Below are 49,905 nucleotides of genomic sequence, written 5' to 3' on the forward strand. Positions count from 1 at the left end.
TACCCGGGTGTGTTCGAGGGGGTGGACCTGGTTCTTTCGGTGCATGAGGACGGGACGGGCTTCTCGGAGGTGTTGCGGGTCGAGTCTCCGGCGGCTGCGGCGAATCCGGCGTTGGCGTCGTTGTCGTTCCCGGTGCAGACCACCCAGGGGTTGAGTGTGGTCTCGGACGAGGGCGGGTTCGTCGCCGTCGACGACGCGGGTGAGGAGGTCTTCACGTCCCCGACGCCGTTGATGTGGGACTCGGGCGCCGATGAGGTGACTGACGCTGTCGGCGGTGCTGGGGGTCTGGCGCTGTTGGCTCCGCAGGCGTTGCGGAATGGCGGGGGCGTGTCGCTCGGGGCGAGCCTGTTCGCGCTCCCGGCCACTGGCGCGGTTGAGCCGGAGTCGGGGGTGGGTGCCGGTGACCCGGTCCTGGCGCCGCGTGAGGGGGACGAGATCGCCGCGATGCCCGCCGAGGTCACGGCTGAGGCGGTGACGATCACCCCCGACGCGCAGATGATCACCGACCCCGAGACCGTCTGGCCCATCTACATCGACCCCAGCGTCTCCGGCAGCCGCAACGAATGGACGCTGATCCGGTCCGGGACGCCCAACGCCGTGGCCGGGTACAAGTTCGGCGGCGACGCGGGGCTCGGGCTGTGCGACCCGAACGCGACCTCGGCGTGCACCAAGTACAACGACGTCCATCGCCTCGTCTGGGGCTTCGGCGGCTACGGCTCGTTCGGGGCGGCGAACGGAAGTGACGTCATCTCGGCGACGTTCACCGTCTACGGGACGCACTCGTGGAGCTGCTCGGCGACCACCACCCAGCTCTGGTACACGGGCATGATGTCCGCTGGTACGACCTGGAACAACCTCGGGTGGGGGGCGCAGACGGGCTCGGCAAACGTCGCCCACAAGCCCTCGTGCGCCGGTCAGAGCGACCGGTGGATCGAGTTCGATGCGACCGCCGGTGCTCGCGCACTGGCCGCCTTCGGTGGCGGGACCCTGACGATGGGTCTCAAGGCCGCCGACGAGGGCTCGATGGCTGGCGGGTGGAAGCGGTACCGGTTCGACTCGCACCTGTCCGTGACCTACGACCGGCCCCCGAGCGCACCGACGAGCGTGTGGATCTCGAACCCGGACACCGCCGGATGCGTCGTCGGGGCCGGGCGCCCCTACATTCGTTCGACGACCCCGACCATGCACTGGACGGTCGGGGACCCCGACGGAACCAACGTCATCGGGAACCTCGACTTCGTCGACCTCGCCGCACCGGGCTTCGCCTGGGACGCCCCCGAGGACACCGCGATGGCCTCCGGAAGCACCCACTCACGCACGGTGCCCCCGGGCAAGCTCCTCGACGGCCACACCTACCAGTGGCGCGCCGGCGGCCTCGACCCCGGGACGAGCCGCTACGGCCCCATGTCCGCGTGCGAGTTCACCATCGACGCCACGCCGCCGCCACCGGCGCTGATCACCATCGCCAACGGTGGGACCGCGGCCTACCTCGAGAACCAGATCGCAGGCGGGATCGGCCAGCTCGGACGCTTCACCCTCGGCTCCGACGGCGACCTCACCATCGTCGGCTACAAGTACTCCTTCAACTCCGACGCGCTCAACAACTACATCGGCATCGCCAACTGGTACGCGGCCGACATCTCGTTCACGCCGACCAGTGTTGGTTCTCAAAGACTCCTCGTGCAGGCTGTCGACCGGGCGGGGAACACGAGTCCGGTGCGTACGTATCGCTTCAGCGTGAACTTCCTGGGGACGAGCGGTTCGTGGCGCATGGACGAGGGCTCGGGTGCTGTGGTCTCAGACGCGTCGGGTGGTGGGCGAGCGCTTGGCCTGTCCTCCTCGGTGCAGCGGGGCGGAGGGCCGCTGGCGGACTTCGCTGGGGACACCTCGGACCGTGCCCTCGTCTTTGACGGGGCTTCTGACGCGGCACACACCACCGGGCCGGTGGTGAACACGAGCGGCAGCTACTCGGTCATGGCTTTCGTCAAGGCCAAGGATCTTGCCGGGATCGGCGTTGCGGTCAGTCAGGACGGGCAGAGCTATGGCGCGTTCAAGCTGGGGCAGCTGAGCGGTCCGTACTGCACGGGAGGAGCGGCGAGGTGCTGGGGTTTCTGGGCTTCGCAGAACGAGTCCGGTGCACCTCCGGCGATCGCGGCCAGCTCTGCAGTGGCCGAGCCCGAGTCGTGGGTCCATCTGACGGGGATACGCGACGCGAGCGCCGGGACGGTGAGCCTGTACGTCTGCGAGCTGGGCACGCCCGAGGCGCCGAAGTCGGGCGAGCCGGTACTGGCCGCGACGACGCCGTTGGGGCCCGTCACATGGAGCAGCGGGGGCCCGCTGCAGGTGGGCCGCGGCCTCGTGGCCGGGTCCCACGGCGAGAACTGGTCGGGCGCGATCGACGACGTACGGGTCTACGACTCCATCGTGACCATCGACGCGATCCGCCGTGCGTGCCAGAAGGCAGGGTGACGCGTGAAGAGCAATAGAAGTCCTCGGTTCGGCTCGGTAGGAGCGAAAGGCACCTCGATGGTGAAGAGCAACGGTCGGTCAGCACGGCTTGGCATCTCTACGGCAGTGATCGCCTCGCTGGTGGTCACGTTGGCCGGTGCTCCTGGAGCAGGAGCAGACGAGCGCACCGAGGCCGACAGGTCGTCCTGGTCCGCCGAGGAACGACGCGCCCACGGCCAGACGCTGTGGCCGGACAGGGACGACGAGAAGGTCGTCCCGTCGAAGGACGCGCCACCCGCCGACAAGCCGGCTCGTGCACCGCGCACCTCGAGCCCCACGACCGCTGTCGAGTGGCCCGAGGGAGGCGCCGCGACGGTCGACGTGCCGCTCAGCGGCGAGCCCGTGGAGGCCGAGCTTCCGAAGGTCCCCGTCACCGTGGCGGCACTCCCCGATGACGAGGGGCAGGAAGCCACGGCGAGCGATGCTCCGCCCGTCGAGGTGGCGGGTGCCCCGGTCGAGGTGGCTGTGGCTGATCGCGACACCACGAAGAAGGCCGACCTGGACGGACTGCTGCTGAGCGTCGAGCCTGCTACCGAGGGTGACGACGTCGGGACGCTCGAGGTGTCCATCGACTACTCGGGCTTTGCAGACGCCTTCGGCGGCGACTGGGCCTCACGACTCCAGGTCGTGTCCCTCCCCGACTGTGATCTTGCGGCACCGAGCGCCGGTTGTGACGAGCAGGTCGTGCTCGATTCCACGAACGACAGCGCCGCCGGAGTCGTGACCGCCCGAGTCGCCCCCGCGGCGATGGGCGCACTCGCCGTCACTGCCGGAGCCTCCGGCTCGGCCGGGAACTGGTCGGCGACCTCTCTCTCGCCCTCGGCGACCTGGCAGGTCTCGGAGCAGACGGGTGACTTCGCCTGGTCCTACCCGATGGCCGTTCCCGCCGGCCCCGGAGGACCGGAGCCCGAGCTCGCCCTGTCCTACTCGTCGGGTGCCGTCGACGGACGTGTGTCGAGCACCAACAACCAGTCGTCGTGGGTCGGCGACGGCTGGGACCTCAGTTCCGGGTACGTCGAACGCAAGTACGTCGCGTGCGCCGACGACATGGCGGGCGCGGCCAACAACGCGTCCCGCAAGACGGGGGACCTCTGCTGGCAGTCGGACAACGCGACGCTGGCGCTCAACGGCGGTGCTGTCGAGCTCGTCAAGGATGCCGCGAGCGGCGTGTGGAAGCCCAAGAAGGACGACGGCACCAAGATCGAGCGCCTGACCGGTTCGTGGAACGCGGGGCAGAACGGCGAGTACTGGAAGGTCACCACGAGTGACGGCACCCAGTACTTCTTCGGCCGAGACAAGCGCTCGGCTGCCGACACCGCCTCCCTCAACTCGGCCTGGACGGTGCCTGTCTTCGGCAACCACCCGGGCGACCCTTGCTACCAGGCTGCCTTTGCGAGCTCGTCCTGCAACCAGGTGTGGCGCTGGAACCTCGACTACGTCGTCGATCCTGGTGGCAACTCCCTGACCTACACGTACGCCAAGGAGACCAACAGCTACGGTCGCAACCTCAACACCGCGGTGTCGTCGTACGACCGGGGTGGCTACATGGTCAGCATCGACTACGGCCAGCGTGCGGGCGCCGAGGCGACCAAGGCCCCGGCGCGTGTCGAGTTCACGGTGGCCGAACGCTGCCTGCCCTCGGGCGGTGTCACGTGCGACCCGTCGCAGCTGACCGCGGCCAATGCCTCGAAGTGGCCGGACGTCCCGTTCGACCTGATCTGCACGTCCTCGTCGACGTGCCCCCAGCAGGTCTCGCCGGCGTTCTTCACGCGCAAGCGTCTGACGACGGTCACGACCAAGGTGCTGGACGGCTCGACCTACCGCAGCGTCGACTCGTGGACGCTGGGTCACCAGTTCCCCGATCCGGGAGACGGCACCGACGCTGTCCTGTGGCTCGCCTCGATCGAACGGACCGGTCACGTCGGCACGGCGGTCACGCTGCCCAAGGTCACGTTCGTCGGGGAGCAGAAGGCGAACCGGGTGGACACGCTCGGGGACATCGGTCCCGCGATGAACCGCTATCGGATCATCGCCATCAACACCGAGTCCGGCGGTACGGTCTCGGTCAACTACACGCCGCAGGACTGCACCTCGGGGAACACCCCCGCGGCGCCGGAGTCCAACACCCGACGTTGCTTCCCCGTCTTCTGGGATCCCGAGGGTGGGATCGGCTCCACGATGGAGTACTTCCACAAGTACCTGGTGTCCTCGATCGTCGCGAGCGGCAACGACTCGCAGTCGCAGGCCACCGTGACGGCGTACTCCTACGTGGGCGACGCGGCCTGGCACTACGACGACAACGAGCTCGTCCCCGTCAAGCAGCGGACCTGGGGACAGTTCAGGGGCTACGCGACGGTCGATGTGACTACAGGTGACTCGACCACCAACCAGCTCAAGACGCGCTCGCGCTTCTTCCGCGGGATGAACGGCGACCGGGCCAATGCGGCAGGTGGATCCAAGAGCGTGAGCGTCGACGGCATCGTCGACCACGACTGGTTCAACGGCATGGCCCGCGAGGAGATCGTCTTCGACGGCGCGACCGAGGTGTCGGGAACGCTGAGCGTTCCGTGGGCCTCCGGAGTGACTGCGACGGGCGCCGACGGCACGTCCTCCCGGTACGTCGGGGTCGGCACGGTCGAGTCCCGTACGACCGCACCCGCGCTGCCGGGCGGCAAGCGGACCACGCGCACGGTCACCTCGTTCGACCAGTACGGGATGCCGACGCAGGTCGACGACCAGGGTGACGTCTCCACCGCGGCGGACGACCAGTGCACGCGGACCGAGTACAACCGCAACGTCGGGCTGAACATTCTCAGCACCGTCATGCGCGCCGAGACGGTCGCGAAGAGCTGCGCGACCACTCCGTCCCGCCCGGTCGATGTGATCAGTGACGTTCGTTCGTCGTTCGACGGCGGAGCCTACGGCGCAGCCCCGACCAAGGGGCTTGTCACCAGGACCGAGCACCTCAAGGCGTACACGGGCGCTACGGCCCAGTACGTGGCGACGTCGACGAGCACCTATGACGTCTACGGCCGTGTCACGCAGTCGACCGACGCGCTCGGCCGCGCGACGACGACGTCCTACGTCCCCGCGACGGGCGGACCGGTCACGAAGACGACCACTACCAGTGCCGACCCTGACGGCTCGGGCCCGCTGACGGCTCACGCCGTGACCACCGACGTCGAGCCCCTGCGCGGGACGCCCGTGAAGGTCACGGACGCGAGCGGCAAGGTCACGAGCGGCACCTACGACGCGCTGGGACGTCTCACCCAGGTCTGGCAGCCGGGCCGGGTCCAGGGCACGGACACCCCGAGCGCCAAGTACACCTACAAGATCGTGACGGCAGGCTCGAATGCCGTCACGTCCGAGTCCCTCATCCACAACGGCACGTACCAGACCTCGGTCGCGCTCTTCGACGGTCTGCTGCGCGCACGTCAGACGCAGGCACCGTCGGCCTCGCGGACCGATGCCGGACGCATCGTGACGGACACGATCTACGACTCGCGCGGACTCGCGACCACCACCAACGCCCCCTGGTACACCACGGGCGACCCCGCTACGACGACGGTCGTCCCGACGACGGCAGTCCCGGCACGCACCAAGACGACCTTCGACGGCGCGGGCCGACCGACGTCGTCGGTGTTCCAGGTCGCCGAGCAGGACCGGTGGAGCACGACCACGACGTACGGCGGCGACCGCGTGAGCGTCGATCCGCCGGCAGGGGCTGTCCCGACCACGACCATCAGCGACGCCCGTGGGAAGACCACCTCGCTGTTGCAGTACACGGGCGCCGGTCCGACGGGTACCAGCCAGGCCACGAGCTACACGTACGACCAGGCTGGTCGGTTGAGCAAGGTCGTCGACCCGGCAGGCAACCAGTGGACCTACGGCTACGACCTCCGGGGTCTTCAGACGTCGGCGACCGACCCCGACAAGGGCACGACCACCTCGACGTACGACGACGCGGGTCAGCTGCTCACGACGACGGACGCTCGCGGCGTCACGCTCGCGTCCGTCTACGACCAGCTCGGGCGCAAGACCCAGCTGCGCGAGAACACCGCAACAGGCCCCCTGCGCTCCTCGTGGGAGTACGACACACTCGCCAAGGGGCTCCTGACGTCCAGCACCCGGCACGAGGGGACGTCCAAGTACGTCACCGCGGTGACGGGGTACGACGCAGCGGGGCGCCCCCTGGGGCAGGCCGTCACACTGCCTGCGGCTGAGGGTGCCCTCGCAGGCACCCACAAGACGGAGTACACGTACACGGTCGACGGCCAGGTCAAGACGACCAAGTACCCTGCCGCAGGCGCGCTGGGCGCCGAGACCGTCACGACCTACTTCGACAGCCGGTCCGTTCCCGAGTGGATGGGTGGGGGCGTCGGGTGGGGCGTGTACGTCGCGGGTAGCCAGTACTCGCCGTACGGTGAGCCGCTGGTGCTCGACCTCGGGTCGAGGAAGGCGCAGATGCTCAACTTCTCGTACGAGCACGGCACGCGTCGAGCGGAGCAGACCTGGCTCCAGCGCGAGGACAAGACGACGTACGACCTCGACCTCTCCTACACGTACGACGACGCAGGGAACATCCTGTCGATCGCCGACGCTCCTCCGGGAAAGCCTGCTGACACGCAGTGCTTCGCCTACGACGCGCTCCGTCGCCTGACGGAGGCGTGGACCCCGAAGACCGTTGACTGTGGACCTGCGGGCCGCACGGTGGCCAACCTCGGCGGGCCTGCCCCCTACTGGACGAGCTACACGCACGACCTGGTAGGCAACCGCACCACGAGCACCCAGCACACCAGCACGGGTGACACGACGAGCACGTACGCCTATCCGGCCGCTGGTGGGAGCCAGCCGCACGCGCTGAAGACCGTTACCCACTCCGCCGCTGCGCCGACCGCGCCCACGACGGACGCCTACTCTTACGACGCAGCGGGCAATCTCCTGACGCGGAACCTCGCAGGCGAGGCTCCGCAGACGCTGACGTGGGACGCCGAGGGCAAGCTCGACTCCCTCAAGGAGGGGACCGAGGCATCGGACGAGTACATCTACTCGGCTGACGGGCAGCGCCTCGTCCGGCACCAGGACGGGGTGACCACGGTCTACCTGCCGGGCGGCCAGGAGCTCACGCTCACCGGAAGCACCATCACCGGTACGCGGTACTACTCGTTCGCCGGCAAGACCGTCGCCTCCCGAACGGCGACCGGCCCGGCGGGTGTGCGGACGCTCATCAGTGACCACCACGCCACGGCCGAGATCTCGATCAACAACTCGACCAACCAGCTCACGCGGCGCTACCACGACCCGTACGGGAACCCCCGTGGCGCAGCGGCATCCACCTGGGTCGGGGATCGTGGATTCCTCAACAAGCCCACCGACTCCACAGGGCTCACGCAGGTCGGGGCGCGCTACTACGACGCGCAGACGGGGCGCTTCATCTCGGTCGATCCGCTGATGGATTTGATGGATCCGCAGCAGTGGAACGGGTACGCGTACTCGAACAACAACCCCACGACGTACTCCGATCCGACCGGGCTCCTGATCGGGATGCTTGCCGACGGGATGTCAACGAGACCCAGGGCGACGAAGACCAACGCGGCTGGTCATGCAGCTGCCACAAAGACGGTGGTGGTGCCGATCAACTCGAAGTTCAACCTTTCGAGCAGCTACAGGGCGATAGGAAAACTTGCCGCGAAGGGGAGTTCTGCCCGGAACTCCAACAAGGGCTCCTTCAATCTGTGGGACGCAATTCGTCCTGGCGTCGCGGACATGGTTAACGGGGCCGCGTCGTTTGGAAATGCTATTATCAAGAATCCTGTGGAAACAACCATGGCTGGGGTTGGATTGGCGTTGATGTACGCCGGGGCCGGGATCATTACGGGCGGAGGCGCGGTTTGCTTGACAGGTGTAGGCTGCGTCGCTGGCGCTCCTGCCATAGCCGGAGGGGTCGCGGTCGCGGCCGCCGGGGGGACTGCAACCGCGCTCTCGCTTTCGAGCCTTGGCCAGAAAGCCATGGGTGAGAATCGCGTCGAGATTATGCAGCGAGGCTCGTCGGGGTCGAACGCGAAATCGCCGAACCAGATGAACCAGGAGATCAAGCGGGGTAAGGCGCCGACGGACGTGACGCGCGTGGACAAGGGTAAGATCCTAGGGGAGCAGGACCATGTGCACTTCAGGGACGGGGGAGCGTTGAACAAGGACGGTACGTGGAAGCACCCGGGGGGCGACCTGACGAGGTCGCAGTCTGAGTGGCTAACGAAGAATGGATGGACATTGCCTGGTGAGTAGTCAACTGGATGCATGGATTCGCGATACCGCTGGCCGGCTGGATTCTGCAAGCGACGCTTGCTACTTCGAAAGTCGGCACCTCGATGAAGTTGGTGTGCGTTGGGAAACTGGAAATCTCCCGCACGTAATTGCGATGGCCGCGCAGGCTTCGACTGGATTGCCCGATAGCATTCGCCTTTCGCTAGCGGTGCCACTGGACGACTCGGATGGGCCCGTATTGGTTAAGCCCATCCTCGAAGAGTTGCCCTTCTCGGAGTTTGAGCCGCCTTCATTTTACCTATTTTCCGAACGGTACTTTGCACTCGTTGGCGACTTGAGTGATCGACACATCCTTCCATATTCGAGTTTGCCGTCGCAGTATGGAGAGCGCATCGTCCATCTCGAGCATGTCTCGCGACGGGATAAAGAGGCGACTGATAACGGTTGGGAGTACGGAAATACCCTTTGGATTCACTTCTTGAAGTGAGGGTGGGGGTGCTGTGCTCGGCCTAGGGAAGAATCGAGGACAGGTCGCGTACTGGTTACGAGACGCGACCATCCGCCGAGTTAGTTGAGGTCGCCGTCGGCGACCTCACGGCCCTGGCCGGGCAGGGATCGGGTCGATGGGCGAGCTCGCCGCTCTCGGTGCTGAGGTATGTGCCACTGGACGACTGAAGGTCTTCGATCCGTCGGTGTTGAGCTGGCAGTGCCTCCGTAAGACCCCGGTGTCGGCTCCGCAATCGTCTGCGGGTGGACGTGCGCGAGGCCGACGCCTGCGAGGATCCTGCGCTCGCGCAGTCCCACGAGACCTGGCAGCCCGCCCGTCGTCAGTGGGTCTTCGGCCCTCCGCCGACGGCCCCGACCCATCGACTACTTCTTCTCGTAGATCAGCCCGAACTCGCTGAGCAACTCTCCGATCTCGGTCGTGTCGATCCTGTGCAGTAGGCGGTTGCGCAGGATGCCGGGGCCGGGGATGTGCAGTTCCTCGCCGTCGCGCAGGCGCGTGGTCGCGGCGAGCAACTTGCGCACGTCGTAGGTCGAATATGAAGACCTCGGGGACGCCGCGCTCGACCCGAGGAGCTGGTAGGCCGCCTCCATGCCGGTAGTCCTCGGTCGCGAAGATCGTGTCGCGAGTGGTCCCGGCGAGCTGGCCGAAGAAGGCGAAGTTCACGGCGCCGTCGGGGACGACGTCGGTCCGGTCGCCCGCTCGACGGGGCAGGAAGAACGACGTCACGGACGGCACCGTCATGGCGCCCGTCGTGGAGCGCTCGGGGATCTCTTCGACGGGGACCGAAGCTTGAAGGAGAGCCCGTGAACCTCCCCGACCTCGTCCTGATCGGCTATTGGCAGGGCAGAGGGGCCGACGGCTGGCCCGACCCTGCGGACTTCGTCGACCCTGACTGGGACGACGACGAGCGCGATCTCGTCGTCCGCTACCTCGCGCGCGGGTTCGTGGTCCGGTACTACATGGGGTATTCGCCGTGCCGGCTCTGCGGGATGAACAACGGCGCGTTGGAGCTCAGCGACGGCGTCTACGTCTGGCCGGAAGGGCTGAGGCACTACGTCGTCGACCACGACGTACGTCTTCCGCAGGAGTTCGTCTCGCACGTGGCGACGACGACCGAGGCCTTCGAGACTGCCGGGCGTGACGAGTCGTGGTGGCGCGCGATGGCTTCGCGGAGGGAGTGACGGTGAGGAGCAGAGAGGAGCTTGAGGTGCTCGCGGCCGGTTTGCGGCCGGGCAAGCCCCCCGGTGATCCAGCGGCCATGATCGATGAGGCCCAGCGGCTGAGAGCCGCCGGTCTTTCGGTGGTCGAGACGATGTTCGTCGTCGCCACGGCCTTCGACGTCTCGCTCGGTGACGCGAAGGCAACGGTCCTGACCGGTGACGTGTCCGGTGCCCTGATCGCAGAGCACTCCCGGCTTCTCGACGCCGTCGAGGCCGACCCCAGGTTGACGTCCACGCTGGACGACCTCTGACGACCAGGGGTCGAGGGGCGACCGGACGGCCGTCGGTGACGACGCGAGCGGCAAGGTTGTCCCCGCGGGCGCGCAGACCGTTCCCGTGTGAGCGCTCGTCGTCCCCGAGCTTGTGCGGAAGTCCGTCGGGGCCCTAGTGTCCAGCTACCGCTGCTGGCTGGGTGTTGTCCGAGAGTCCGTCGGGGCTCGCCCGTCAGGGTCAGGGTTGGGTGTGGGGTTCGTCATCGGGGGTGATGGAGCTGGAGATGTCCTACGACCAGTGGAGAACTGACGAACTCCAGGGAACGACACAGGCGGACTACGTGATTGCTCTCGACGCCCGTCTCCGCCTCATGGACGGCGGCATCACGCTCCTCGAAGAGACAGGCTTCCCCGTCGTAGAGCTTGCTCGAAGCCTGCTCGCCTGGCTCGAAGGTTCCGCGGACGGCGATTTCGAGTTCGAATCGATGTCGTACGAGGAGAGCGGCGCGATCCGGATACAGCAGACGGAAGCAGGTTGGGTGGTCGGCTCGGTCTTCGCGCCGGGGCTGACGACAGCGCCGACTGATCGCTCCGGCGTCGAAGAGCCCTGTCGACTCTTTGTCGCCATGGTCGAGTCCGATCTCGAAGAGCTCGGCGTCGATCCCGCCGAAGTACTCAGGCGATGACGGAGGCCCGATCACCCGTTGTCGAGTCGCACGGAGATTGGACCGTCGAGGTGCGAGCACCCGGACGACGTTGCGCAGGCCACCCCCACCCGCGGGGATCGACGATGAACGCGCTCGAACTGTTGGGAGGACGGCAGGTAGCCCGATCCGCAGGTCGACGTCGAAGAGATGTGCCGGCCGTGCCTGTGTAGCGCCGCATGGAGATGGCGCGGCCCCGGCCTCAGCCGGGGACCGCGCCACCCGTCGCGTACGAAGCGAAGGGCTCAGACCTCCCCAGGCATCGCCTTGCGGATCACGAGCCGCGTCCAGCCGCCGAGGTAGATGCGGTCTCCGTCGGCGACTTCGCGGCGCTGACCGGCCGGGATCGGGTCGACGGGCAGCTCGCCGCCCGCGGGGCTGAGGTAGGTCCCGTTGGAGGACTGGAGGTCCTCGACCCACCAGCGCTGCCCGTCGGTGTTGAGCTGGCAGTGCCGCCGCGAGACGCCGGTGTCGGCGCCGCAGTCGATCTGCGGGTGGATGTTGCGCGACACCGAGGGGCGTCCCACGAGCACGCTGCGCTCGCGCAGCACCACGAGACCCGGCAGCCCGGCCGACGGGAGCGGGTCCTCGGCCTTCTGCGCCTGGTACCAGTCGGGGTCGATCCACACCTCGACGACCCACTGGTCCTCGCCCGGCACGGGCGGCGTCGGCAGGTGCGTCCCGCTGCCCGACGGCGTCGCACCCGTCGAGGGCGTCGCCTCGCCCTCGGCCGGGTCGGCAGGAGCACCAGGAGCCCCCGGCGCGACGAGAGGTCCGGTTCCCGGGGCTCCACCAGCGACCGGGGCGGACGACTGGTCACCCGCCTCCGGGTCGCCGATCGGCGGCGTGAGCGCCGCCGGCGCCGACAGCGGGTCGGCCGACGGTGCGGCCGCGGGGGACCCCGCGGGGGGAGCGACCGGGTCGAGGTCGAGCGACGACGCCGGGGGAGCGAGCGGACCGGACGCCGCAGCCGGTGCAGGCGCACCGACCGAGACCGGCGTCGCAGCCGATGGTGCCCCGTCCGGCTCGGGCAGCGAGCCGGTCGTGAAGTCGTAGCCGCAGTTCTCGCAGAACAGTGCCCCGGCCGCGGCCGGGAAGGAGCAGTGCGGGCACGCGATGGGCTCGCCACCTCCGGCACCGGCACGGGCAGCGGGCGCGCCGACCCCCGCGGAGCCGGAGGACACCGCCCCCGATGCGCTGCTCGACGCGGCCCCCATGGGCTCTCCGCACACGTCGCAGTAGTCGGTCGACTCGGACGCGTGCCCGTTGGGGCAGATCGCGCTCATCGCTTGACCCGCGTGGTCTTGGTCGAGGCCGTGTCGAGGGCCATCTCGTCGAGCTTGTCGGTGTTGCGCTTGAGGCGCACGGTGCCCTGCTCCTCGCTCTCGATCTCGACGACCTTGCGCAGGCGCGAGGTCGCCTCGTCGTTGCCGGTCTCGGCCGCGAGCTGCACGGCGCGCCCGAGCTTGACGGTCGCCGTGGCCTCGTCGCCCGCCGCCTTGGCCGCGAGGCCCTCCTGGATCGCGGACGCGAGCTCCGCCTGACCCGTGTAGTGCGCGACCTCCGGGTTGATGCGGGTGGTGAGCGAGCCGTCGTCGGACCACTTGGCCTTGACCAGACCCGACGAGACCACCTCGCCGTTCACGGCGAGCTGCACGCGCGCCGCGAGCTGCTCCGAGCCCACGGGCTTCGAGGCCACGCGCACGGCCACGTGGTAGTCGCGCGACTCGTCGCCCCACGAGCCCGTGGGGTAGGAGCCAGTGAGGGGGTTGACCACGGCGCGACGGGTCGTGAGGTCCTCGACGGTCGGGGCGACCTGGCGGACGAACAGCACCTGGGCGCCCTGCGGGGCCCACACGCGCAGGTCCGCGGATGCCACGCCGCGCGACATGGACTTCTGGACGAGCGAGGAGAAGTCGGCCGCGATCTCGCTCGGGTCGGCGATCAGGTCGACCGTCCCGAGCAGGGCCGTCGAGATCTCGCGCAGCTCGTCGACCTGCCAGCGCGACCCGACGCCGCGCGCGTCGCACTGGAACCTCCCGGTCACGGCACGCACGACCTGCGACAGGTTCTCGCGCGGCTCGGACTCGTTCTTGCCGTCGGTCAGCAGGATCGCGTGGCGCTGGACGGCCTGGGGCACGGTGTCGAAGAGCTGGGCGGCGAGCTGGAGCCACGTGCTCATCGCGGTGCCGCCCGACGGGCTCATCATCGCGATGGCCCGCTTGGCCTCCTCGCGCGCTGCGGGCTCCATCTGCACCATCGCGACGCGCGCGTTGGGGTAGGGGAACGCGCGCTGCGCGACGTGGCTGCCGCCGACGATCGCGAACCAGGTCCCGTCGAGGATCTGGTCGACCGCGACCTGCGCGGCGTACTTCGCGGACTCCATGTTGCGCCCGGACATCGAGCCGGACGTGTCGACCATGATGATCTCGGCGACGCCGCCGCCCGACGTCGCGGCCCCCGCCTGACCTGCCCCTCGGGCGGTCACCGTCACGATGGCGTGCACATCCGTGGCGCCCTCGGACAGGAACTCGTTCTGGAAGACCTCGGCGGAGAACTCGGCCATGGGTTCTGGGCTCCTTCGTGGATCAGAGGGCGCGTGTCGCGGGCTCGTCGCCCGAGAACGCGTCTGTGTGCAGGTTATCGGAGGTGTCCGGGGCGGCGAGCGCCTCGAACCGCGCAAGGGTTGCGGTGATGTTGTCCCGGCCGCCCTGGGCGTTGGCCCAGCGCACGAGCTCGGTCGCCAGGGCACGCGGCTCGCGTCCCGTGGTGGCCTCGGTCGAGCGGACCAGGTCGGCAAGGTCGTCGGCCGCGGAGCAGTAGTTCCACAGGCCGTCCGAGCAGACCAGCAGCCACCCCGAGGAGTCCGGGACGGTCGGGGCGCAGCGCGCCGCGGGGTCGGTCGAGTCGGGCCCGAGCCAGCGCGTGATCGCGTGCGCCTGGGGCGCGTTCTCGGCGACGTGGCGCGGGGTGCCCATGGCCATGAGCTCGTGGGCCCACGAGTCGTCGACGCTGAGCTGGCGGGCGGTCCCGGCGTCGGGGATCCAGTAGGCGCGCGAGTCGCCCACCCAGCCCGCGACGACCAGCGGTCCGTCGACGACGGCCGCGACGAACGTGCACGACGGCGGCTCGGCCCGCTCGGCCTTGTCTCCCACGGCGACCAGGACCGCGTCGTTCGCGGTCGTCGACGCGGCGACCATGAGGGCCTGCCACGCCTGGATGCGCTCGGTGAGGTCGCCCGTGACGGGGGCTGCGCCGTCGGGCCCACCGGACGCGAGCACGTCGCGGGCCGCACGCGCGGCCGCGAGGCTCGCGACGTCCGAGTCCGGCGCCGCCGAGACCCCGTCGCACACCACGAGCGCCGCGAAGCGCCCGGCCGTGGCCGGGTCGCCCGACGCGGCGAGCGACATGGCGTCCTCGTTGCGCGAGTGCCGGATGCCGCGGTCGCACACCCCCGCGACCCAGGGGGCGGGCTGCTCGACCCAGTGGTCGCGCTCGACCTGGGCCTTCTCGCCGCACTGCTCGCAGTAGCCGTCGTCCGCGACCGTCCCGCCGCAGCTCGTGCAGGGTCGCCGGGCCGCGGGAGGCGGCGGAGGAGGGGGCGGCGGCACGGCGCCCGAGTCGGGGTCCGTGGGCTTGAGGTCGGCAGGCGGCGCGGGCAGCGTGAGGGGAGGCAGCGCGGGCACGGGCGGGCGCGCCAGGATGGGCGGCCCGTCGCCGGCGGCCACCGCAGGCCCGACGTCGGAGCCGCAGTTCTCGCAGAACCTCGCCCCGGGCGCGGGCACCTCACCGCACGTGGCGCACGGCGCGAGCAGGCCCGATGCGTCCTCCTGCGCGCTCACGTCGTCGTCCAGCGGCGCACCGCGTTCGCCCGGTCGACCAGGTCGATCTTCGCGACCCGGTCCTCGGTGAGGGTCGCCATCTCGCGGTAGGCCCCCTCGAGGGCGTCGCGCAGCGGCGGCTCCTTGGGCTCGACCCCGCCGAGGCGCGCCGTGCCGACCTGCTTCTTGACCGTGACCTCCTCGAGCGCCGAGCTCAGGACATCGATCGAGAGGGCCACGCGGTCGCGCTGGGGGATCGCGACCGACTCGACGCTGGCGAGGGCCTCGGCCAGGGCCGTGAGCCCGCGGTCGGAGCCGGCGAGGAGCCGGGCGCGGCGCATGCGCGCATCGGTGTACGAGCTGCGGGTCGGGGTCACGAGGTCCAGGGCGTGCAGCGCCCCGTCGAGGTCGCCGCGCGCCTGCCGGATGCGGGCGAGCCCGAACGCCGCGGGCGCGGTGTAGTTGGCGTCCGACCGGGCGCAGATCACGTACAGCGACTCCGCGATGTCCGGTTCCCCGCTGACCTCGCACGCCACCGCGAGCGCGAGCTTGGGTGCGAGCTCGCCGGGGACCTGGCCGTAGACCGCGTTGAACGACGCGCGGGCGTCCGCGGCCTCGCCGCGCGCGAGCTCGGCCAGCCCGCCGATCCAGGCCGCACGCCACTCCCACGGGTCGTCGGCGAGGATCTCGACGATCGTCTTGTCGACCTCGGCGAACCGGCGGTGCTCGATCGCGGCCTTGGCGTACGCGAGCCGCACCTCGACGGTCGACTCGGGAGCCGCCGCCAGGGCCGCCATGCGCGCCGCCGGGTCGGCGATGTTGACGCCCGCGAGCCAGCTCGCCATGGGGTCGGACTCGTCGACCTTGAGGGTCGGCAGGGCGTCCCACGTGAGGGGGTGGTCGGCGTCGTCGGACACGGGCGCGTCGAACAGGACCGACGCCGCCGAGTGCAGCGCGCCGCTGCCCGGGCCGCGGTCGGTCGCGACGACCTCGCGCAGCACCCCGATGAGCTGGGCGCGCATCTCGTCGACCGTCGCGAAGCGGTCCGAAGGGTCGAGCGCGCACGCCTTGGCGAGGAGCCGGTAGAACGAGTCGTACTGCTGGAAGACCGGGGTCTCGGCCACGGGCGGCAGGGAGGCGACGTACGTCGTCTGGTTCCCGCGGAAGTCCAGCACGAGCGTCGCGAGCGTGCGCCCGATCGTGTAGATGTCGGACGCGACCGACGTCCCGATCTCCGCGACCTCGGGGGCCTGGTAGCCGACCGTGCCGAAGATCGCGGACGTCATGTCGTCCAGGCGCCGCACGCCACCCAGGTCGATGAGCTTGACGCCGTCGCCCTGCTGGATCATGTTGTCGGGCTTGAAGTCGCAGAAGATCAGGCCCAGGTCGTGCAGGTACGCGAACGCCGGGAGGATCTCCAGGACGAACGCGAGCGCCTGGTCCACGGGCAGCGGGGCCACGACCCCGCCGTTGTCGTCGCGGCGGTCCTTGAGGATCTCCTTGAGCGACTTGCCGCCCACGTACTCCATGACGGTGTAGCCCGCGCCGTCGTGCATCACGAAGTTGTAGATCTCGACGATCAGCGGGTGCTCGACCTCGGCCAGGAACTGGCGCTCGGAGATCGCGGCCGCGAACGCGTCGGGGTCGCCCGAGTTGAGCAGACCCTTGAGCACGACCCACCGGCCCGACACGTTCTGGTCGCGGGCCAGGTAGATCCAGCCGAGGCCGCCGTGCGCGAGGCAGCCCACGACCTCGTACTGCCCGCCGACGACGTCGCCCGGCGAGAGCTGCGGGTCGAACGAGAACGCCGTGCGGCACTGCGGGCAGAAGCCCGAGGTGCGGCCCGGGACGCCGTCGCGCGACCGGCCGACCTTGGCGCCGCACGTGGGGCAGAAGCGCTTGGACTCCGCGAGCTCGGGCACGGCCATGATGGCCTGGAGCGGGTCACGGACCGGGGCGCTCGGCACGGTCGTCAGGCCCGCGCCCAGGCGGTGGCCGCGAAGTCGCGTCGAGGAGGTGCCGACGCGGCGAGTCGACTTGGTGCCCGTCACGGCCGAGCGGGCCGAGCCGAGCGCGGCGCTCGCGAGCTGGGTCGAGCTCGTGCGCCCGGTACGGGTCGAGACGGCCTCGCCCTCGGGGCCGGGGCCGGCCGCGTAGTTCGGCGCGGCCTGCGCGATACCCGTCCCGAGCATGGCCGACGGCGAGGCGGCGGCTGCGGTCGCGGACGTCGAGGGCCCAGCCGTGCCGGGAGCACCGTCCGCGGCCGACGGAGCGGCGGGCGAACCGCAGACGTTGCAGTAGCCGTCCTCGATGAAGCCGGGGCAGCCCGGCTGGGAGCAGGGCTCCTGAGCGGTCGTGGTCATCGGGACGATCCTTCCTGGCCCGGTGCGGGCGACGGTCCGGGCGACGAGAGGTGTGCGGGCAGGTCTCGGGACAGGAACTGGTACTGCTCGACGAGGAAGCGCAGGAGGACGACGTCGCAGGGCACGGCCTCGCCCGCCTCGCGGGCCTCGGCCAGCCCGGAGCGGACCGTGGGGGAGGCGCTGCGGCCGTTGGCGTCGGCCTTCACGCGGTAGGCGTCGAGCCGGTAGCGGAGCTCGGCCCGTTCGCGCAGCGGCGCGGTGTACGCGGACTCGACCGTGTCGAACGCACGAGCGACGGTCGCGAGCCGGGTCAGGAAGCCGTCGAGCCCCGCGCGGTCGTGCGGTACCTCGCCCAGGCGTGACACGTCGGGCACCGCGAGGCGCGGGGGAGCGGCGATCTCGCGGCGGGCGCGGGCCGCGAGGTCGCGCAGCGAGGGCTCGCGCGCCTCGAGCGCCGCGTAGCGCTCGACGGCCTGCTTGCGGTCACGGGCCAGCTCGCGGCGCTCGGACGCGCCCACGATGAGGTCGCGCTCGGTGCGGGCGACCTCGGCCTCGAGCTCGGTCAGGGGGCCGGTCACGTCGGCGCCGTTCGACGCCTTGTCGCGCAGGCGCGTCCAGCGCTCCCGGAGCTTCTCGACCCGACCCCGGGCCGACGTGTCGGACCCGGCGAGCTCGTCGCACCGGGCCAGCTCGGCGCGCAGGCCACGGAACCGTGCGACCTCGTCGGCCGCGTTCGGGTCGAACGACAGGCGGGTGCGCAGCGCGGCCACGATCGCGTCGCACAGCCGCGTCGCCTCGACCAGGGACACGAGCGACGAGCCGTCGGGCGAGCTGAGCCGCCCCCAGACAAGCTGCGAGATCTTCTCGCGCGCGACCGTGTCCGCGCGCCCCGAGTCCCAGACCACGGCCATCTCGTCGGCGCGCGTGCGGGCCGCCTGCCACAGGGTCATGGCGAGCAGCATGTCGGCGGTGTACGTCTCGGGCGACGCCGCGGCCTGGGCTGCCGCGTCGAGGCGGTCGAGCTCGGTGCGCCGCGCCCGCAGCCACTCCTCGAGGGCCGCGAGGTACGTGAAGAGCTCGGCGGCTGGGCTCGCCTCGCCCAGGCGTCCGGGCGCGCTCGGAGCCTGCTGCGTGCGCGGGGCCACGGGTGGTCCGGCAGCGGCAGGGGAGGGCGAGGAGCCTGGGGTCACGGCGTGCGGCCGTAGACGGCGACCGGCGGGGCCGGGGCCGGACCGAGGACACCGAGCCACTCGTCGTACATCGCCGTCCAGGTGCCGTCGGTGCGCATCTGCTCCAGCACGCCGTTGACGAACCTGACCATGTCGACGTTCGCCGCCGGGATGCCCAGGCCGTACGGCTCGTCGGAGATCGCCTGACCGACGACCTTCGCGTACGGGTCCTGCGCGGCGAAGCCCGCGAGGATCGTGTCGTCACCCGTGATCGCGTCGACCTTGCCCTGCTGGAACAGCGCGAGGCAGCCCGTGTGGGTCGTCGCGGGCACGGCCTCGATGTCGGGGTACTCCTGGAGACGTTCGAGCGTCGTGGTGCCGTCCGGGGCGCAGACCCGCTGGCCCGCGAGGTCCGCGATGCCCTGCGCCTCGGAGTCCCTGGTCACGAGGACCTTCTGGCCCGCGTGGTAGTACTCCGAGGAGAACGCGATGGTCTCCCAGCGCTCGCAGTTGATCGTGAACGCGCGCGCCACGACGTCGACCTCGCCCTTCTCCAGGGCCTCGAGGCGCTGCCCCGACGTGATGACGCGGAACTGCAGCCGGTCCGGGTCGCCGAAGATCGCGTTCGACACCTGGTGGAGCACGTCGATGTCGAAGCCCTCGATCTGCCCCGTCAACGGGTTGCGGGCGCCGAGCTGGAGGGTGTCGGCCGAGACGCCGACGACGAGCGAGCCGCGGTCGCGGATCGCCGCCATGGTGCTGCCCGCGGGCAGGGCGCCCGGGCCGGGCAGAGGACCGTCGGGTGCGTACGACGCGACCGGGTTGTCGCACGTCGCGGCCGCGGAGACGGCGCTGCCCGCCGTGCCGCCCCCGGTCGTGGTGCTGCCCGCCGTACCGACGACCGAGGCCGCGGGCGCACCTGCGGACGGTCCGGCGTCGGGCGTGGCGCAGCCGGCCAGGACCAGGAGGCCCGAGACTCCCAGCGCCACCAGGGCGCCCAGGCGCCCGCTCCTGCGGAAGGTCGTGGTGCTCACCGGTACTCCTCCAGTCGGACGTTCAGGCCGCGCCAGGCGAGGACCGCCGCGACGAGGCCCGCGGCCAGCAGGAGCCAGCCCGCGAGGGCGGACTTCGTGCCCGCCGAGGCGAGGTCGGCCTGAGTGGCCCGGATGTTGTCGGTGATGTCGTTCGTCACGGACTGGGAGAAGGCCGCGAACGCCGCGTTCGGGCTGCCCTCGGCCGAGCTCGTCGCGAGCGCGACCGCCCCGTCCCAGTCGCCCGCGTCGTCGAGCGCACGGATGGCCTGGTGCTGCGTGATCCAGTCGCCCAGCCTCCCGGCGGCGGTCCCGTCGAGGACCCCGGCCGCGCCGGCCTCGTCGAGGCGCTGCGTCGCGTCGGCCGTGAGCTCGACGAACGACTCCTCGTACGTCTGGCCCGAGCCGCGCTTGATGAGCGTGAAGCTCTCCATGGCCTTGGCGTCGTTGGCCTCGGAGTACGCGGTCGACGCCGCGAGGGTCGCCGCGTAGGGGCCGTCGCGGACCGCTGCGGCCGCACCGTTGGTCTGGCTCAGCAGGACCGCGCCCACGACCCCCACGACCAGGACGACCGCGCTCGCCGCGAGCAGACCCACGTTGAGCACCCGGTGCGTGCGCTTGGAGAGCCACACCTGCGTCGCGACCAGCAGCGCCAGGCACAGCACGCCCGCCGCGAGGATCCACAGCGCGTTGCGCACCATCGACAGGTCGGACGCCACGCGGTCGGCGTTGTCGTCCACGAGCGTGGTCAGCGTCGGCAGGATCTCGTCGCGCAGCAGCGTCGAGGCCTGGTCCAGGTAGGCAGAGCCCACCGGGAAACCCTGGCGGTTGTTCGCGCGCGCCTGCTCGATGAGGCCCGTGTACACCGCGACCTGCGAGGCGACCCGTCCGAGCTCGGTCGCGTCCGCGCTGTTGGACCCCGCGAGCTCGGCGATGCGGATCGAGGCGTTCGTGATCGCGTCGTCGTAGCGCTCGCGCTGGTCCACGGGCTCGAGGCCGCCGACCAGGAACGCGTTGGTCGCCGCGGCGTCCGCCACGACCAGGTTGTTGCGCACGTCCTGGACGCCCAGGAGCTGGCTCGTGTCCGCGCGGGCGTCGTCGAGCGCGACGCCCTGGACACGCGCGGCCTGGAAGCCCAGCGCGCCGAAGACGACCGCGGCGAGCACGCACAGCGCGAGCGCGATCCGCAGCTTGCCCGGCGAGCGACGCAGCGCGCTGCGCACCCCCGCGCGACGCGCGGCCCGCTCCTTGGCCTGCGTGGCGGCGCCCGCCGGTGCGGACGGCTGCCCGGGGTGGGAGGGCTGGACGGCCCGACCGACCGCCGGGGCGGACCCGGGCGGCGGCGTCAGGGTCTGGCTCATGCAGGCTCCTCCTGAGGGGAGACGGTCGGGTGGTCGGAGAGGTCTTCCGGCAGGTCGTCGGGGTCGCCGGGGTCGCCGGGGTCGCCGGTCGCGCCCGGTTCGGCAGGCTCGGCAGGCTCGGCTGGCTCGGCCAGGATGCTCCCGGCGCCCTCGGTGGCCGACCCGTCCTGGGGCAGCAGGTCCTCGGGCAGGATCCGGCGGAGCTCGTCGAGCGTGGGCTCGGGGGTGTCCTTGAGACGCCACGCATGGCGCGCGATGGCCGCGTCCAGGACGTTGCGCGCGTGACGACCGTTGCCGAAGCCCTCGGTGCGCGGCACGAGCGAGACCATCTCCTCGAACCGGTCGAGGGTCTCGGGCAGCGCCTCGAAGTCGGCCGACGTCGCCATGCGCTCGAAGATGCCGCGCAGCTCGGCGTCCGAGTAGTCGTCGAACGTGATGGTCGTCGAGAAGCGCGACTCGAGCCCGGGGTTGGTCCCGACGAACCCGGCCATGGGGCCGGGGTACCCGGCGACGATCACCACGAGGTCGTCGCGGTGGTCCTCCATGTCCTTGACGAGCGTGTTGATCGCCTCGGCGCCGTACTGGTCCTCCGCGAGGCCGTACGCCTCGTCGATGAACAGCACGCCGCCGATCGCGGTCGCCACGACCTCGGACGTCTTGACGGCCGTCTGCCCCAGGTAGCCCGCGACGAGCTCGGAGCGGTCGACCTCGACCAGGTGCCCCTTGCTCAGCAGCCCGAGCGCGCGGTAGATGCCCGCGACGAGGCGCCCGACGGTCGTCTTGCCCGTGCCGGGGTTGCCCAGGAACACGAGGTGGCGCGTGAGCGTGGGTGTGGTCAGGCCAGCGGCCGTGCGGAGCTTCTCGACGCGCAGGAGCTCGGTCTGCTGGCGGATCTCGTGCTTGACCCGGTCGAGCCCGACGAGCGCGTCGAGCTCGGCGAGCAGCTCCTCGAGCGAGCGGGGCGGCTCGGTCTCCTCCTCCGCGTTCGCGGGGGCGGCGCCGGTCGTCGTGCTCTGCCCGCGGTCGGCGGCGACGCCGTCCTCGCTGCCCGACGGCGTCGCGTGCGTCCCGGAGGCCGGCCCACCCACGGGGGCGCCGGGGGTGCGGGCACCCAGCGCGTCGAGGATCGCGTCGACCGTCGGGACGACGTCCTGCGCCGGGGGACGCAGCCCGCCCGCGCCGACGAGCGAGCCGAGGTCGAACGGGTTCGTGCCGCTCGGGAGCGTGGGGTCGAACGTGGGCGCGGGGAAGCGGGTGGGGGTGCCGTGAGGCTGCGCGTGCTGGACGGCCGGGCGCGGGGTCGCGGTGTGCGGCTGGGCCGCGGCCCGCTGGACGGCCGTCGTGGTCGCGGCGTTGGCCGAGGTCGAGAGTCCGGGGGATCCCAGGGCGCTCGCCGCGGCGATGACGGCCGCGAGAGCCTCCGCGTACGCGGCCGCGTGCTCCGAGCCCCCGACCACGAGGGCCGTGAGCTGGTCGGTCGGGGCCGAGCGCCAACGCCGGCCCCGTTGCGCGGACTCGAAGAACGCCGTGTAGTCGCCCGGCTCGCAGCCCACGGCCTCGAGCCACGCGGGGGCTGCGCCCGTGGACGACTCGGCCACCGCGGCGGCGAGCCGCTCGCCCTCGTGCGCGACGTCGTCGGGCACGAGGCCTGCGCCACGGCCCACCGTCACGAGCGCCTCGATGCTCCGTGCGAGCGCCCCCTGGCGCGCGGCGCTCACGGCCGCTCCAACCCGCCCAGGGTGCCCGGCGCCTGCGGCTGGGCCGTGCCCACCCCCGCGTCGGGGGCGAGCGCGATCGAGGAGGACTGGAACTTCTCCGCGAGGAACTGTCCGTGCGCCACGAGCGCCGCGGCGTCCGCCCGCGAGACCGCGTCCGAGATCTTGTCGAGCGTCACGCCCAGCAGGTCGAGCTGGTCGCACAGGATCATGAGCGACGTCTTGCCGCGGTTGACGGCGCGCGTGTCCGCGAAGTCGCGCGGCAGGCGCAGGTAGCCGCCGACGGCCTCCGGCAGGTAGCTCGTGGCCGTCGCGACGACCGTGTGCGCCTGCGCGCTGCCGCCACCGAGGCGGTCCAGGCGCGGGGCCATGTCGTCGACGGTCCTCGCGATGCGGTTCACGCGCGCCGTCACGGCGGGCGGGACCCGGCCCTCGATCTGCGCCTGCACGGCGTCGACCGAGGCCAGGATGTCCGCGCTCGTGGGTGCCGGCGGCAGCACGGGGACCTCCGACGGGCGCCTGCGCCCGCCGCCGAACAGGTTCTGGAACCAGCCCATGGTGTCCGGGTCAGACCTTCCCGAGGTCGAGCGAGCCCGAGGCCGCACCCGACTGGTCGCCCTGGGCCACGCGGTCCAGGTACTCGCGCGCCTTGGTCGTCTCGGTCTCCAGGACGCCGATGGTCTGCGCCATCGAGTCCAGCGCCTGGACCTTGAACGTCGAGATCGAGTCCATGGTCGCGTAGATGTTCTGGAACGCGGCCTGGAGCTGGGGGAGGCCGACGGTCGCGCTCGCGGCCTGGGACTGGATGGTCGCCGACTGGTCCGCGAGCATCTTGGACGTCGAGGCGATCATGTTCGACGTCGTCGTGTTGAGCGCGGTGATCTGGTCGAGGACGAGCTTCTGGTTCGCGAGGGCCTGCGCCACGATGACGGCCGTGCGCAGCGCGGAGACGGTCGTGGTGGTCGCACGGTCGACGCCCTTGATGAGCTCGACGTTGTTCTTGATGACGATGTCGATCGCGAGGTAGCCCTGGATGGACACCGCGAGCTGCGTCAGGAGGTCCTGGTGCTTCTGGCGCACGTAGAACAGGACGTCCTCGCGCAGCGCCTTGGCCTTCTCCGGGTCCGTCGCGTCGAGCTCGGCGGTCTTCGCGGAGAGCTGGGCGTCGAGGCGCTCGGCGACGTAGATGTACTGGTTGAGGCGCGCCATGGTGTCCCACAGGTGCTGCTTCTCGAGGTTGAGCGCGGCGTTGTCCTTGCGGAGCTCGTCCTGACCGTCGTAGAGCGCGCGGATGATCGCGTTGAGGTGGCCCTGCGCGCTCTCGTAGCGGCGGAAGTAGTCCGTCAGCTTGTCGCCGAACGGGATGATGCCCAGGAGCTTGCGCCCCACGCTCGCCTCGGACGGGTCGAGGTTCTCGACCGTGCGGCGCAGCTCGAGGAGCGTGCTGCCCACCTTGGAGCCCTCCGACAGGCCGCCCTCCTTGAGCGCGCGAACGGGCGTGGCGAGGAGACGGTTCGAGGAGTCGGCCGCGGTGCGGATGTCCTGGTCACCCATGGTGCGCACGTCGTTGGCCTTGGCCGCGAACTCGGGCGAGCGCGCGTCCGAGGCCATGAGCGCGTCGAGGTAGGACGTGACCTTCTGGTCCAGGCCGGGGATCGCGGCCTCGTCGACGCGCGGGGCCATCGCGGGGGCCTGCGTGGTCGCGACGGGCTTCACGGGCTCGGGCGCGGAGAGCACGAGGTGCTCGGTCGCGGCGGGGGGCTGGAGCGGTGCTGCCTCGGTCATCGTGATCCTTCGCTCGTCCTTGACGGAGGTCGGTCCGAACACCCACCCCTGGAACCCGGCGAACCGGGCAAGCCGGTCGACCGGCCGGTCCGGGGAGTATATCCGCGACGGGTGGCCGGTTCTTTACTCTTTCACGCCCCGGGAGAGGAGAGAACTCCCCATGTGAGGATTCTCGGCATGAGCACCCCGATCACGGTCCACGTCCGAGGCAGCAACCAGGCGGGCCGTCCCCTCCTGCTGCTGCTCCACGGCTTCGGCGCGCACGAGCACGACCTGCCCGCGATCGCCGGTCATCTTCACCCGGTCTGGGACTGGGCGTCGCTGCGCGCGCCGCTCGACGCGGGCAACGGCGGGTTCTCGTGGTTCCCTCTGGGCGTGCCCGGGCGCCCCGACCCGCAGCCCGTCGCGGAGTCCACCGACGCGGTGCTCGCGTGGCTCGACGCGAACGTGACGCCCGGGACGGTCGTCGTGCCCGTGGGCTTCTCGCAGGGCGGTCTGATGGTGACCCAGCTCCTGCGCGCCGCGCCCGAGCGCTTCGCGGCGGGGGTCGTGCTCTCGGGCTTCGTCCTCGACGCCTCGCTCCCGGGCGACGCGGTGCTCGCCGAGCGGCGGCCGCCCGTGTTCTTCGGTCACGGGGACGCGGACCAGGTCATCTCGCCCGACGCGACCGCACGGACCTCGGCCTGGTTGCCGCAGTTCACGGACGTGACCGACGTCGAGTACGCGGGGCTGCCGCACTCGATCAGCGCCGAGGAGCTCGCCGACGTGTCGGCGTTCCTCGACGGGGTGCTCGCGGGCGCCGGCATCGGGGGCTGACGGCCGCCGTCCGCCGGGGGACCGTCTCCCCGCGGGCTTCACCAGGGGGTGGGGGCGGGGTGGTGTTCTCCGTGGAGCGCCAACAATTGTTGCCGCTCCACGCGTGCGGCTCCCGACCCGAGCCTGCCGCCCTCAGCCGACCACGGCACGGTGCCCGTCACCGGACCGTCACGACAGGTCGGGACGCCGCCCACAGCGGAGCGGTCAGCACGGCCGTCCCGACGGCGGAGATCGCCTGGGCGGCCAGCAGGCCCACGAGCACCAGGAGCTGGACCTGCGCGGCCCGCCACGGCGGGGCGCCCGCGAGCAGCAACCCCACGAAGGCCCCCGGAAGGGTGACCAGACCGGCCGCCCGGGTCTGGTCGAGCGCCGGGACGAGCGCGCGGGCCGCGGCCTGCCGGCCGAGGTCCGCGACCGCCTCGCGCCGTGAGAAGCCCAGCGCCAGCATGGCCTCGACCTCCCCCCAGCGGTGAGCGACGTCGTCGCGCATGCGCAGGCCCGCGAGCGAGGCGGCCGTCATGGCGCCACCGATGACCTGCGCCGTGAAGGGCAGGACCTCCTGCCCGGTCGGGGCGAGCGCCCCCGCGGCGAGCACGACGCCCAGGACGATCGCGGCACCCGTCCCGATCGAGACGAGGAGTGACGGCAGGGCCGCCCAGCCGCCGCCGATCCGTCGCGCCGACGTGACCGCCGCCGCGACGAGCATGACCGCGAGGTACGGGCCGACCGCGACCGGGTGCGCGAAGATCCACCCGATCACCATGGCCACCAGGGCGAGCTGCACCGCTGCGCGCAGGACCGCGACCAGGGCGTCGGGGATCGTGCGACGGCCCGTCCAGGCGATGACCCCGCACGCGAGCGCCACCAGGGCGAGGACTGCGACGGCGAGCCGCACGAGGTCGGGGAGAGACATGGGGAGATCGTGTCAGAGGCGGCACCGAGGACGAGGGCGACCGGCGGAGGAGCCGGTCAGCGGTACCACTCCTCGTCGATCGACGAGAGCCTCGACGGCAGCACACGGTCGCCCAGCCCGTAGAACTGCTGGAAGCTCATGATGAGGGGGCGCCACCGGTCGGGGTCGATCCGATGGGCCGAACCCGCGAGGCGGATCGACTCGTGCACGTGCACCCGGGTGACCGCGATCTCGACCGCGAGGATGCTCCCCGCCGCGACCGGGTCGTCGCCGCGCAAGCGGTGGGCGTCCACCACCTGACCCTCGAGCTGCACCGGGCACTCGCCCGCCCTGGGCGCGGACACCGTGTCCGACCCGACCGGGGTCAGGCCCGCGCGTCCGAACTTGTCGGGCTCGTACCGGTACCCCACGGAGGACTTGCGCGCCGACACCGGGTCGCGGCCCGTCGTGAGGGCGATCCGGTCGACCGCCGAGACCTGCTCGACCGAAGGCAGGTTGAGCACGACCTCGCCCGTGGCGCGGAGGTTGATCGCCGTCTGCGACCTGGCCCCCACGCCGATCACCGCGGTGTGACCCAACCAGAAGATCGACGACAACGGGGCGAGGTTGGGCCGTCCGTCGTCGCCGACGGTGCTGACGAGGACCACCGGCGTCCCGAAGTAGAGGATCGACGGGTCGATCGTGACGTGCTCGGAGCTCTGGACGGCCAGCATGGGAGTACCTCCGCGACGGGTGGACAGGTTCGTCCTGAAGACGCGGGGAGGGTGCGGGACGTGAGGTCGGGCGCCGGGCGTAGGGGTGCCCCGAGCAGGACTCGAACCTGCAACCTACGGATTAGAAGGCCGTTGCTCTATCCATTGAGCTATCGGGGCGCGGGGACCATCGTAGTGGGATCCGGCCGTGACCTGCGCGCACGCGCGCGAGGCGGACGTGTCGCCCGGGGCGCGCGCCGCCGTCGGGCCGTCCCTGCCCGCCATCTCACCCGCCCGGCCGCAGTCCGTCACCCGGTCATCGGCGCGCGCGTTTGGCATCGCCTCGGTAACCACAGAAGATGAACGGGTGACGACCCGACATGCTGCCGACCGTGCCCCGCGGGCTTTTTCCGCCTCGGGCAGGACGCCCGGCAACACGCCAGGCAACGCCCCCGAGGAGATCGGGACCACCGTCTACGACGTGGGCCGGGACCTGCGGCGCGACGTCGCCGACGCCCGTCTCCCGCTGGACCTCGCGGGGGCCGCGGACGCCGAGGAGGCCCGCAAGCGCCTCCTGAACCAGCTCGACGAGCACCTGCTGCCGCGCCTCAAGGAGCTGTCCTCGCCCGCGGTCGTGGTGATCGCGGGGTCGACGGGCGCGGGCAAGTCGACCCTGTACAACTCGCTCCTGGGCGAGGAGGTCTCCACGGCGGGGGTCCTGCGCCCGACGACCCGTGAGCCCGTCTTCGCCTACAACCCGCTCGACGTCGACGTCCTGGTCCACAGCCCCACGACGGCCATGTCGCGCGTGGTCGAGCACGACGGCGTGCCGCGCGGCACCGCGCTGCTCGACGCGCCGGACCTGGACTCGCTGCTCGCGGAGAACCGGTCGACCGCGGCCCAGCTCCTCGAGGCTGCGGACCTGTGGCTCTTCGTGACCACGGCCGCGCGGTACGGGGACGCCCTGCCGTGGGTCGCGCTGGGGCAGGCCATGGAGCGTGGCGCGAGCGTCGCGATGGTCCTCAACCGCGTCCCGCAGCACAACCTCACGACGATCCGCGGCGACCTCCTGGCGCGCCTGCGCGAGCACGGCATGGAGGGCGTGCCGCTGTTCGTGATCCCCGACGCCGGCCCGCACGAGGGCATGCTCGACCGTGCGACGGTCGCGCCCATCGCGCGCTGGCTCACGATGCTCGCGGGGCCGGACCGCTCGCGCGCCGTGATCGTGCGCACGCTCAAGGGGTCGCTCGCGGCGCTGCCCGCGTGGGTCACGGGCATCGCGGACGCCGTGCAGGAGCAGGTCGAGGCCGCGGAGGTCCTGCGCGAGACGATCGACCGCGCGCTGCCCGACGCCGAGGCCTCGGCCCGCCGGACCGTCGCCGCGGGCGTCGTGGCCGGGGGGTCGGTCGCCTCGCGCTGGGCCCAGCTCGCGGGCGCCGAGAAGATCGACCGGATCAAGATCAGGCACGGGCTCGCGCGCTCGACCAAGCGCCGCGGGCGTGCGCGCGAGGTCGCGCTCGAACCCCTGCTCGACGAGGTGCGCGCCGCGGCGACCCGCACGCTGGTCGCCGCGGGGGCCAGCGCCGACGACGCGCTGCGCGCCGCGCTCTCCGGCCCGTCGGCGCCTCCGGGCGGCCCGGCGTTCGCCCCCGAGCACGGGGACCCGGTCCGGGAGGCCGCTCGCGAGAAGGCCGCGGCGACGCAGGTCCACGAGTGGGTCGCCGTCGCCGACCGCGCCGTCGAGGCCCTGCGGGGCGTCGACGAGCCCGGCATCGCCCCGCAGGAGACGGCCGAGACGCGCCGGGCCGAGGCGACCGTCAAGGCGTTCGGCCCCACGGGGGTCGCGGCGCTGCTCCTCACGGCCGCTGCAGGGTCCGACGACGCCGCTCGCCTCGTGCACGGCCTGCTCGGCGACGCCGGGGACGCGTCGGTCGCGACCCTGACGTCGGACCTCGCGGACCGTGCCGCCGCCATGGTGGCCCGCGAGTCCGTCGACCTGCACGAACGCCTCGACGTCCCCGCCCTCGCACCGGATGCCGCCGTCGGGCTGCGCCTGCGCCTCGCCGAGCTCAGGAGGCTCTCATGACGTCCCACGACACCCAGCTCAGGTCCCGCACGGACGACCTCGCCAAGGCCCTGGACCTCGCGGGCGACCGGCTCGACCCGGAGGTCGCAGCCCGGGTCCGGACCGCGATCGGCGGCGTCCGGGAGCGCCTGGCGCTCGGTGTGGACCACACGGTCGTGGCGCTCGCGGGAGGCACGGGGTCGGGCAAGTCGAGCCTCTTCAACCGCATCTCACGGCTCAACTTCGCGGACGTGGGCGCCAAGCGGCCCACGACGGCCCGCATCACCGCGTGCTCGTGGAGCGACCGGGCGACGGCGCTGCTGGACTGGTTGGAGGTCGACCCGGAGCGCCGCATCACGCGCGGCAGCGAGCTCGACGGCGACGCCGAGCAGGGCCTGGAGGGCCTGGTCCTGCTGGACCTGCCTGACCACGACTCGATCGAGCCCGCGCACCAGGAGGTCGTCAACCGCGTCCTGCCGCTCGTGGACCTGCTCGTGTGGGTCGTGGACCCGCAGAAGTACGCGGACGACGCGCTGCACTCGGGCTATCTGCAGAAGTCGGTCGGTCTCGAGGCGTCGATGGTCGTGGCGCTCAACCAGATCGACACGGTGCCCACGACGCAGCGCGGCAACCTCGTCGCGGACATGGGGCGTCTCCTGGAGGAGGACGGCCTCTCGGGCGTGTTCGTGACGATGGTCTCGGCGCGCACGGGCGAGGGGCTCGGGCAGGTGCGCGAGCTCCTGGAGCAGGCCGTGGCCCGCCGGAGCGTCGCTGCGAGCCGCGTCGCGGGCGAGCTCGACCGTGCGGGTGCGCTCCTGCTCGAGGAGACGCCGGGCGAGGTGCCGTGGACCATGAGCACCGCGGTCGACGAGGAGGTCGCGGCGATCGGCGAGGCCACGGGGCTCTCTGCCGTCGCGGGGCAGGTCGCCGCGGCGGTGCGCAACGGGTACGGCCGCCCCGAGTTCGCCCCGCCGCAGGTCGACGCCGTCGCGCTGTCCCGGAGCCGGTGGCTCGCGCGGGCGGGCAAGGCGTTGCGCCCAGGCTGGAAGCACGCGCTCGACGAGGCGGTGGCTCCCGCGGACCGGCTGGTCGAGGACACGCAGCGCGCGCTGTCGAAGGTCTCGCTCGACACCCGCGGTCCGTCCTCGGCGCGCGCGACCCGCACCACGGCCCTCGCGGCGATCGGCGTCGCGGTGGTCACGGGGGCGCTCGCCATCCTCAGCTCGCTGGGAGTGCTGGACCTGGACAGGGCGATCGTGGCGACGTCCGCGATCGTGGCCGGGGTCGCGGTCCTGGTCGCCCTGGGCTTCTTCCTGGCGGGGATCCAGATCCGTCGCACGCTGGCACGCCGCCGGGAGGCGACGGTCCTGGCATCGGGGCACGGCGCGGTCGAGCGGGTGGTCCAGGAGACCATGGGCAAGCCCACGCAGAAGCTCCTCGACGAGCACCGGCGGGTGCGCGAGCTGGCGCAGTCCGCGCGCGACACGGGCAAGGCGTCACCGCTCACCGGGCCCCTGACGTTGCCCACAGCCAAGGAACTGAGCGACCTGTCCACAGACGCCCCCTCGGCCCAGGACGCCGCGACGCGCGAACCGTCAGCCTGAGTGCGCGGTCGGCACCAGGCCGGCCCCGCACCCAGGAGGAACGATGGGCAACGACGTCACGGTGACGCTGGCAGGCTTCATGGGCACGACCCCCAAGCTCTTCACGTCCCCGACCGGCAACGACTTCACGAGCTTCCGCATCGCGAGCACCACGCGCTACCTCGACCGGTCGCGCGGCGAGTGGGTCGACGGGCGGACCATCTGGTTCACCGTCAAGGCGTGGCGGGCCATGGCGCAGAACGTGGCGGCATCCCTGCGCAAGGGCGATGCGGTCGTGGTCACGGGCCGCCTCGCGGTCGACGAGTGGACGAGCCCCGAGGGCCCGCGCACCAACCTCGTGATCGAGGCGAGCGCGCTCGGCCCGGACCTGACGCGCGGTCGCGCGCAGTTCCAGCACACGGTCCACCGCACCGCCCAGCCCGACGGCGCCGCGGACGCCCCGGCGCCCGGCGCGCCCGGGGTCGTCCCGGGCTCGGGGACCTCCGTGCCCGGTGACCGGACGGGACTGAGCGAGGGCCCGGGCGACGGGAGCGCGTGGGACCTGGGCCGCCTGGGGGAGGACCCGTTCCCCGAGGACGACGACGCCGAGCACGGCCTGGTGGACGACGCGCTGAGGGAACGGGGCGCGGGGGTCGACGACTCGGGAACCGTCGACGACAAGGCCGCGGCCGACGACACCCGCGAGGACGTGCCGACCGGCGAGCTCCTGGCGACGCGCTGAGGCCCGACCGCGTAGGCTGGGGGGTCGAAGACGCCCGCCCCGACCGGGGCACCCCCGGGTCCGGGGCGGGCGCACAGCATCCCGCGAGCGATCGAACGGTGGAACAGAGCCAGTGGCTGAGTTCATCTACTCCATGTACAAGGCGCGCAAGGCGCACGGTGACAAGGTCATCCTCGACGACGTCACCCTGAACTTCCTTCCCGGGGCCAAGATCGGTGTGGTCGGCCCCAACGGTGCCGGCAAGTCCACGATCCTGAAGATCATGGCCGGCCTTGAGCAGCCCTCGAACGGTGACGCCAGGCTCTCGCCCGGCTACTCGGTCGGCATCCTGCTGCAGGAGCCGCCCCTGAACGAGGAGAAGACGGTCCTCGGCAACGTCGAGGAGGGCGTGGCCGAGATCAAGGGCAAGCTCGACCGCTTCAACGAGATCTCGGCGCTCATGGCCGAGCCGGACGCGGACTTTGACGCCCTGCTCGCCGAGATGGGCACCCTCCAGGAGGCCATCGACGCGGCCGACGCGTGGGACCTCGACTCGCAGCTCGAGCAGGCCATGGACGCGCTGCGCTGCCCGCCGCCGGACGCCGACGTGTCGGTGCTCTCGGGTGGTGAGCGCCGCCGTGTCGCGCTCTGCAAGCTCCTCCTCGAGAAGCCCGACCTCCTGCTCCTCGACGAGCCGACCAACCACCTGGACGCCGAGTCCGTCCTGTGGCTCGAGCAGCACCTCGCGTCGTACCCCGGCGCGATCCTCGCCGTGACCCACGACCGCTATTTCCTCGACCACGTCGCCGAGTGGATCTGCGAGGTCGACCGCGGTCGCCTGTACCCCTACGAGGGCAACTACTCCACGTACCTGGAGAAGAAGCAGGAGCGCCTGGCGATCCAGGGCAAGAAGGACCAGAAGCTCGCGAAGCGTCTGAAGGACGAGCTCGAGTGGGTCCGCTCCAACGCGAAGGGGCGTCAGACCAAGTCGAAGGCGCGTCTGGCGCGCTACGAGGAGATGGCCGCCGAGGCGGACCGCACCAGGAAGCTGGACTTCGAGGAGATCCAGATCCCGCCGGGCCCGCGCCTGGGCTCGGTCGTCCTGGAGGCCCAGAAGCTGCAGAAGGGCTTCGACGGCCGCCGGCTCATCGACGGCCTGAGCTTCACGCTGCCGCGCAACGGCATCGTCGGCGTGATCGGTCCGAACGGCGTCGGCAAGACCACGCTGTTCAAGACGATCGTGGGCCTCGAGCCCCTCGACGGCGGCGACCTGAAGGTCGGCGAGACCGTGTCGATCTCCTACGTCGACCAGTCGCGCGGCGGGATCGACCCCAAGAAGACGCTGTTCGAGGTCGTCTCGGACGGTCTGGACTTCATCAAGGTCGGCAACGTCGAGATGCCCTCGCGGGCGTACGTCGCGGCGTTCGGCTTCAAGGGCCCGGACCAGCAGAAGCCTGCCGGCGTGCTCTCGGGTGGTGAGCGCAACCGTCTGAACCTCGCGCTGACCCTCAAGCAGGGTGGAAACCTCCTGCTGCTCGACGAGCCCACCAACGACCTCGACGTCGAGACCCTCGGCTCGCTCGAGAACGCCCTGCTCGAGTTCCCGGGCTGCGCTGTCGTGGTCTCGCACGACCGGTGGTTCCTCGACCGCGTCGCGACGCACATCCTCGCGTACGAGGGCACCGAGGAGGACCCGGCGAACTGGTACTGGTTCGAGGGCAACTTCGCCTCGTACGAGGAGAACAAGATCAGCCGCCTCGGCGCCGACGCGGCGCGCCCGCACCGCGTCACGTACCGCAAGCTGACGCGCGACTGACCAGCGCACGCCCGGTACTCGTCCCCTGACGGGCGGCACCGCGACCGAAGGGCCCCGGCGATCCGCCGGGGCCCTTCGTCGTCCCGGCGCGCTCACCGGTCGCGCGGGCACTGCGTCCGGCAGACTGAGGCGCATGACCCACCCGAGCGACGACGCCGGCCCGCCTGTCGGCGGCGCCACCGAAGGCGGTACCACCGACGACGGCACGTCCGACGGCGGCGACCACCGCTCCCGCGCCACCGGCACCCCCGACCAGGGCCTCGACCAGGGCCTCGACCAGGCCCCCGACCAGGGCCTCGACCAGGGCCTCGACGAGGCCGGTCACGGCCGGCACGTCGCGGACGAGGATGCGGGCACGGAGCGCGCACCGGCCCGCACGTCGCAGGGCGCCGACGAGCTCGTCGCGGCGCTCGACGTCCTGCGGGGCGAGCTCACCGCGCAGCGCCTGCCGCTCGTGACGCCCGGTGTCGAGGAGGACCGTCGGACGCTCGCGCTCGCGGTCGACCAGCTCGACGACTACCTGCTCCCGCGCCTGCGGTCGCGGTCCGCGCCGCTGCTCGTGGTGGTCGGTGGTTCGACGGGGGCGGGCAAGTCGACGCTCGTGAACTCGCTCCTGGGAGAGAAGGTCACCGTGCCGGGGGTCCTGCGGCCCACGACCCGTTCGCCCGTGCTGGTGCACCACCCGCTCGACGCCCGCTGGTTCAGCACGGACCGCATCCTGCCGGGGCTCGCGCGCGTCACGGGACCCGTGGACCACGGGTCCGCCGAGGGGGCGCACCGCTCGGTCCGGCTCGTCGGGTCCGAGGTCCTGCCGCCGGGCCTGGCGCTCCTCGACGCCCCGGACGTCGACTCGGTCGTGGTCGAGAACCGCGAGCTCGCCGCGCAGCTCCTGGGGGCCGCGGACCTGTGGCTCTTCGTGACCACGGCCGCCCGCTACGCCGACGCGGTGCCCTGGGACCTGCTCCACGAGGCCGCGACCCGGCGCGCGCAGGTCGCGCTCGTCCTGGACCGCGTGGATCCCGGCGCGGAGGCCGTCGGTGCGGACCTCCAGCGGCTCGCCACCGAGAACGGCCTGGGCGACGCACCGATCTTCGTCGTGCCCGAGGCCCCGCTCACGGACGGTCTGCTGCCTGAGACCGCGGTCGGGGAGATCTCGCGCTGGCTGACCGCGCTCGGCGGCGACGCGGGCGCGCGCTCGGCCGTGATCGACGCGACCCGGGACGGCGTGGTCGACGACCTGGTGCGGCGCGCGCTGCGGCTCGCGGGCGCGGTCGACGTGCAGCACGAGGCCGACGACCACCTGCGGTCCGCGGTCGAGTCGGCCTACGACGACGCACGCCGCACGGTCCTGGCCGCGACGAGCGACGGCGCGATGCTGCGCGGCGAGGTCCTCGCGCGCTGGCAGGACTTCGTGGGCACGGGCGAGCTCTTCCGGGCGGTCGAGCAGAAGGTCGGTTCGGTCCGCGACGCGATCGGCGGCTTCTTCCGCGGCAAGGGGCGCAAGGTCCCGGGCGTCGAGGAGGCGATCTCGCACGGCCTGGAGTCCGTGGTGCTCGACGCCGCGGAGGAGGCCGCCGAGCGTACCTACCGCGCGTGGCGTGCGGACCCGGCAGGAGCGGCGCTGCTCGACGGGCTCGACCTGTCCCGGGCGTCGGCGTCGTTGCGGATCCGGGTCGCGGAGGAGATCCGCGGCTGGCAGTCCGACGTCCTCGCGCTCGTGGGCGAGCAGGCCGCGGGCAGGCGTGGCACGGCTCGCGCGCTGTCGTTCGGGCTCAACGGACTGGGCGTGGCGCTCATGGTCCTGGTGTTCGCGTCGACGGGTGGCATCACCGGGGCGGAGATCGGGATCGCGGGCGGGACCGCGGTGCTCGCGCAGAAGCTCCTCGAGGCGGTGTTCGGCGACGACGCGGTCCGCCGTCTGACCCGCACCGCGCAGGACCGGCTCGCGGACCGCGTCGCGGCGGTCCTCGACGGCGAGGCCCGGCGCTACACGTCGCAGCTCGACGCGCTCGGTACGGGGGACGCGACGGGGGCCCCGCTCCGGGCCGCGGCGTACGACGTGCGCCAGGCAGCGCGCCGCGAGCAGAAGGCCCGCGACCGGGCGGGCGTGACGGGGGAGGTGAGCGGCGCCGTCGGGCAGGGGGGTGCCCTGCGTGGGGCCCGTGCCGCCCCCGCGTCCGGACCACCGGCCCTCGACGACGCGTCGGTGGCCGAGCGTCCCGGGTTCTGGCGCCGGCTGTTCGGCGCTCGTCCAGGCGAGACGGACCCGGCCGCGCCCACCGGGGACGAGCGCTGATGGCCCGCCTCGACCTGACGGCCCGCGTCGCCGCGCTCGAGACCGCGGTCTCGGCAGGCACGGCCCGCCTCCCGGACGACCTGCTCGACGACGCGCGCGCCGTCCTCGCGCGCACCGCGACGCGCACCGCCCTGTCGGCCGAGCACACGGTCGTCGCGCTCGCGGGCTCGACCGGGTCGGGCAAGTCGTCGCTGTTCAACGCGATCGCGCGTGCCCCGCTCGCCCGCCCGGGCATCACGCGCCCGACGACGTCGCGCCCGATGGCGGTCGTCTGGGGGCCGGGGGCCGACCCGCTGCTGGGCTGGCTCGAGGTCGGGGACCGCCACCACGCCGCGGACCGTGCGGGTGTGGCCACCGACGGGCTCGTCCTGCTCGACCTGCCGGACCACGACTCGGTCGTGACCGAGCACCGCGCGGTCGCCGAGCGGCTCGTCGAGCGCGTCGACCTGCTCGTGTGGGTCGTCGACCCGCAGAAGTACGCGGACGCCGCGCTGCACGAGCGCTACCTGCGCCCGCTCGCGGGGCACGGCGACGTCCTCGTGGTCGTGCTCAACCAGATCGACCGGCTGACCCCCGAGGAGGCGACCGCGTGCCTCGCGGACCTGCGCCGGCTCGTGGCCGAGGACGGCCTCGCCGCGGCGCGCGTGCTGGGCGTCTCGGCGACGACGGGGCAGGGCGTCGACGAGCTCGACGCGCTCCTGGACCAGGCCGCCGCCCGGCGGGAGGCCGCGGTCGCGCGCCTGGTCGCGGACGTGCGCTCCGTCGCGCGACGGATCGTGGACGCGTGCGGGGACAAGGTGCCCGAGCGCTCGCAGGACGCGGCGCGGTCACGGCTCGTCGACGCCCTCGAGGCCGCGGCCGGGGTGCCGACCGTGGTCGACGCCGTCCGCGGCTCGGCGAACCGGCGCGCCCGCGCCGCGACCGGGTGGCCGCCCACGCGGTGGATCGGGCGGCTCCGCGTGGACCCCCTGCGACGCCTGGGGCTCACGCGCGGCACCGACCGGCCCGACCTCGCCCGGACGTCCGTCCCGCGGGCCTCGCCCACGGTCGCAGCCCGCGCGCAGGTCGCGGTCCGCGAGTACGTGTCGACCATGACGGCCGGCGCCCCGCAGGACTGGGCGCTCGGCGCGCGGGCGCGCGTGACCGACAGCACCGGAGGGCTGGCCGACGAGCTCGACCAGGCGGTCGCGGGGACCGAGCTCGAGGCCGCGCGGCGCCCGCGCTGGTGGGGCGTCGTGAGCGTCCTCCAGTGGGTCGTGCTGGGTGCGCTGGTCGTGGGGCTCGTCTGGCTGGGCGTGCTCGCGGTGCTCGCCTACCTCCAGCTCCCGACCCCCGAGACCCCGGTGTGGCGGGGGTTCCCCTGGCCGACGCTCCTGGTCGTGGGCGGGGTGCTGGTCGGCATCGTGCTGGCCCTCGCGGCGCGCGTCGTGGGGGCCCTCGGTGCCCGACGGCGTGCGGCCCGCGCGCGCCGCAGGCTGCGGGCGAGCATCGGGAAGGTCGCGGGGCGCCTCGTCTGGCTGCCCGTCGCGGAGGAGCTCTCGGCGCTCACGACGTGCCGCGTGGCCGCCCAGGTCGCGGCGACCTGAGGCGGGCGTAAGGTGACCCGGGTGCCTCCCCGCCGATCCCCGGCGGACGAGAGGCCCGAGCCCCACGCGAAGAAAGGACTTCCATGACCCGCCTGCACGTCCCCGTCGCCCTGCGCTGGTCCGACCTCGACGCCTATCAGCACGTCAACAACGTCGAGATGCTGCGGCTCCTGGAGGATGCCCGCATCACCGCGTTCTGGCGCCACCCCGAGGCCTCGACCGAGGAGAGCTGGCCCACGGCGGTCCTCGACACGGGCCCGCACGCGACGTCGCACACCCTGGTCGCCCGGCAGGAGATCGAGTACCTGCGGCCGCTCGGGTTCACGCGGAGCCCGGTGCGCGTCGAGATGTGGCTCGGGCACCTGGGCGGGGCGAGCCTCGAGGTCTGCTACGAGGTGCACACCGAGTGGCCCGACGGCACCGAGCGCACGGGGCCCTCGATCGGCAGCAGGCCCTACGCCAAGGCCGCGACGACCATCGTCGTCGTGGACGCGGCCACCGGAGCGCCGCGACGCATCACCGAGCCCGAGCGTGCGGCCTGGCAGCCGTTCGTCGAGGAGCCGCTCGAGTTCCGTCGCCGGGGGCGCTGAGCCCGTCCGGCCCGGCCGGCGTCCCGCGGCGGTGCTCGGTGAGACGTCGGACGGTCCGGTGACGAACACGACCGTGACGGATACCCCCGGTAGATGTCATGATGCGCGCGTGGACACCGTAGAGGTTGTGGGCGCCGACGTGGCCGTCGGCGCCGGACCCGAAGACGTTCTGCCCGTTCTGCCCCGGTCCGAGCCGCCCGTCTCGGACGTCGAGCTCGAGCTCGACGCCGTGGACTGGGCCGCCTACCAGGGGGCGTTCGGCGCGGCCGACGTGGTCCCTGCCCTGGTGCGCGCCGTCGTCGGACCGGCGGGTGCGGAGCAGGACGAGGCTCTCGACCTGCTGTGGCAGGTCGTGAACCACGAGGGCGCCCTCTACGGGGTGTCGGTGCCCGCGCTGCGCGTGCTCGCCGCGGTGGTGCGGGACGACAGCCAGCCCGAGGACGTGCGCAGCGGGGTCGCCCTCCTCCTGCTGACCATGGGCGCCGCCCACCTGCCCGGCGAGCCGGCCGACCAGGTCGACCTCCAGCTCGAGGTCCTGCTCGCCGCGCAGGAGGTCCTGCCCGCTCTCGACGAGTCCTTCCTCCACGGGCCTCGGACCCTCCAGGTCGCCCTGCTCGCGTTCCAGGCCGTCACGGGAGAGGCGACGTCCGCCGCCGGGCGCGCGGCCATCGCCCGTCTCGTCGCGGACGACGAGCCGCTGCTCGCGGCGATCGCGTCGCTCACGTTCGACCTGGTCTCGGGTGCCGTCCCCGCCCGCGGGGCCGTGCACCGACCCGGGGTGCTCGACGAGGACATCCGCGAGCTCATCGAGGACTACGCCGACCTCACCGACGTCACGCTCGCCGGCATGGTCGTCAGCGAGACCGCGTTCGCCCTCGTCGACCGGATGCTCACCGCGCTCGAGGAGTAGGCCACGCGGTCGGAGGCCCGGCCGAGGTCCTGCTCGCCACCGCAGCCCGCTCCGCTGCCGCAGCCCGCTCCGCGGCCTCGGCGATGTTCTTCTGCATGCCCCCGAACACGACCCCGTGGAACGGCGCGACCGACCACCAGTACGCCTGCCCGGCGAGCCCGTGCGGGTGGAACAGCGCCCGCTGCGCGAAGTAGGCCCGGCCCGGCCCGGACGCGTCCTCGGGAGCGGGACCGACGTCGTCGGGCCCCGTGATCTCCTCGGCCGACTCGTCGACGCGCAGCTCGAGCCACGCGAGACCCGGCAGCCGCATCTCGGCGCGCAGCAGCAGGCGACGGCCCGGCTCGATGGCCTCGACCCGCCAGAAGTCGAGGACGTCGTCGACCACGAGCGTGCGCTCGTCGCGGCGCCCGCGCCGCAGGCCCGGCCCGCCCGACAGACGGTCGAGCAGGCCCCGCACCCGCCACGCGAGCGACCACGAATACCAGCCGCGCTGCCCGCCGATCGACTCGATCACGGACCACAGGACGTCGGCCGGGGCGTCGACCACGCGTCGGCGCTCGTCGACGTACAGCGAGCCGCCCGCCCAGTCGGGGTCGGAGGGCAGGGGGTCGCTCGGCGCCCCCTCGACCGCGGCCGACGACCAGCGCGTGGTCACCTCGCCGTCGTGGACGCGTTGGAGCGCGAGCTCGACCGCGCGGCGGAAGCCGATCAGCCCGCCGGGCGGGTCGGGCACGTACCGGGCGATGTCGTGCTCGTCGCACACGACCTCGTGGACGAGCGACTCGACGAGCGGGCGGGCGATGCTCGCGGGCACGGGGGTCACGAGGCCCACCCAGTGGCTCGACAGGCGCGGGGTCAGGACCGGGACGCTCACGATCAGCCGTCGCGGGAGCCCCGCGACCTGCGCGTAGCCCTGCATCATCTGTCGGTAGGTCAGGACGTCGGGTCCGCCGATGTCGAACGCGCGCGAGACGTCGGCGGGCATCGTCGCGCTGCCGACGAGGTAGCGCAGCACGTCACGGATCGCGATCGGCTGGATGCGGTTGTCGACCCAGCGGGGCGTCGTCATCGCGGGCAGGCGCTCGGTGAGGTAGCGCATCATCTCGAACGACGCCGAGCCCGACCCGAGGATCACCGCGGCCTGGAGGACCGTCGTCGGGACGCCCGAGGCGAGCAGGATCTCGCCCACCTCCTTGCGCGAGGCCAGGTGCGGGGAGAGGTCCGCGTCGTCGACGTCGGGGAACAGGCCCCCGAGGTAGACGATCCGCCCGACGCCCGCCTCGCGGGCCGCCCGGGCGAACGTCAGGGCGGTGCGCCGGTCGCGGGCCGCGAACGAGCGGCCCGTGCCGAGCGAGTGGATCAGGTAGTACGCGACGTCCGCACCCCGCAGGGCCTCGCGGATCTGGTCGAGGTCCGACGCGTCGGCCTGAACCAGGTCCACGCGCTGCGCCCAGTCGCGCCCCGCCAGACGTTCGGGGCGGCGGGCGATCGCACGGACGCGGTGCCCTGCCTCCAGGAGCTCGGGGACCAGGCGGCCGCCGACGTAGCCCGTCACCCCCGTGACGGCGACGGTCAGGGGTCGGGACCCCGCGACCGGCGCGGACGGCCCGTCGGCAGGCGCGGTCTCCGGGGGCGGCGGGGGAGCGATGTCATCGGTGGGAGTCATGGTGCTCACCATGGTGACCCGGGTGACGGCTGCTCGCGACCGGCCGTCACCCGGCTCGGGTGAGCGTCACGCGGGGAGCGTGACGGCCCAGACGAAGAACACGAAGAACGGGACGCCGATGATCGCCAGCCCCCACTTCCACCACCAGTGGATCGAGAGCTCGCCCCGGGCGTTCGTCGCCTCGTCCGCGGTCAGCGGCCGCTGGGCCCAGCCCGACGGCGTGAGCGTCGCGAGGCTGTACTCGCGCGGCACCGTGATGCGGAAGAGCCAGAAGATGTGGACGTAGGTGTAGGCGAGGACCAGCGCCTGCTCTGGAGAGATGTGCTGTGACTTGGCCTTGCGGCCCCAGCCGAAGAAGATCATCGTCGATGCTCCTGCTTGAACGTGATGAGATGGCGGCAGAACGTAGCACGTCCAGGAGACTCCCAGGAAGGGCCGTTCGTCCCGGGGGACCCCGGCAGCTCCGAGACGGCCCCGACCGTGCCCGTGCCTAGGCCAGCAGATCCAGCACCGCACGCTCGGCCGCGGCCTGACCACGGCGCCCGCCCAGGAGCGGGGCGATGGTCTGCCCGCGCTCCCAGAGGTCGATCAGGCGCGGATCGACGTACGACGAGCGCGCGACGGCCGGGGTGTTGCCGAGCTCGTCGGCGACGTCCCGGACCACGCCCGCGACCACGGCCCGCCGGGCGCGGGCCGCCGTGGGCGGTGCGCCCGCGTCCGCGAGGGCGCGGGCCGCGAGGACGGTGGCGTGCCACGTGCGGAAGTCCTTCGCGGTCGCGTCCTCGCCCAGGCGCTCCTTGAGGTAGGCGGTCACGTCCGCGCTCGTCACGTCGTGCCAGACGACACCGTCCGGCGTCTCCTCGCGCCACGCGAGCAGGTCGCCCGCGTCACGTCGCCGCACGAGCGTCGTGACGGCCCCGCGGACCCGTTCGTCCTCGACGACGACGTCGCGCACCTGCCCCGACTTCGCGGGGTAGTGGAAGTGGACCGAGCCGTCGCGCCGCACGCGCACGTGCTCGGTGCGCAGCGTCGCGAGCCCGTAGCTGCCGTTCTGCCTCGCGTACGCCTCGCTGCCCGCCCGGAAGTACGCGAGGTCCAGGAGCCGGAACGCGAGCGCGAGGACCTTCGACCGCGGCATCCCGTCGAGCGCGAGGTCCTTGGCGACCCGGCGGCGTGCGGCAGGGAGGCGGGCACCGACCGCCAGGACGTGGTCGAACTTGCGGCGGGCCCTGCGCTCGCGCCACTGGTCGTGGTACAGGTACTGGCCGCGCCCCGCGTCGTCGTACCCGAACGCCTGGATGTGCCCGTCCGGGTACCGGCAGATCCACACGTCCGACCAGGCGGGCGGGACGACCAGGTGCGTGCAGCGCGCGAGCTCGTCCGCGTCGGTCAGGCGTGAGCCGTCCACGTCGAGGTACGAGAAGCCCTTGCCGTGGCGGCGTCGGCCGTAGCCGGGCGAGGAGACCGAGACGCGGCGCAGACGGACCATCCGGTCATCGTGCCCCGCGCCCCGGCGGCTCGCCCGCTCAGCGCGTCGCTCAGACCGGCAGCCGCAGCATGCCCTCCTGCGCGATGCTCGCCACGAGCGTCCCGTCGCGCGTGAAGACGCGAGCGGCGCCGAGCCCGCGCCCGCCCTGCGCGCTCGGGGACGACTGGACGTAGAGCAGCCACTCGTCGACACGGGCGTCGCGGTGCCACCACATGGCGTGGTCGAGGCTCGCGATCGAGGCACCGGGCGTGACCCAGCTCGACCCGGTCTTGCGCAGCACGGGCTCGAGCATGATCTGGTCGCACGCGTACGCCATGAGGGCGCGGTGCAGGAGCTGGTCGCCCTCGACGGGACCGCGGGCCTTCATCCACACCATCTGCTGGTCGGTGCGCTCGGCACCGGGGCCCAGGTAGAGCGAGCCGCCCACGTGGCGCAGGTCGAACGCGGCCTCGTGCGAGCGAGAGCGTGCGGCCGGGTGCGGGATCTTGCCGAGCTCGTCGAACGCCGACGGCAGGGACTCGGGGTCCGGGGCCTCGGGCATGGGCGAGGTGTGCTCGACGCCGTCCTGCTCCTCCTGGAACGACGCGATCATCGACAGGATCGGCTTGCCGTGCTGCACGGCGTGCGTGCGGCGTGCGCTGAACGAGCGGCCGTCACGGAGCTTCTCGACGGCGAACTCGATGGGGGCGTCGAGGTCGCCCGCGCGCAGGAAGTACCCGTGCATCGAGTGGGGTCGGCGGTCGCCCTCGACGGTCAGGCCCGCGGCGATGAGCGCCTGGGCGAGCACCTGGCCACCGTAGATCCGGGCGTTGGGCTGGTCGACGCTCAGGCCGCCGAAGCGCACGTCGGCACCGTCGGAACGGGAGTCGTCGGCCGGCTTCTCCTCGAGCTGGAGCGCGCGCAGCAGGTTGCCGAGCGGGTCGCGCGCGAGCTCGTCCGCGGTGACCTTGGTGCGCAGGGGCTGGGGCTGGTCGCGGTGCTCGGACTGGTCGGCCGAGGCCGTCTGGGGGGCCGTCACGTCGGTCACGTCACTCCTCGAAGGTGTTGATCAGCGAGTGGGCGGCACGTTCCAGGTAGTCCCAGAGCGTGGCCTCGTGCAGCGGGGCGAGGTCGAGCGATTCGACGCCGGCACGCATGTGCGCGAGCCAGCGGTCCCTCGCGTCGGGGTTGACCTTGAACGGGGCGTGGCGCATGCGCAGGCGGGGGTGGCCGCGCTGCTCCGAGTAGGTCGTGGGGCCGCCCCAGTACTGCTCGAGGAACATGGTCAGCCGGACCTTGGCGGGGCCGAGGTCCTCCTCGGGGTACATGGGCTTGAGCACGGGGTCGGTCGCGACGCCCTCGTAGAACACGTCGACGAGCCGCACGAAGGTCTCGTGCCCCCCGATCGCGTCGTAGAGGCTGTCCGAGGACGCGACGGACTCGCGCAGGCGCGGGGTCGCGGCGCTCACCGGGAGGGCAGCGGAGGAGCCGCCGGGGTGGGGGACGGGATCGCTGGTCACGCGGCCATCATCCCACCCGGCTGTGCGCACCCGGGCGCCCGGAGGACGTGACGCTCGCCGCTGTCGGCCTCCTCACAGCCCCAGCTCGTCGAGCCGGGGCAGGGCCGCCCGGACCGCGGCGCGCCCGTCGGCGGCGCTCTCCGCGGCGAGCGCGAGCTGCGCGACCTCGCGGCACTCGGCGATCGTGACCGTATCCAGCAGGGCGGCGACGTCGGGGATCGCGCGCGCCGTCATCGACAGCGAGGACACACCGAGCCCGACGAGCACGGCCGCGAGCACGGGGTTCGACGCCGCTTCGCCGCACACGCCCACGGGCCGCCCCTGGAGGTCCCCGCCGCGGCAGGTCGCGGCGACGAGCTGGAGGACCGCCGGCTGCCAGGGGTCGCTGAGCTCGGCGAGCGAGCCGAGGAGGCGGTCGGCCGCCATGGTGTACTGCGTGAGGTCGTTGGTGCCGATCGAGGCGAAGTGCGCGCGGGCGAGCACGGGACCGGCGAGCAGGGCTGCGCTGGGCACCTCGATCATGACGCCCGCGGTGTCGAGCCCGTGGGCCGTGCACCGGCCGACGAACCATTCGGCCTCGGCGACGGTCGAGACCATGGGCGCCATGACCCAGACCACGGCCTCCTCGGCCGCGGCCGCGAGCGAGATGGCCTCGAGCTGCTGCTCCAGGAGGTCGGGCCACTTCTCGGCCGTGCGCAGCCCGCGCACCCCGAGGGCCGGGTTCTCCTCGTCGTCGACGGACAGGAAGTGCAAGGGCTTGTCCGCGCCCGAGTCGAGCGTGCGGATCACGACCTTGCGGCCGGGGAAGGCGTGGAAGACGGTGCGGTAGGCCGCGACCTGCTCGGCGACGGTCGGCGGCTCCTGACGGTCGAGGAACGCGAACTCGGACCGGAAGAGCCCCACGCCCTCGGCCCCTGCGGCTGCGGCGGGTGCGGCGCCCGCGGGGTCCCCGATGTTGGCCAGGAGCTGGACGCGGTGGCCGTCCGCGGTGCGGCCTTCTCCGGAGAAGGTCCGCACGGTCGCGGCCAGCGCCCGGGCGGCCGCGACCTGCTCGTCCGTGGGACGGACCAGGACGGTCCCGGCCGACCCGTCGACGAGGACCGTGTCGCCCGCGCTGAGCGCCTCGCTCGCCCCGGCCGCCGCGACGACCGCGGGGATGCCCATGGCGTTGGCGACGATCGCGGTGTGAGAGGTGGGCCCCGCGCCGTCGGTCACGATCGCGAGCACGCGCGCCGGGTCGAGGCCCGCGGTCACCGACGGGGCCAGGTCGAGCGCGACGAGCACGAACGGCTCCGGGTGGTCGGGCACTCCTGGTGCGGGGCGTCCCGAGAGCGCGGCGACGATCCGGTCGCGCACGTCCGCGATGTCGCGCGCACGCTCGGCGAAGTACCCGCCGAGGGCCTCGAACTGCTGGGCGACCGACTCGGCGGCCTCCCACACCGCGCGCTCGGCGATGAGGTGCTCCTCGACGACGAGCCGTTCGGCGTCGGCCGCGAGCGTGGGGTCCGTGGCCATGGCGGCCGTGGCCTCCAGGACGTCGCGCGTGTCCCCGGTCGCCGAGGCCGCGGCGCGGTCGAGGTCGGCCTGCACCTGGGCGGCGGCGACCGGGATGCGGTCGGCCTCGGCACGCAGGTCGGCCGTGGGTGCCAGACGGAGTCCGGGGGAGGGCTCGTCGAGCGGTTCGGGCAGGAAGACGACCGGTCCGACGACCTTCCCGGGGCACACCCCGATACCGGTGATCGTCCGCTGTTCCTCGCTGGCCACGACGTCCTCCTGAGCTCGCCCGGTCCCGGCGGTCGGCCGGGTTTCCCTACCTCGCAGTGTTCCCCAGCCGCGAGCGGAGCGCCAAGCGGGCAACGAGCCGTGCGACCGGGCGTGGTCGCCGGGGACGGCGCCCTCCCGACGGCGCCCGGTGGGCCCGGCGCGCAGGTCGCCCTCCGCGGGGGTGCGGCCCGGCGGGACGCGCACGACCTGCCGGGCCTGCGGGTGGCGCGCGGCGCCGTCGGGCGGGGGAAATCGCCCGCTGTTCTCCCTCACCGGCCAGTGCTGTGAGACTAGGGTGGGAGAAAGAGGCCTGTTCGCAGGCCTTCCCCCGGCAACGGCGCCCAGCAGCACAGGAGTCAGGAGTTCGTAGATGAGCAAGGCACAGCAGATCCTCGAGGCGCTCGGTGGACAGTCGAACGTGGTCGACCTCGAACCCTGCATCACCAGGCTGCGCGTCGAGGTGACCAACCCGGCGCTCGTCGACGAGGTCGGGCTCAAGGCCACGGGGGCGTTCGGCGTGGTGCGCTCGGGCCGCGTCATCCAGGTGATCGTGGGGCCCGAGGCCGACAACCTCGCCGCCGAGCTCGACACCCTGCGCTGACACGAAGCAGATGCCACCGACCGGTTCCGTACCTCCCGCGAGGACCGGCTCGTCCACGGACGAGCCGGTCCTGCGCGTCGGAGCACCGTTGACCGGCACGGTCGTGGCACTGCGCGACGTCCCCGACCCCGTGCTCGCGCAGGCGTTCGCGGGGCCGGGCCTCGCGATCGAACCCACGGTGGACGGCGACGGGATCTCGACCGTCGTGGCCCCCGCTGCGGGCACCGTCGGTTCCCTGTTCCCGCACGCCTTCGCGCTCGAGGCCACCGGTGGGCGCACCGTCCTGGTCCACCTGGGCATCGACACCGTGCGCCTCGGAGGAGAGGGCTTCCAGCTCCACGTCGAGCCGGGCGACCGGGTCGAGGCGGGAACGACCCTGCTCTCCTGGGAGCCGCCGCGCGTGGCCGCGCTGGGGCTGTCGACCGTGTGCTCGGTCATCGCGCTCCAGGGCGACCCGTCGCTCCTGACGATGCTCGTCCCCCCGGGCGGGACCGTCCGGGCCGGCGAGCCCCTCCTGTCCTGGGACTGAGGAGCCTGGCCCGGGACTGAAGTACGGCCCTCTACCGGTCCGGCTGCGTCGGGTCGTCGGGCAGCGCGTCGCGTCTCTGCAGCGAGTCCCCGGCCTGCACCTCGTCCTTCGGCTGCACGGCGTCCCGCGCCTGGAGGCCGCCCGGGTTCTGCGCGGTGTCCCGGTTGGCCACCGCGTCCCGGTTCGGCACCGCGTCCCGGACGGGAGGAGTGCCGTGGGCGGGCACCGGGGTCGACACCTGGGGCGGGACCGGCGCAGCGACGTCCTGCGGCGCCTCCTCGAGGGCCGCGGGCGGCTCGGCACCGGCCAGCGGCACGTGCGCGGCGGCGAGGCGCTCGCGGACCGTCGTGCGCAGCGCCCGTGAGATCTCGCCCTGCATCGAGGCCTGCGTCTTGACCGAGACCTTGAGGACCATCTCGTCGGGGGTCATCGACTCGATGCCGGACACGGCCGGCTGCTCCAGGAGGTAGGTACCCAGGACGGGGTCCGCGGCGACGGCCTCGCCGGCCTCGCGCAGGACCCGCTCGACCTGGTCGAGGTCCGCGAAGTACGCGACGTGCACCTCGGCCGAGGCGCGGCCCCACTCCTGCGACTTGTTGCCCGTGCGCAGGATCTCGCCGTTGCGGATGTACCAGAGGGTGCCGTCGGCGTCGCGGACCTTCGTCACGCGCAGCGCGACCTCCTCGACCGTCCCGGCCACGACCCCGAAGTCGACCGAGTCGCCCACGCCGTACTGGTCCTCGAGCAGCATGAACGTGCCCGACAGGAAGTCCTTGACGAGGCTCTGCGCGCCGAAGCCGAGCGCGACGCCCACGATCCCGGCCGACGCGAGGAACGGGGCGATGTTCATGCCCAGCTCCGTGAGGACCATCAGGACGATCGTCGACCCGAACAGGATGTTCGCGGTCGAGCGCAGGACCGAGCCGATCGTGCGGGCCCGCTGGGCGCGCCGGGCGCTCGCGAGCGGGTTGGCGCGCAGCAGGACGTTGCCCACGGGCGACTCCGTGAGGCCCTTGAGGCCCTTCATGCCGCGCCGCTCGGTGATCGGGGTGCCGTCGGCGATGTGCTCGGTCACGCGGCGGATGATCCGGCGGATCACGGCCAGCAGGACCGAGCCGATCACGACGATGAGGATGATCCGCAGCGGCGTGCCGAGGAACCACTCGAGCCAGACGTTGGCCTGCCCGGCGATCTGGTCGCCGAGGTCGGTGGGGGACGGGGACGGGGAAGCCATCCCGGCAGGTTACCTTCCGCGGCGCGAGGCCCGACGGCGTCCGGCACCCCACGTGACGAGCCTCACCGGGAGCGGGCGGACGGGTCCTGCGGAGGGCCTGTGAGGAGGGTGGGCGGGCGGTGTGCGCACGTGCCCGGGGGGCTGAACCTGGCGAGCACCCGCGCCACACCGGGGCCAAGGTCTGCCGTCGCCCCCGCGCTCTGGCAGGATCACCCTCGTGAGCGTTCCACAACATGTCACGGCCGACGTGCCCGAACCGCTGGTCCAGCTGGCCGCGGCCCATGGTGTCGCGCCCGACTTCTGGGGCTTCGACGGCACGCAGCGCCAGGTGAGCGCGCAGACCCTCGTCGCGGTGCTCGAGGCGCTCGGCGTGCCCGCGTCGTCCCCCGAGAAGGTCGCGGTGAGCCTCGAGCACTCGGTCGACGACGAGTGGCGGCAGATGCTGCCCCCGACCGTCGTGGTGCGTCAGGGCGACGAGGTGCGCTTCCCCGTGCACGTGGCCGACGGTGCGCCCGTCGAGGTGTGGGCCGAGCTCGAGCCGGTGGAGCAGCCCGGGTTCCGCTCGACCGCGCCCGCGGTGCGGGAGCGCCGCGCCCTGACCCAGGTCGACGCGTACGTCGAGCCCCGCACGGTCGACGGCCGGGCGATCGGGCGGGCGACGTTCGCCGTCCCGGCGGACCTCCCGCTGGGCTGGCACGAGATCCACGCCGCGAGCGAGGGCACGCAGGCGCGAGCCACGCTGGTCGTCACGCCGCAGCGGCTCGAGCTGCCCGAGGCCGTGCGCGAGGCGCGGGCCTGGGGGCTCATGACCCAGCTCTACTCGGTCCGGTCGAAGGCGTCGTGGGGCGTGGGGGACCTGGCCGACCTGGCCGACCTCGCGTGGCTGGGAGCGCACCGGGCGGGGGCGGACTTCGTGCTCGTCAACCCGCTGGCCGCGGCCGAGCCCCGCACCCCCATGACGCCCTCGCCGTACCTGCCCACGAGCCGGCGCTTCGTGAACCCGCTGTACATCCGTGTCGAGGACGTGCGCGAGACGGGCTACCTGTCGGCGGCGGACCGTTCGCTCGTCGAGTGGGCGTTCGACCCGATCCGGGACCTGAGCTCCGACTCCGGCCCGATCGACCGGGACGCGGCGTGGGAGGCCAAGAAGGCCGCGCTCGAGGTCGTCTTCGCGGCGCCGCGGTCGACCGCGCGCCAGGCGGCGTTCGACGCCTTCCGGGCCGAGCAGGGCAAGGGGCTCGAGGACTTCGCCACGTGGTGCACGCTCGCCGACCACTTCGGCGACCGTGACTGGCCCCCGCAGGCGCTCGACCCGTCGTCGCCCGCGGTCGCGGCGCTGCGCGATCAGCTCGACGACCAGGTCGAGTTCTACTGCTGGCTCCAGTGGGTCGCGGACGAGCAGCTCGAGGTCGCGCAGCGCACGGCGCTGGGCGCCGGGATGTCGATCGGGATCATGCACGACCTCGCCGTGGGCGTGCACCCGCACGGGGCCGACGCCTGGGCTCACCACGACGTCCTCGCGGGCGGGGTCACGGTCGGCGCGCCGCCGGACATGTACAACCAGCAGGGGCAGAACTGGTCGCAGCCGCCGTGGGACCCTCGCGCCCTGGCCCGCGCCGGGTACGCGCCCTTCCGCGACCTGCTGCGCACGGTGCTGCGCCACGCGGGCGCGGTCCGGGTCGACCACGTGATCGGTCTGTTCCGGCTCTGGTGGATACCGGGCGCGGCGCGCGCGGACGCCGGGGCCTACGTCCGCTACGACCACGAGGCGCTCGTGGGCATCCTGTGCCTCGAGGCCCATCGCGCCGGGGCCATGGTCATCGGTGAGGACCTCGGGGTGTACGAGCCCTGGGTCCGCGACTACCTCGCGGAGCGGGGCATCCTCGGGACCTCGGTGCTGTGGTTCGAGAAGGGCGAGGGTGGGCGTCCGCTGGCCCCTGAGGCGTACCGCCGGCTCGCGCTGGCCACGGTCACGACGCACGACCTGCCGCCGACCGCGGGCTACCTCGCGGGTGAGCACGTCGACCTGCGCGAGCGCCTGGGTCTGCTCACCGAGCCGGCCGCCCAGGTCCGCCAGGCGGCACGCGCGGAGCGCGACGGCATGGTGGCCTTCCTCGCCGAGCGCGGGCTGATCGGTGACGACCCGTCCGAGCGCGAGCTCGTCGAGGCGCTGCACGTCCTGATCGCCCAGACGCCAGCCGCCCTGATCGGCGTCTCGCTCGCCGACGCGGTGGGGGAGCGTCGTACGCAGAACCAGCCCGGGACGGACCAGGAGTACCCCAACTGGAAGGTCCCGCTGGGAGACTCGTCGGGCAACGTGGTGCTGCTCGAGGACCTGTTCGACAACGCGCGGCTGCTCTCGCTCGCGAAGGTGATGCGGGAGTCGTTGTCCTCCCCGCCGAGGTAGACCCGTGTGGGGGGGGGGTAGCGCGCCGGGGGGGAGACAGGCGCCCCCCGGGTGACACGGCGCCCCG

General features: G+C 72.6%; 37 protein-coding genes, 1 tRNA gene and 1 pseudogene. 17 read left to right on the plus strand and 22 right to left on the minus strand.

Annotated elements, in window-relative coordinates:
- Positions 1–390 precede the first annotated feature (390 nt).
- Both ACFVQ3_RS17405 and ACFVQ3_RS17410 read left to right on the plus strand, forming a co-directional pair.
- A complete protein-coding gene (locus tag ACFVQ3_RS17405; RefSeq protein WP_387641719.1) occupies positions 391–2,469 on the plus strand; it encodes a LamG-like jellyroll fold domain-containing protein in 2,079 nt (692 codons plus the stop codon).
- Between the two features lie 105 nt (positions 2,470–2,574).
- On the plus strand, positions 2,575–8,793 hold the full coding sequence (locus ACFVQ3_RS17410) for an RHS repeat-associated core domain-containing protein (protein WP_387641722.1): 6,219 nt from the start codon (positions 2,575–2,577) through the stop codon (positions 8,791–8,793).
- An 849-nt stretch (positions 8,794–9,642) separates the two neighbouring features.
- On the opposite strand, the gene ACFVQ3_RS17415 is transcribed toward ACFVQ3_RS17410, so the two are convergent.
- Positions 9,643–9,870, minus strand: a complete 228-nt coding sequence (locus ACFVQ3_RS17415; RefSeq protein ID WP_387641806.1) for a hypothetical protein — start codon at positions 9,868–9,870, stop codon at positions 9,643–9,645.
- A gap of 70 nt (positions 9,871–9,940) precedes the next feature.
- Positions 9,941–10,021 (minus strand): annotated as a pseudogene (locus ACFVQ3_RS17420) (hypothetical protein); the annotation flags it as partial.
- Between the two features lie 62 nt (positions 10,022–10,083).
- On the opposite strand from ACFVQ3_RS17420, the gene ACFVQ3_RS17425 reads away from it, so the two are divergent.
- The 3 genes from ACFVQ3_RS17425 to ACFVQ3_RS17435 all read left to right on the plus strand — a co-directional run bounded on the left by ACFVQ3_RS17425 (position 10,084) and on the right by ACFVQ3_RS17435 (position 11,398).
- Positions 10,084–10,461, plus strand: a complete 378-nt coding sequence (locus ACFVQ3_RS17425; RefSeq protein WP_387641725.1) for a hypothetical protein — start codon at positions 10,084–10,086, stop codon at positions 10,459–10,461.
- Positions 10,462–10,463: 2 nt separating this feature from the next.
- Positions 10,464–10,751 carry a hypothetical protein gene (locus tag ACFVQ3_RS17430; protein WP_129464116.1) on the plus strand — a complete coding sequence of 96 codons (288 nt, stop codon included), beginning with the start codon at positions 10,464–10,466 and terminating at the stop codon, positions 10,749–10,751.
- Positions 10,752–10,996: 245 nt separating this feature from the next.
- Entirely contained in the window at positions 10,997–11,398 is a 402-nt protein-coding gene (locus tag ACFVQ3_RS17435) for a hypothetical protein (protein ID WP_387641727.1), read from the plus strand.
- Positions 11,399–11,661: 263 nt separating this feature from the next.
- On the opposite strand, the gene ACFVQ3_RS17440 is transcribed toward ACFVQ3_RS17435, so the two are convergent.
- The 10 genes from ACFVQ3_RS17440 to ACFVQ3_RS17485 are packed head-to-tail and all read right to left on the minus strand — an operon-like array spanning position 11,662 to position 24,661.
- Positions 11,662–12,702, minus strand: coding sequence for an FHA domain-containing protein (locus tag ACFVQ3_RS17440; protein ID WP_387641730.1), 1,041 nt, complete (start codon positions 12,700–12,702; stop codon positions 11,662–11,664).
- A complete protein-coding gene (locus ACFVQ3_RS17445; protein WP_387641733.1) occupies positions 12,699–13,982 on the minus strand; it encodes a VWA domain-containing protein in 1,284 nt (427 codons plus the stop codon). The genes ACFVQ3_RS17440 and ACFVQ3_RS17445 overlap by 4 nt, the downstream gene beginning before the upstream one ends.
- Before the next feature lie 22 nt (positions 13,983–14,004).
- Positions 14,005–15,258, minus strand: a complete 1,254-nt coding sequence (locus tag ACFVQ3_RS17450; protein ID WP_387641736.1) for a PP2C family protein-serine/threonine phosphatase — start codon at positions 15,256–15,258, stop codon at positions 14,005–14,007.
- Positions 15,255–17,600, minus strand: coding sequence for a tetratricopeptide repeat protein (locus ACFVQ3_RS17455; protein WP_387641739.1), 2,346 nt, complete (start codon positions 17,598–17,600; stop codon positions 15,255–15,257). Before ACFVQ3_RS17455 ends, ACFVQ3_RS17450 begins: the two co-directional genes overlap by 4 nt.
- Positions 17,597–18,745 carry a hypothetical protein gene (locus tag ACFVQ3_RS17460; protein ID WP_387641742.1) on the minus strand — a complete coding sequence of 383 codons (1,149 nt, stop codon included), beginning with the start codon at positions 18,743–18,745 and terminating at the stop codon, positions 17,597–17,599. The genes ACFVQ3_RS17455 and ACFVQ3_RS17460 overlap by 4 nt, the downstream gene beginning before the upstream one ends.
- A gap of 41 nt (positions 18,746–18,786) precedes the next feature.
- A complete protein-coding gene (locus ACFVQ3_RS17465; protein WP_387641744.1) occupies positions 18,787–19,803 on the minus strand; it encodes a glutamate ABC transporter substrate-binding protein in 1,017 nt (338 codons plus the stop codon).
- Positions 19,800–21,161, minus strand: a complete 1,362-nt coding sequence (locus ACFVQ3_RS17470) for a hypothetical protein (protein ID WP_387641747.1) — start codon at positions 21,159–21,161, stop codon at positions 19,800–19,802. The genes ACFVQ3_RS17465 and ACFVQ3_RS17470 overlap by 4 nt, the downstream gene beginning before the upstream one ends.
- On the minus strand, positions 21,158–22,879 hold the full coding sequence (locus ACFVQ3_RS17475; protein ID WP_387641749.1) for an AAA family ATPase: 1,722 nt from the start codon (positions 22,877–22,879) through the stop codon (positions 21,158–21,160). Before ACFVQ3_RS17475 ends, ACFVQ3_RS17470 begins: the two co-directional genes overlap by 4 nt.
- Positions 22,876–23,433 (minus strand): hypothetical protein, encoded by a 558-nt coding sequence (locus ACFVQ3_RS17480; RefSeq protein ID WP_387641752.1) that lies wholly within the window; start codon positions 23,431–23,433, stop codon positions 22,876–22,878. Before ACFVQ3_RS17480 ends, ACFVQ3_RS17475 begins: the two co-directional genes overlap by 4 nt.
- 10 nt (positions 23,434–23,443) lie before the next feature.
- Positions 23,444–24,661, minus strand: a complete 1,218-nt coding sequence (locus ACFVQ3_RS17485; RefSeq protein WP_030150916.1) for a toxic anion resistance protein — start codon at positions 24,659–24,661, stop codon at positions 23,444–23,446.
- Between the two features lie 177 nt (positions 24,662–24,838).
- Here ACFVQ3_RS17485 and ACFVQ3_RS17490 point away from each other — a divergent pair, with 177 nt between their 5' ends.
- Positions 24,839–25,477, plus strand: coding sequence for an alpha/beta hydrolase (locus ACFVQ3_RS17490; RefSeq protein ID WP_387641755.1), 639 nt, complete (start codon positions 24,839–24,841; stop codon positions 25,475–25,477).
- Between the two features lie 157 nt (positions 25,478–25,634).
- Here ACFVQ3_RS17490 and ACFVQ3_RS17495 read toward each other — a convergent pair whose 3' ends face one another.
- The 3 genes from ACFVQ3_RS17495 to ACFVQ3_RS17505 form a co-directional block, all read right to left on the minus strand.
- Positions 25,635–26,390 (minus strand): ABC transporter permease, encoded by a 756-nt coding sequence (locus tag ACFVQ3_RS17495; protein WP_387641758.1) that lies wholly within the window; start codon positions 26,388–26,390, stop codon positions 25,635–25,637.
- A 56-nt stretch (positions 26,391–26,446) separates the two neighbouring features.
- On the minus strand, positions 26,447–27,103 hold the full coding sequence (locus ACFVQ3_RS17500; RefSeq protein WP_387641761.1) for a flavin reductase family protein: 657 nt from the start codon (positions 27,101–27,103) through the stop codon (positions 26,447–26,449).
- A gap of 86 nt (positions 27,104–27,189) precedes the next feature.
- Positions 27,190–27,262, minus strand: a tRNA-Arg gene (locus ACFVQ3_RS17505).
- 187 nt (positions 27,263–27,449) lie between these two features.
- Here ACFVQ3_RS17505 and ACFVQ3_RS17510 point away from each other — a divergent pair.
- The 8 genes from ACFVQ3_RS17510 (at position 27,450) to ACFVQ3_RS17545 (ending at position 38,649) form a co-directional block, all read left to right on the plus strand.
- On the plus strand, positions 27,450–29,168 hold the full coding sequence (locus ACFVQ3_RS17510; protein WP_387641763.1) for a GTPase: 1,719 nt from the start codon (positions 27,450–27,452) through the stop codon (positions 29,166–29,168).
- Positions 29,165–30,751 carry a GTPase gene (locus ACFVQ3_RS17515; protein WP_387641766.1) on the plus strand — a complete coding sequence of 529 codons (1,587 nt, stop codon included), beginning with the start codon at positions 29,165–29,167 and terminating at the stop codon, positions 30,749–30,751. The genes ACFVQ3_RS17510 and ACFVQ3_RS17515 overlap by 4 nt, the downstream gene beginning before the upstream one ends.
- 43 nt (positions 30,752–30,794) lie before the next feature.
- The gene (locus ACFVQ3_RS17520; protein ID WP_387641768.1) at positions 30,795–31,472 is read left to right on the plus strand and encodes a single-stranded DNA-binding protein; all 678 of its coding nucleotides are present in this window, start codon (positions 30,795–30,797) and stop codon (positions 31,470–31,472) included.
- A 112-nt stretch (positions 31,473–31,584) separates the two neighbouring features.
- Positions 31,585–33,267, plus strand: a complete 1,683-nt coding sequence (ettA, locus tag ACFVQ3_RS17525) for an energy-dependent translational throttle protein EttA (protein WP_387641771.1) — start codon at positions 31,585–31,587, stop codon at positions 33,265–33,267.
- A gap of 133 nt (positions 33,268–33,400) precedes the next feature.
- Positions 33,401–35,563, plus strand: a complete 2,163-nt coding sequence (locus tag ACFVQ3_RS17530; RefSeq protein ID WP_387641774.1) for a dynamin family protein — start codon at positions 33,401–33,403, stop codon at positions 35,561–35,563.
- The gene (locus tag ACFVQ3_RS17535; RefSeq protein WP_387641777.1) at positions 35,563–37,149 is read left to right on the plus strand and encodes a GTPase family protein; all 1,587 of its coding nucleotides are present in this window, start codon (positions 35,563–35,565) and stop codon (positions 37,147–37,149) included. Before ACFVQ3_RS17530 ends, ACFVQ3_RS17535 begins: the two co-directional genes overlap by 1 nt.
- 83 nt (positions 37,150–37,232) lie before the next feature.
- Positions 37,233–37,739, plus strand: a complete 507-nt coding sequence (locus tag ACFVQ3_RS17540) for an acyl-CoA thioesterase (protein WP_387641780.1) — start codon at positions 37,233–37,235, stop codon at positions 37,737–37,739.
- Between the two features lie 109 nt (positions 37,740–37,848).
- Positions 37,849–38,649: a hypothetical protein gene (locus tag ACFVQ3_RS17545; protein WP_387641782.1), complete on the plus strand. Its 801-nt coding sequence runs from the start codon at positions 37,849–37,851 to the stop codon at positions 38,647–38,649.
- On the opposite strand, the gene ACFVQ3_RS17550 is transcribed toward ACFVQ3_RS17545, so the two are convergent.
- The 6 genes from ACFVQ3_RS17550 to ptsP form a co-directional block, all read right to left on the minus strand.
- Complete coding sequence (locus ACFVQ3_RS17550) at positions 38,630–40,315, minus strand: SDR family oxidoreductase (protein WP_387641784.1); 1,686 nt, start codon at positions 40,313–40,315, stop codon at positions 38,630–38,632. The genes ACFVQ3_RS17545 and ACFVQ3_RS17550 overlap by 20 nt on opposite strands.
- A gap of 66 nt (positions 40,316–40,381) precedes the next feature.
- Entirely contained in the window at positions 40,382–40,678 is a 297-nt protein-coding gene (locus ACFVQ3_RS17555) for a hypothetical protein (RefSeq protein WP_387641787.1), read from the minus strand.
- A 127-nt stretch (positions 40,679–40,805) separates the two neighbouring features.
- Entirely contained in the window at positions 40,806–41,804 is a 999-nt protein-coding gene (locus ACFVQ3_RS17560; RefSeq protein ID WP_387641789.1) for a DNA topoisomerase IB, read from the minus strand.
- A gap of 49 nt (positions 41,805–41,853) precedes the next feature.
- Positions 41,854–42,762 (minus strand): acyl-CoA thioesterase, encoded by a 909-nt coding sequence (locus ACFVQ3_RS17565; protein WP_387641802.1) that lies wholly within the window; start codon positions 42,760–42,762, stop codon positions 41,854–41,856.
- 70 nt (positions 42,763–42,832) lie between these two features.
- Positions 42,833–43,231, minus strand: coding sequence for a globin (locus tag ACFVQ3_RS17570; RefSeq protein ID WP_387641804.1), 399 nt, complete (start codon positions 43,229–43,231; stop codon positions 42,833–42,835).
- Between the two features lie 144 nt (positions 43,232–43,375).
- Positions 43,376–45,067 carry a phosphoenolpyruvate--protein phosphotransferase gene (gene ptsP / locus ACFVQ3_RS17575; RefSeq protein ID WP_387641791.1) on the minus strand — a complete coding sequence of 564 codons (1,692 nt, stop codon included), beginning with the start codon at positions 45,065–45,067 and terminating at the stop codon, positions 43,376–43,378.
- 370 nt (positions 45,068–45,437) lie between these two features.
- On the opposite strand from ptsP, the gene ACFVQ3_RS17580 reads away from it, so the two are divergent.
- Complete coding sequence (locus tag ACFVQ3_RS17580) at positions 45,438–45,668, plus strand: glucose PTS transporter subunit EIIB (RefSeq protein ID WP_030150932.1); 231 nt, start codon at positions 45,438–45,440, stop codon at positions 45,666–45,668.
- Positions 45,669–45,678: 10 nt separating this feature from the next.
- A complete protein-coding gene (locus ACFVQ3_RS17585; RefSeq protein WP_387641794.1) occupies positions 45,679–46,197 on the plus strand; it encodes a PTS glucose transporter subunit IIA in 519 nt (172 codons plus the stop codon).
- A 31-nt stretch (positions 46,198–46,228) separates the two neighbouring features.
- Here ACFVQ3_RS17585 and ACFVQ3_RS17590 read toward each other — a convergent pair whose 3' ends face one another.
- On the minus strand, positions 46,229–47,431 hold the full coding sequence (locus ACFVQ3_RS17590; protein ID WP_387641796.1) for a mechanosensitive ion channel domain-containing protein: 1,203 nt from the start codon (positions 47,429–47,431) through the stop codon (positions 46,229–46,231).
- A gap of 217 nt (positions 47,432–47,648) precedes the next feature.
- On the opposite strand from ACFVQ3_RS17590, the gene malQ reads away from it, so the two are divergent.
- A complete protein-coding gene (gene malQ, locus ACFVQ3_RS17595; RefSeq protein ID WP_387641799.1) occupies positions 47,649–49,838 on the plus strand; it encodes a 4-alpha-glucanotransferase in 2,190 nt (729 codons plus the stop codon).
- Positions 49,839–49,905 lie beyond the last annotated feature (67 nt).

The organism is Oerskovia sp. NPDC057915 (genome assembly GCF_042887685.1).
Taxonomy (GTDB): Bacteria; Actinomycetota; Actinomycetes; order Actinomycetales; family Cellulomonadaceae; genus Oerskovia.

Bases quoted from the DNA above. Each gene is read 5' to 3' on its own strand.
- ACFVQ3_RS17415 (WP_387641806.1), bottom strand. From the start codon at position 9,870: ATGGAGGCGGCCTACCAGCTCCTCGGGTCGAGCGCGGCGTCCCCGAGG.
- ACFVQ3_RS17435 (WP_387641727.1), top strand. From the start codon at position 10,997: ATGTCCTACGACCAGTGGAGAACTGACGAACTCCAGGGAACGACACAG.
- ACFVQ3_RS17440 (WP_387641730.1), bottom strand. From the start codon at position 12,702: ATGAGCGCGATCTGCCCCAACGGGCACGCGTCCGAGTCGACCGACTAC.
- ACFVQ3_RS17445 (WP_387641733.1), bottom strand. From the start codon at position 13,982: ATGGCCGAGTTCTCCGCCGAGGTCTTCCAGAACGAGTTCCTGTCCGAG.
- ACFVQ3_RS17455 (WP_387641739.1), bottom strand. From the start codon at position 17,600: ATGACCACGACCGCTCAGGAGCCCTGCTCCCAGCCGGGCTGCCCCGGC.
- ACFVQ3_RS17470 (WP_387641747.1), bottom strand. From the start codon at position 21,161: ATGAGCCAGACCCTGACGCCGCCGCCCGGGTCCGCCCCGGCGGTCGGT.
- ACFVQ3_RS17480 (WP_387641752.1), bottom strand. From the start codon at position 23,433: ATGGGCTGGTTCCAGAACCTGTTCGGCGGCGGGCGCAGGCGCCCGTCG.
- ACFVQ3_RS17485 (WP_030150916.1), bottom strand. From the start codon at position 24,661: ATGACCGAGGCAGCACCGCTCCAGCCCCCCGCCGCGACCGAGCACCTC.
- ACFVQ3_RS17490 (WP_387641755.1), top strand. From the start codon at position 24,839: ATGAGCACCCCGATCACGGTCCACGTCCGAGGCAGCAACCAGGCGGGC.
- ACFVQ3_RS17495 (WP_387641758.1), bottom strand. From the start codon at position 26,390: ATGTCTCTCCCCGACCTCGTGCGGCTCGCCGTCGCAGTCCTCGCCCTG.
- ACFVQ3_RS17500 (WP_387641761.1), bottom strand. From the start codon at position 27,103: ATGCTGGCCGTCCAGAGCTCCGAGCACGTCACGATCGACCCGTCGATC.
- ACFVQ3_RS17515 (WP_387641766.1), top strand. From the start codon at position 29,165: ATGACGTCCCACGACACCCAGCTCAGGTCCCGCACGGACGACCTCGCC.
- ACFVQ3_RS17520 (WP_387641768.1), top strand. From the start codon at position 30,795: ATGGGCAACGACGTCACGGTGACGCTGGCAGGCTTCATGGGCACGACC.
- ACFVQ3_RS17530 (WP_387641774.1), top strand. From the start codon at position 33,401: ATGACCCACCCGAGCGACGACGCCGGCCCGCCTGTCGGCGGCGCCACC.
- ACFVQ3_RS17535 (WP_387641777.1), top strand. From the start codon at position 35,563: ATGGCCCGCCTCGACCTGACGGCCCGCGTCGCCGCGCTCGAGACCGCG.
- ACFVQ3_RS17540 (WP_387641780.1), top strand. From the start codon at position 37,233: ATGACCCGCCTGCACGTCCCCGTCGCCCTGCGCTGGTCCGACCTCGAC.
- ACFVQ3_RS17550 (WP_387641784.1), bottom strand. From the start codon at position 40,315: ATGACTCCCACCGATGACATCGCTCCCCCGCCGCCCCCGGAGACCGCG.
- ACFVQ3_RS17555 (WP_387641787.1), bottom strand. From the start codon at position 40,678: ATGATCTTCTTCGGCTGGGGCCGCAAGGCCAAGTCACAGCACATCTCT.
- ACFVQ3_RS17560 (WP_387641789.1), bottom strand. From the start codon at position 41,804: ATGGTCCGTCTGCGCCGCGTCTCGGTCTCCTCGCCCGGCTACGGCCGA.
- ACFVQ3_RS17580 (WP_030150932.1), top strand. From the start codon at position 45,438: ATGAGCAAGGCACAGCAGATCCTCGAGGCGCTCGGTGGACAGTCGAAC.
- ACFVQ3_RS17585 (WP_387641794.1), top strand. From the start codon at position 45,679: ATGCCACCGACCGGTTCCGTACCTCCCGCGAGGACCGGCTCGTCCACG.
- ACFVQ3_RS17590 (WP_387641796.1), bottom strand. From the start codon at position 47,431: ATGGCTTCCCCGTCCCCGTCCCCCACCGACCTCGGCGACCAGATCGCC.